Annotated in this window: 48 protein-coding genes, 4 tRNA genes and 1 pseudogene (2 of these 53 only partly in view); 15 read left to right on the top strand and 38 right to left on the bottom strand. The window is 65.0% G+C overall.

The window, feature by feature from the left end; all coding sequences use genetic code 11:
• The 12 genes from ACFQDH_RS14985 to ACFQDH_RS14930 form a co-directional block, all read right to left on the bottom strand.
• Positions 1-621 carry the beginning of a type IV secretory system conjugative DNA transfer family protein gene (locus ACFQDH_RS14985; RefSeq protein ID WP_382403178.1) on the bottom strand. 834 nt of this gene lie to the left of the window's left edge, so the window shows 621 of its 1,455 coding nt (coding positions 1-621); its start codon is at positions 619-621; its stop codon lies off the left edge, out of view.
• Positions 618-1,070, bottom strand: coding sequence for a hypothetical protein (locus ACFQDH_RS14980; protein WP_382403177.1), 453 nt, complete (start codon positions 1,068-1,070; stop codon positions 618-620). The genes ACFQDH_RS14985 and ACFQDH_RS14980 overlap by 4 nt, the downstream gene beginning before the upstream one ends.
• 149 nt (positions 1,071-1,219) lie before the next feature.
• Positions 1,220-2,803 (bottom strand): peptidoglycan DD-metalloendopeptidase family protein, encoded by a 1,584-nt coding sequence (locus ACFQDH_RS14975; protein ID WP_382403176.1) that lies wholly within the window; start codon positions 2,801-2,803, stop codon positions 1,220-1,222.
• A gap of 4 nt (positions 2,804-2,807) precedes the next feature.
• On the bottom strand, positions 2,808-4,127 hold the full coding sequence (locus tag ACFQDH_RS14970) for an ATP-binding protein (protein WP_382403175.1): 1,320 nt from the start codon (positions 4,125-4,127) through the stop codon (positions 2,808-2,810).
• A 331-nt stretch (positions 4,128-4,458) separates the two neighbouring features.
• On the bottom strand, positions 4,459-5,964 hold the full coding sequence (locus ACFQDH_RS14965) for an SCO6880 family protein (RefSeq protein ID WP_382403174.1): 1,506 nt from the start codon (positions 5,962-5,964) through the stop codon (positions 4,459-4,461).
• A gap of 20 nt (positions 5,965-5,984) precedes the next feature.
• Entirely contained in the window at positions 5,985-7,616 is a 1,632-nt protein-coding gene (locus ACFQDH_RS14960) for a TrbL/VirB6 family protein (RefSeq protein WP_382403173.1), read from the bottom strand.
• On the bottom strand, positions 7,613-8,446 hold the full coding sequence (locus ACFQDH_RS14955; protein WP_382403172.1) for a hypothetical protein: 834 nt from the start codon (positions 8,444-8,446) through the stop codon (positions 7,613-7,615). Before ACFQDH_RS14955 ends, ACFQDH_RS14960 begins: the two co-directional genes overlap by 4 nt.
• 1 nt (position 8,447) lies before the next feature.
• On the bottom strand, positions 8,448-8,747 hold the full coding sequence (locus ACFQDH_RS14950; RefSeq protein WP_382403171.1) for a hypothetical protein: 300 nt from the start codon (positions 8,745-8,747) through the stop codon (positions 8,448-8,450).
• Positions 8,744-9,592, bottom strand: coding sequence for a hypothetical protein (locus ACFQDH_RS14945; RefSeq protein WP_382403170.1), 849 nt, complete (start codon positions 9,590-9,592; stop codon positions 8,744-8,746). Before ACFQDH_RS14945 ends, ACFQDH_RS14950 begins: the two co-directional genes overlap by 4 nt.
• A complete protein-coding gene (locus ACFQDH_RS14940; protein WP_382403169.1) occupies positions 9,589-9,888 on the bottom strand; it encodes a hypothetical protein in 300 nt (99 codons plus the stop codon). The genes ACFQDH_RS14945 and ACFQDH_RS14940 overlap by 4 nt, the downstream gene beginning before the upstream one ends.
• Positions 9,885-10,685: a hypothetical protein gene (locus ACFQDH_RS14935; protein ID WP_382403168.1), complete on the bottom strand. Its 801-nt coding sequence runs from the start codon at positions 10,683-10,685 to the stop codon at positions 9,885-9,887. The genes ACFQDH_RS14940 and ACFQDH_RS14935 overlap by 4 nt, the downstream gene beginning before the upstream one ends.
• 952 nt (positions 10,686-11,637) lie before the next feature.
• Entirely contained in the window at positions 11,638-11,877 is a 240-nt protein-coding gene (locus tag ACFQDH_RS14930; protein ID WP_382403167.1) for a hypothetical protein, read from the bottom strand.
• A gap of 201 nt (positions 11,878-12,078) precedes the next feature.
• On the opposite strand from ACFQDH_RS14930, the gene ACFQDH_RS14925 reads away from it, so the two are divergent.
• The 4 genes and pseudogenes from ACFQDH_RS14925 to ACFQDH_RS14910 all read left to right on the top strand — a co-directional run bounded on the left by ACFQDH_RS14925 (position 12,079) and on the right by ACFQDH_RS14910 (position 18,091).
• Positions 12,079-12,618: a site-specific integrase gene (locus ACFQDH_RS14925; RefSeq protein WP_382403166.1), complete on the top strand. Its 540-nt coding sequence runs from the start codon at positions 12,079-12,081 to the stop codon at positions 12,616-12,618.
• Between the two features lie 247 nt (positions 12,619-12,865).
• A complete protein-coding gene (locus tag ACFQDH_RS14920) occupies positions 12,866-14,227 on the top strand; it encodes an IS256 family transposase (RefSeq protein WP_382403165.1) in 1,362 nt (453 codons plus the stop codon).
• Positions 14,228-14,259: 32 nt separating this feature from the next.
• A complete protein-coding gene (locus ACFQDH_RS14915) occupies positions 14,260-14,694 on the top strand; it encodes an integrase core domain-containing protein (protein WP_382403164.1) in 435 nt (144 codons plus the stop codon).
• A gap of 86 nt (positions 14,695-14,780) precedes the next feature.
• Positions 14,781-18,091 (top strand): annotated as a pseudogene (locus ACFQDH_RS14910) (type ISP restriction/modification enzyme).
• An 87-nt stretch (positions 18,092-18,178) separates the two neighbouring features.
• On the opposite strand, the gene ACFQDH_RS14905 reads toward ACFQDH_RS14910, so the two are convergent.
• The 12 genes from ACFQDH_RS14905 to ACFQDH_RS14850 form a co-directional block, all read right to left on the bottom strand.
• Positions 18,179-21,442 (bottom strand): LysM peptidoglycan-binding domain-containing protein, encoded by a 3,264-nt coding sequence (locus ACFQDH_RS14905; protein WP_382403163.1) that lies wholly within the window; start codon positions 21,440-21,442, stop codon positions 18,179-18,181.
• A complete protein-coding gene (locus ACFQDH_RS14900) occupies positions 21,439-21,882 on the bottom strand; it encodes a TadE/TadG family type IV pilus assembly protein (protein ID WP_382404873.1) in 444 nt (147 codons plus the stop codon). The genes ACFQDH_RS14905 and ACFQDH_RS14900 overlap by 4 nt, the downstream gene beginning before the upstream one ends.
• Positions 21,882-22,322, bottom strand: coding sequence for a TadE family protein (locus ACFQDH_RS14895; protein WP_382403162.1), 441 nt, complete (start codon positions 22,320-22,322; stop codon positions 21,882-21,884). Before ACFQDH_RS14895 ends, ACFQDH_RS14900 begins: the two co-directional genes overlap by 1 nt.
• Entirely contained in the window at positions 22,319-22,741 is a 423-nt protein-coding gene (locus ACFQDH_RS14890) for a TadE family protein (RefSeq protein WP_382403161.1), read from the bottom strand. The genes ACFQDH_RS14895 and ACFQDH_RS14890 overlap by 4 nt, the downstream gene beginning before the upstream one ends.
• A 13-nt stretch (positions 22,742-22,754) precedes the next feature.
• A complete protein-coding gene (locus ACFQDH_RS14885) occupies positions 22,755-22,964 on the bottom strand; it encodes a hypothetical protein (RefSeq protein WP_382403160.1) in 210 nt (69 codons plus the stop codon).
• A 90-nt stretch (positions 22,965-23,054) separates the two neighbouring features.
• Positions 23,055-23,972: a type II secretion system F family protein gene (locus ACFQDH_RS14880; RefSeq protein WP_382403159.1), complete on the bottom strand. Its 918-nt coding sequence runs from the start codon at positions 23,970-23,972 to the stop codon at positions 23,055-23,057.
• Positions 23,969-24,838, bottom strand: a complete 870-nt coding sequence (locus ACFQDH_RS14875; RefSeq protein WP_382403158.1) for a type II secretion system F family protein — start codon at positions 24,836-24,838, stop codon at positions 23,969-23,971. The genes ACFQDH_RS14880 and ACFQDH_RS14875 overlap by 4 nt, the downstream gene beginning before the upstream one ends.
• The gene (locus tag ACFQDH_RS14870) at positions 24,835-26,457 is read right to left on the bottom strand and encodes a CpaF family protein (RefSeq protein WP_382403157.1); all 1,623 of its coding nucleotides are present in this window, start codon (positions 26,455-26,457) and stop codon (positions 24,835-24,837) included. Before ACFQDH_RS14870 ends, ACFQDH_RS14875 begins: the two co-directional genes overlap by 4 nt.
• On the bottom strand, positions 26,454-27,248 hold the full coding sequence (locus ACFQDH_RS14865; protein WP_382403156.1) for a hypothetical protein: 795 nt from the start codon (positions 27,246-27,248) through the stop codon (positions 26,454-26,456). Before ACFQDH_RS14865 ends, ACFQDH_RS14870 begins: the two co-directional genes overlap by 4 nt.
• 3 nt (positions 27,249-27,251) lie before the next feature.
• The gene (locus ACFQDH_RS14860) at positions 27,252-27,863 is read right to left on the bottom strand and encodes an SAF domain-containing protein (protein ID WP_382403155.1); all 612 of its coding nucleotides are present in this window, start codon (positions 27,861-27,863) and stop codon (positions 27,252-27,254) included.
• Between the two features lie 144 nt (positions 27,864-28,007).
• The gene (locus ACFQDH_RS14855; RefSeq protein WP_382403154.1) at positions 28,008-28,940 is read right to left on the bottom strand and encodes a hypothetical protein; all 933 of its coding nucleotides are present in this window, start codon (positions 28,938-28,940) and stop codon (positions 28,008-28,010) included.
• Complete coding sequence (locus ACFQDH_RS14850) at positions 28,934-29,530, bottom strand: hypothetical protein (RefSeq protein ID WP_382403153.1); 597 nt, start codon at positions 29,528-29,530, stop codon at positions 28,934-28,936. Before ACFQDH_RS14850 ends, ACFQDH_RS14855 begins: the two co-directional genes overlap by 7 nt.
• 810 nt (positions 29,531-30,340) lie before the next feature.
• Here ACFQDH_RS14850 and ACFQDH_RS14845 point away from each other — a divergent pair.
• On the top strand, positions 30,341-31,069 hold the full coding sequence (locus ACFQDH_RS14845) for an SDR family oxidoreductase (protein ID WP_382404872.1): 729 nt from the start codon (positions 30,341-30,343) through the stop codon (positions 31,067-31,069).
• A 16-nt stretch (positions 31,070-31,085) separates the two neighbouring features.
• On the top strand, positions 31,086-32,078 hold the full coding sequence (locus tag ACFQDH_RS14840; protein ID WP_382403152.1) for a GAF domain-containing protein: 993 nt from the start codon (positions 31,086-31,088) through the stop codon (positions 32,076-32,078).
• A 5-nt stretch (positions 32,079-32,083) separates the two neighbouring features.
• Here ACFQDH_RS14840 and ACFQDH_RS14835 read toward each other — a convergent pair whose 3' ends face one another.
• Positions 32,084-32,524 (bottom strand): helix-turn-helix domain-containing protein, encoded by a 441-nt coding sequence (locus ACFQDH_RS14835; RefSeq protein WP_382403151.1) that lies wholly within the window; start codon positions 32,522-32,524, stop codon positions 32,084-32,086.
• Positions 32,525-32,832: 308 nt separating this feature from the next.
• On the opposite strand from ACFQDH_RS14835, the gene ACFQDH_RS14830 reads away from it, so the two are divergent.
• Together ACFQDH_RS14830 and ACFQDH_RS14825 are read left to right on the top strand one after the other, a co-directional pair.
• On the top strand, positions 32,833-33,027 hold the full coding sequence (locus ACFQDH_RS14830) for a helix-turn-helix transcriptional regulator (RefSeq protein WP_382403150.1): 195 nt from the start codon (positions 32,833-32,835) through the stop codon (positions 33,025-33,027).
• A gap of 631 nt (positions 33,028-33,658) precedes the next feature.
• Entirely contained in the window at positions 33,659-34,681 is a 1,023-nt protein-coding gene (locus tag ACFQDH_RS14825; protein ID WP_382403149.1) for a hypothetical protein, read from the top strand.
• A 386-nt stretch (positions 34,682-35,067) separates the two neighbouring features.
• Here the strand turns inward: ACFQDH_RS14825 and ACFQDH_RS14820 are convergent, their stop codons facing one another.
• A complete protein-coding gene (locus ACFQDH_RS14820) occupies positions 35,068-39,009 on the bottom strand; it encodes a KAP family P-loop NTPase fold protein (protein ID WP_382403148.1) in 3,942 nt (1,313 codons plus the stop codon).
• Positions 39,010-40,048: 1,039 nt separating this feature from the next.
• Between ACFQDH_RS14820 and ACFQDH_RS14815 the strand changes: the two genes are divergently transcribed.
• Positions 40,049-40,606 carry a hypothetical protein gene (locus tag ACFQDH_RS14815; protein ID WP_382403147.1) on the top strand — a complete coding sequence of 186 codons (558 nt, stop codon included), beginning with the start codon at positions 40,049-40,051 and terminating at the stop codon, positions 40,604-40,606.
• Positions 40,607-40,951: 345 nt separating this feature from the next.
• Here ACFQDH_RS14815 and ACFQDH_RS14810 read toward each other — a convergent pair whose 3' ends face one another.
• The 7 genes from ACFQDH_RS14810 to ACFQDH_RS14780 all read right to left on the bottom strand — a co-directional run bounded on the left by ACFQDH_RS14810 (position 40,952) and on the right by ACFQDH_RS14780 (position 43,764).
• Complete coding sequence (locus ACFQDH_RS14810; RefSeq protein WP_382403146.1) at positions 40,952-41,221, bottom strand: hypothetical protein; 270 nt, start codon at positions 41,219-41,221, stop codon at positions 40,952-40,954.
• A 6-nt stretch (positions 41,222-41,227) separates the two neighbouring features.
• Complete coding sequence (locus tag ACFQDH_RS14805; RefSeq protein WP_382403145.1) at positions 41,228-41,455, bottom strand: hypothetical protein; 228 nt, start codon at positions 41,453-41,455, stop codon at positions 41,228-41,230.
• 686 nt (positions 41,456-42,141) lie between these two features.
• A tRNA-Val gene (locus ACFQDH_RS14800) sits at positions 42,142-42,216 on the bottom strand.
• 24 nt (positions 42,217-42,240) lie between these two features.
• A tRNA-Gly gene (locus ACFQDH_RS14795) sits at positions 42,241-42,313 on the bottom strand.
• A gap of 106 nt (positions 42,314-42,419) precedes the next feature.
• Positions 42,420-42,490 (bottom strand) — tRNA-Cys (locus ACFQDH_RS14790).
• A 52-nt stretch (positions 42,491-42,542) separates the two neighbouring features.
• Positions 42,543-42,615 (bottom strand) — tRNA-Gly (locus tag ACFQDH_RS14785).
• A 42-nt stretch (positions 42,616-42,657) separates the two neighbouring features.
• Entirely contained in the window at positions 42,658-43,764 is a 1,107-nt protein-coding gene (locus tag ACFQDH_RS14780; RefSeq protein WP_382403144.1) for a YihY/virulence factor BrkB family protein, read from the bottom strand.
• An 88-nt stretch (positions 43,765-43,852) separates the two neighbouring features.
• Here ACFQDH_RS14780 and glgX point away from each other — a divergent pair, with 88 nt between their 5' ends.
• Positions 43,853-45,970, top strand: a complete 2,118-nt coding sequence (glgX, locus tag ACFQDH_RS14775) for a glycogen debranching protein GlgX (protein ID WP_382403143.1) — start codon at positions 43,853-43,855, stop codon at positions 45,968-45,970.
• Positions 45,971-45,989: 19 nt separating this feature from the next.
• Here the strand turns inward: glgX and ACFQDH_RS14770 are convergent, their stop codons facing one another.
• Both ACFQDH_RS14770 and ACFQDH_RS14765 read right to left on the bottom strand, forming a co-directional pair.
• Positions 45,990-46,871, bottom strand: a complete 882-nt coding sequence (locus ACFQDH_RS14770; RefSeq protein WP_382403142.1) for a PPK2 family polyphosphate kinase — start codon at positions 46,869-46,871, stop codon at positions 45,990-45,992.
• A gap of 27 nt (positions 46,872-46,898) precedes the next feature.
• Positions 46,899-48,047: an alpha/beta hydrolase gene (locus ACFQDH_RS14765; protein WP_382403141.1), complete on the bottom strand. Its 1,149-nt coding sequence runs from the start codon at positions 48,045-48,047 to the stop codon at positions 46,899-46,901.
• Between the two features lie 39 nt (positions 48,048-48,086).
• Here ACFQDH_RS14765 and ACFQDH_RS14760 point away from each other — a divergent pair, with 39 nt between their 5' ends.
• Complete coding sequence (locus tag ACFQDH_RS14760) at positions 48,087-49,139, top strand: ATP-dependent DNA ligase (RefSeq protein ID WP_382403140.1); 1,053 nt, start codon at positions 48,087-48,089, stop codon at positions 49,137-49,139.
• Between the two features lie 29 nt (positions 49,140-49,168).
• Positions 49,169-50,035, top strand: coding sequence for a DUF3105 domain-containing protein (locus ACFQDH_RS14755; RefSeq protein ID WP_382403139.1), 867 nt, complete (start codon positions 49,169-49,171; stop codon positions 50,033-50,035).
• Positions 50,036-50,112: 77 nt separating this feature from the next.
• On the opposite strand, the gene ACFQDH_RS14750 is transcribed toward ACFQDH_RS14755, so the two are convergent.
• Positions 50,113-51,189: a DNA polymerase domain-containing protein gene (locus tag ACFQDH_RS14750; RefSeq protein WP_382403138.1), complete on the bottom strand. Its 1,077-nt coding sequence runs from the start codon at positions 51,187-51,189 to the stop codon at positions 50,113-50,115.
• A 12-nt stretch (positions 51,190-51,201) separates the two neighbouring features.
• On the bottom strand, positions 51,202-52,317 hold the full coding sequence (locus ACFQDH_RS14745) for a 5-methyltetrahydropteroyltriglutamate--homocysteine S-methyltransferase (RefSeq protein ID WP_382403137.1): 1,116 nt from the start codon (positions 52,315-52,317) through the stop codon (positions 51,202-51,204).
• Positions 52,318-52,504: 187 nt separating this feature from the next.
• On the opposite strand from ACFQDH_RS14745, the gene ACFQDH_RS14740 reads away from it, so the two are divergent.
• The 3 genes from ACFQDH_RS14740 to ACFQDH_RS14730 all read left to right on the top strand — a co-directional run bounded on the left by ACFQDH_RS14740 (position 52,505) and on the right by ACFQDH_RS14730 (position 56,968).
• Positions 52,505-54,892, top strand: coding sequence for a lamin tail domain-containing protein (locus tag ACFQDH_RS14740; RefSeq protein ID WP_382403136.1), 2,388 nt, complete (start codon positions 52,505-52,507; stop codon positions 54,890-54,892).
• A 137-nt stretch (positions 54,893-55,029) separates the two neighbouring features.
• On the top strand, positions 55,030-55,452 hold the full coding sequence (gene msrB, locus ACFQDH_RS14735) for a peptide-methionine (R)-S-oxide reductase MsrB (RefSeq protein WP_382403135.1): 423 nt from the start codon (positions 55,030-55,032) through the stop codon (positions 55,450-55,452).
• A gap of 322 nt (positions 55,453-55,774) precedes the next feature.
• Entirely contained in the window at positions 55,775-56,968 is a 1,194-nt protein-coding gene (locus ACFQDH_RS14730) for an amino acid permease (RefSeq protein WP_465253877.1), read from the top strand.
• Positions 56,969-56,970: 2 nt separating this feature from the next.
• On the opposite strand, the gene hemQ is transcribed toward ACFQDH_RS14730, so the two are convergent.
• A protein-coding gene (gene hemQ, locus ACFQDH_RS14725) for a hydrogen peroxide-dependent heme synthase (protein WP_382403134.1) crosses the window boundary here: on the bottom strand, positions 56,971-57,671 show its 3' portion. Its footprint extends 82 nt past the window's final position; only the last 701 of its 783 coding nucleotides appear in the window; its start codon lies beyond the right edge, outside the window; the stop codon is at positions 56,971-56,973.

The following is a 57,671-nucleotide window of genomic DNA, read 5'->3' as shown; positions in this document are numbered from 1 at the left end:
GGTGCGATCGTCGCCGTTCAACGCCCCATGCAGCAGACCGTGCCAGAACGGCGCTGCGTGTGGGTGCTCGCGCAATATCTCGGTCGGGTCGGTGGTGCTCTGCGGATTCGCCACCCACCGCAATACGTCTTCCAGGGTCCTGCCACTCAGTGCGGCAGCGTGGAAATAGGCCTGGAGGACCTTGGCTGCCTCCGCGGCGTAGAACCGGGCGGCGTCATCGCCCTGCCCTCCCTGGATAGCTCCCTTGACGGTGCCGGCAGTGAACGCTTTGGCTCGGCGTTCCGCGATCATCGAGTCGACGCAGCCGGCAATCGGGTCGAAGATCAGCTCGTCCAGTCCGCTGGCCAGCCCGAAGGGGTCGAGCACCACACACGGTCGGCCATCTCGCCGCCGGGCGGTCAGGCTCAGCAAGAGGTCGTCGAGCTTGGTCAGTGTGACCAACGCCCCACCGGGTGCGCCGAGTAGCGCTGGGATCAGCAGATCGAGGGTTTTACCAGAGCCCTGGGGTCCGATCACGCCGGCGGTACGGTCCCACGGCTGCCACAGCTCGCCACCGCGTGGCTCGTGCGCTGTGCCGATCTTCCAGCCGACCTCGGCCGGGTCTACCCGTAACGCCCTCATCGGCTGCTCCTCTTGCCGTACAGATCCGGTCGGACCACCGGCGCGACCTCCCGCAAATGCGACCGGCCCAGCAGTTCTTCAGCTTCCGCACGGCTGGCCATTCCGCGCAGTCGGTTCGGTCCCCAACGGTCCATCCCAACTTTCACGCCCCAGCCTGCGGCCACGATCAGGCCCAGTTCGACGACGATCACGCACGCCCACAACAGATGCGCGCCGGCGACGTGGCCTGCGCCAGTGAGTCCGCTATCGGCGTGCCCGCCCAAGACCCCCGGCAAGCTGCTGAACAGCTCGGCTCTGGGCGCCCACGTCCAACCGTCCCCCGACAACAGGTTTGCGATCGCTCGACCCAGCTGCACGCCGAGCGACAACACCACCAGGACGGCCACCGTGATCGCGAACGGAATCTCCCACGTCCACGGGACGGGGTCGCGGCGACGAGCTCTCTGCATCGTTCCTCCTAGGTTGGCTCTGCTGTCCCGAAGGAGAAGGAGGCCCTCCCGGCGGTCACCGCCGCTCACCCGATTCGGACGCCCGCGATGACGGAGGGTGACTGACTCGTGGGCAGTCCAGATATCTAAAATATAGCTAACCTATTTATTTACATTGTGTGTTTGCCGCTATCCGAGATGTCAATGTCACCCACGCGCCACACCTGGAAGATGTGCTTGTTCTTCATGTCATACGAGTAGTCGGTCATCGCGACGCCGATGTTCGGGTTCTGCGCGCCTATCGCTTGATGTGTGGCGGGGTTGAAGACCATTTCGACGTGGCCGATGGCGTTGGGGCCGAGGTAGCTGTCGAAGAAGATCAGGTCGCCAGGCTTGGCGTCGCTGGGTGACACCCGGAATCCGTTCCCGGACGCGAGCCATTTCTGCTGCACTTGGGCGGTCCTCGGCATGGTGATGCCTATTTGTCGGTATGCCGCCGAGGCGAAGCTGGAGCAGTCCCAGGTGTGCGGCCCGTTGGCCCCCATCACGTAGTTGTCTCCCAGGTGGCTCCTGGCCCAGGTGAGCAGTTTCTTCACTCGTTTGCTCTTCAGCGGAGGCAGGTCTGGGTTTCCGTTGCCTTTCCCGGTACCGCACTCGGTGGGGTCCCCTTGCACGGTGCCGCCACCGTATTTGGCGGCGTAATACAGCACGTCGTTGACGTACCACTGGGCGTGGTTGTATCCGAAGATCGCCCTTTTGACGCCTGCTGCTCCGCCGGTGGTCACGCCGAGCTTTGTCAGGTAGTTCGCCGCCGTCATGATGGAATCGGCGTTGTTGTCGATGTCGGCTTTACCGTCGCCGTCGCCGTCGACCCCATATGTCGCCCAGGTCGAGGGCATGAACTGCATCAGCCCCTGGGCGCCGGCCGAGCTCACACCCAGATCAAACCCGTGCGAGGTCTCCTCCATGCCGATTCCGGCCAGCAGGGTCCACGGCAACTTGTACCGCTTGGCGGCCTTCACGTAGAACGCCTTGATAGCGCTGGGGATGACGATGGGCGGGTTGTGCAGCGACGCCTTCCGTGGCTTCCCGGGCGGCGGCAGCGGGAACCCGATCCCGCCTTCCCCGCCGGGGTCACCCGGGGGCGTCTTCTTGGGTGGGGCCGGTGCGACTTGTTGCCCGTTGAGGGGTGCCCCGTGCTGGCTCATGAACGGCACGGGGTTGATGTATTTACCGTTTTCGGCGACGCCGAAGTGCAGGTGGTTGCCGGTCGAGTTTCCTGTCGACCCTTCCAGCCCAAGACGCTGCCCGATGGTGACCTTCGATCCGACCTTGATCTTCGCGTCGAGCTTGGCCATGTGGCCGTAGGTCGTCGAGATCCCGGAACTGTTGTCGAGTACGACGGCGTTCCCCAGGCCGCCGTAGGGGCCCGCGACTTTGACGGTGCCGGCCGCGGCGGCGAGCACCGACCCCGGATTGGGGAGCATCGCGATGTCGACGCCTTCGTGGTAGGTGGAACCGACGCCGCCACCTGGTGATGTCCGGTGGCCGAACCCGGAGGTGATGACGTACTTCTGCGCAGTCGGCACACGCCATGGGCCGGTTGCGACCGTCGAACCCGACTGGCATTCCTGCGCTTTGAGCTCTTCCCCGGCGGCTGGGGATGACACCACGACGATCATCACGGCTGCCGCGAGGGGTGCGGCCACCATGAGGGCCAGGACCATCGCGAGACCGATGACGACCTTCTTCATGGGTTCAGGCCGCCGACTCGATCGCTTCGTTGGTGAAGGTCAGCTCGCGCTCGAGCGGGTGGAGTACCGTCTGCACTTTGTACATCTGCTCGCCGACGACCCACAGGCCTCGGCCCTTGCCTTGCATGCCCCAGCCGGTGATCAGGGATCGGGCGATGGGGCCCAGGCCGAGGAGCTGTTCGAGTTCGTCGCCGATCGCGTTGTCTTGGCCCATCAGGATCTTGATGTCTGCCAGGTGCATGAGGTCTTTGGCGATCGCGACGGCTTGCGATCCCTGGTCGCCCGCCGACATCGGGTCTGACGGCTTGTGGGCGTTGGCCCACTGGATGTCGCCGTCCGTGCGGGAGAGTCGCAGATCCGCGTCATACGCCTTGACTGCCTCGGGGCCAAGACGGAATTGCTTCCACACCTCGTCGCGGACCACAACTCGCAGGTCTCCGGGGTCGGCCATCTCTCGCATGCCGCGTCCCCACGAGCCGACGCAGGTCAGCGCGATACCCATCGCGTCATCGCCCAGCGGTTCGAGCCGGCGCAGGCTCAGGCTCTGAATGGGGGCTTTCCAGTCGACGTCGATCGTGGTGTGCGCATCGAACATTCCGGCCAATGCACCGGAGACCAGCTGACCGAGGGCGTTGCGCAGCAACCGTGTCTCGTCGAGGAAGTGCCGGTCCGAGCTGTAGCGGCATTCGGCGATCAGTTCCTCGGTCGGGTTGTTCAGCAAATACCAGAGCTCGGGGATGGTGGTTTCCCGCAGCCGCGATGCGCCGGCGCTGTATCCGGTGAGCACCCGCAACGCGTTCTCGACGACATTGCCTTCGTCAGGACCGAATGGCACACGGTCCTCACCGATGCGTTGGGAGCCGACGAGCCCGCGGACCAGGGTGAGCCATCGCCCGAAGATGATCGGGGCACGACGCTGAGCTTCCTCGGCGGACAGTTTCTCCCACCCCTGACCCAGCGGACCGAATGCCAGCGGGTTGATCCGCGCGAACATTCCGGGGCCGATCGCAAACGGCTCCACTCCCAGAGCCAGGCAGAGCTTTTCGTACTCGTCTTTCGGGTCGCCCAGGATCAGCGTGCGGTAGCCGAAGTCCATCATCCGCAGGCAGAAGGCCTTGGTGTTGCCGGACTTTCCGCGGCCCGGTTTGCCGAACTGCATGATGTTGGAGTTGGTGACCGGGACCTCGTCGTCCAGCACCCATCCGAAGGGGTCGGCGAAGAACGAGCCGCCGCTGAGCTGGTCGATACCCATCTGCGCGCCGGTGGGCGGCAGACCCGGTGTCGCCACGAAGGGCCACAGGACCGGCGCCTGGTCCGATGTCATCCGCCAAGCTGTCACGGGTGCCTTGGCTGGCGCCCAGCCTCGGCCGCGGCGTTTGGCTCCGCCGCGGGACGCGTAGTGGAACAGCCGCGGGTCTTTCGGGGTCGGTACCGGCGCGGGGACCCGTGGCAGTTCGTGCCCGAAGTCGTGGAGCAGCCGGGCCATATCGCGGCCGTCTTTGCGGCGTGGTTTCATCATCGCTTCTGCCCCTGAATCGATTGAACGAGAACGGTTTTGAGCGTTGCTCCCTTGCCGTGTTTGATTCGGCCGAAGCGGCGTTGATCGTGCAGCTCGAGTGGTCGAGCCGAGCCGGTGCGCGTGCCAGGTACAGGTCTCATGCGTCCCCCTGCCGGGAAAGGCTGATGCCGAGCGGGACGGTCGAGGCAGCGAAGGCCGCGTCCTGTGCGACGTCGAGACGCAGCGGGGCGAACCCTGCTCGGCGGACCGAGGCGTCCAGCCGACGCCCGTACTCGCTGATCCGTGCGGTCTTGGGTGCTGTCACGGTGCACACGGCGTAGGGACGGATCAGCGCGTTGCCGCGGGCGAGTTTGGTGTCCAGACCGCGCACCTTGGCGGCTTCGTTGCGCTGTCGGGCGCGGGCCTTCACCTTGGCTTTGCTCCGCAGCGCGTCGGCGACGTCGGCCTTCCACTCGGAGTTTCCTTGTTGCCGGTCTGCTTTGGCCTGCCGCACGATCGGGTAGCAGACCATGAAGCTGCGTCGTTCCCCTGGTTCGCCGGGGGTCAGCACCGGTGCCAGGGCTCCCATAACGGCGCCCTTGGTCGGCAGCTTGATGGTGCTCGACACCGAGTTCCACGCGTCGTGGCTGTAGTGCCGCATCGCGGCGTCGGCGCCAGAGGGCCCCGCCATCGCCCAGGGGACGTCGGTGTTCACGTCGTTGTTACGCTCCCCCGCTGCCAGGGCATCGACGACACTCGCTCGGTCGCCAGGGGCGAACCCGGTGCGACATGCCAGCGCCAGCTCCGGGGAATTCAGCCACGCCACGCTAGTCATCGCCATTCCGCCGCGCAGCTGTGACTCGATTTCGGCCATCAGGCTGTACAGGACACGGCATCGACCATCCAGGCCTCCGCCGGTTTCTTTGGCTTCGTTCTTCAATCGCGACTCCGCGACGACGATGGTGCAGAACGCCTCGGTGCGCACTCCAGCCGCGGACAGGCCGGCCTGGAGCTCGTCGTTGATCTGCCGTGCGAGAGTCGGACCGTTGCGGCGGTGTCGTTCCACGTACAGGTCCCGCTCGGCGCCATCGTCAGGCACCGTGCGGATGACGAAGATGATCTCCTCGACGAGTTCAGTACGCATCGCGGCGTCAAGCAGGTCGCTGAGTCCCGTCCCCTGCTGATGCCGTTCGACGGCCTCTTTCAGACCGATCCCGGGGTGTACGACGGCGGCAGTGACAGCCCATGTCTTGGTGGCATGGTCCTGAATCACGGCGACCCGAGCCAGCGACGGGCCCTGTGGCGGACCGTCGTGGATTTGAACGGCCTGGATGACTCCAGGCAGATCGGCGTCCTCGAGGTTGTCGATCTCTCCGGTGACCGCCTTGCTCCGAAATCGTGTCCAGCCCAGGAGGCCGCCGACCGCTGACCGGGTTAGTGCGCCGAACCATCCCACTGCCGACCGGCCGCGCACCGGCGTCACGGTGATGACGAAGAGCGCCACCCACAGCAACGCGAACAGCCCTACGGAGGCCCACGCACCCTTGGACAGTGCCCAGCAAGGTGGGAGCACGGCGACGGCGAGGGTTCCGGCCTGCCACCCGGACAGCCCGAAGAACCAGCCGATCCGATCCCGTGAGTAGTCGTTGTAGATCGTTGCCATTTCAGTTCACTCCTTTTCGCTCACACCGCTACGACGGCCGCTTCACTGGCGCCGCCTCCTGCTGCGCCACCGCCGGCGCCGCCTGATCCGCCGGGCGCGCCGCCCTTCGGACCACCGCCGCCTTGGCCGCCCTTCGACCCGCCGCCTTGTTGGCCTCCGCCTTCGCCGCCTGCTGGCGACGTATTGGGTGGCGCGGGTGGTGTCGGCATTTCCGGTCCTTGGGTGGCTTGCCCGGGGTTGGTCGGGCCCTGTTCTCCATCGGCGCCCTGCCCTGTGGTCGGGTCGCTCTGGGAGGTCGAGCTCGAGGGGTCGTTGGGACCCGCGCCCTGCCCGTTGTCGCCGCCGCCGTCGCCGTCCTTGTGACGGTCCGGGTTTTCGTCCTTGCCGCTGTTGCCGCTGCTCTTCTGCTGCTGCTTCCCGCCGCTGAAGTCCGGGTAGTAGTTGTTGTGTCCGACACCCATTTGGTTCGTCAGATCGGCACCGATCGCGGCGCCCCGGGTGCCGACGGTCTGCATCGCGCCCAGGCCCTTGCCCGCTGCTCCGCCGATGGCTCCACCGATGCTGCCGAGCATGCCGCCGGCGGACTGGAGCATGCCGCCCTCGGCCTTGTTGAACCGGGACGAAGTGGCGTCCTCACCGGATGCTTCTCCCTGCGAGGTGCCGTTCTCGTCCGAGCTGGATGCAGCGCTGGACCCTGCGTCTTCGGCTCCGCCACCACCGCTGAGGAGACCTTGCAGTCCGCCCTGGGCGTCGAGGCCGGCGCGGAGCGCGGCTCCCGAGGTGGTGCCCGGGTCGACGAACGCGAGCAGCTTGAAGAGAGCCAGCGGGCAGAACGTGGAGATGAGGATCAACACCACCCCGGGTACGGCGGTGCCGATCGCCTTCTGGGTGGAGTCGGTGAATCCGGTAGCTACGCCGGTGCTCAGCTTCACCCCGAGGCCCAGGACAAGCACCATGATGACGGGCGAGAAGGCCGCGGCGATGAACCACCGCAACGATTTCCAGAACCACGGCCGGCCGACGTCCGAGACCAGCCCGGCCGCCGAGATCGGCGTGGTCGTCGACAGGACGAGCAGTGCGCCGGCCCGGGTCAGCATCACCAGCAGGTGTCCGATCGCAGCCAGCCAGAGTAGGCAGCCCATGCCGCCGAGAACGGTGGCGACTGTGCCATCGGTGATCGTCTTGGTGCTGATGTCCTGGAAGGGGCTCCAGGCGGACCAGGAGTCGACCTTCAGCAGGGCCAGCATCAAGGCGCGTTGCAGCCCGCCCGCGGCGGCGAGCACTATGACGGCGCCGCCGACCCAGCAGGACCACACGAGCGTGAATTGGCCGGTGCCCACGAGGGCGGTGGCGATGCTCTTGCCATCGCGACGGATCGCGGCCACCCCGAGCTGGATCATCAACATCAGCACAACCAGTGATCCCGCGATCCAGAACGTGTACTGGTAGACCTCCGACGCGGCCCCATTTTCGCTCAGATCGGGGGTCAGGAACGCGTCCATGATGTTCAGGACCAGCCGCAGCATCCATAGCCCGGCGTTCCAGAGGCCGAGCATCGCCATGGTCCATCCACCGGTCACGACCTTGCCGGCTTCGCCGGCGAGCCAGCTGAACGGGTTGGGGACATGCGGCCAACCGATTGCGGGGATCACTGGTCGGACCCCTCGTCTGCGCCGGCCCAAGTCTTCCAGCCGGCCTTGTTGCTGATATCGCTACCTGGCCAGGTCGACGGTGCCGGGTAGGCAAGGGCTCCGGGTGCGATCATCCAGCGGCCGGTGTGCCACTGCATGCGTTCGCAGTAGCCGTATCCCATCTGGGCGTCCTGGGTGATGGTGGCGTGCACTTTCACCAGCACGCACGCCAAGACCCAGTCCGGTCCGTCGCTGCCTTTGATTTGGGCACCAACCGGGGTGACCACCACGGTGCTCGTGGGGTCGAGCGTGCCGCCCATTTGAGCGTCGCCGAGGAACGTTTGGACGTCCTGGGTTAGTGGCCATTTGGCGACGTTCGGGGCGCCGGGCATCGCCCAACCGGCGTGGATGCTGTCGACCTGCTGGATGCTCATGCTTTGCAGTACGACTTGCTCGATGGCGGCCAGTTGGCCGAGCGCGCCCTCCGGAGAGTGCGGGAACCCCGATGGCACTCCCGCCGGCCCCTGTGTGGTGCCCTGCGGGATGTTGACCGTCTTTGCTGCCACGGCGGCCGGCGGCCCTGGTTGCGCTGCCTCTTGGTCGACCGTCAGCATCGGCTCGGCCGCGATTTCGTTGCGGTGAGCCGTGCCGGTGGCGTGCGTGCTGGTATGCGACTTTTTTCCGGTTGAGCCGGAGTCGCCGTGTCCGCCGGACATCGCGCTGGAGATCGCGAAGTAGATCGCAAATCCCAGACCGAGGATCAGAGCAACCCCGGCTGCGACCACGACCCCGAGCACGAACACCAGCCGACGACGGTCCCAGCCAACGGTTCCATCGAGCTGTGCACTCATGTCACACGCAGCCCTTACCGATGACCGCGTTCAGCATTCCGGGCAGCACCAGGTAGGCGATCGCCGCGCCGAAGACGACGCAGATGCCGATGATCGACATCTTGCTCGCGTGTGGCATCGAGAAGACGCGGCCGGCGACGATGCCGCCGACGCCGACGAGCATCCCCAACCCCATGAGAGCGATGACACCCCACATCACGTAGCCGGTGATGTCGTTCATCGCCCCCGTGGCGCCCTTCGGCGCCTTCGGGCAGACCTTGGCCGCCAGAGCGACCGCGTGCACACTCGTCTGACTCATCATTGCGGTGTTCCTTTCGTGGAGTCGTCCAGCAGGCGCTGGGCGAGTTGGTCAGCTGCCGACAGCAGCGGCTTGGGAAGCGGGCTCCCGGTGAGCCCGTCGACGGCCAGGGCGGCCTCTTCGGGGATCTCGAACAGCAGCCCCTGCCGGTCCAGGTCGCGGGTCACGCGCCCGGCCGTGTGCTCGACGCTCTTGGACCACTTCTTGCGGCGCGGTCCGAGGACCGCGGCGCACGAGTGGTCGTTGCCGAGCAGGTCGAGTGCCCCCTCAAGGCGGCGCATGCCGGGCACGGTGGCGGTGGTGGTCAACACCACGTGCTTGGCATCACGGACGAAGTCGCCGATCCAGCCCGGGGTGGTCAGGACCTGGCCGAGCTCCCACCCGATGTCCAGCACGGTGAGCGTCACGGGCCGGTCGGGGGTCGACGGGTACGGGATCTCTTCGGCGGTCGTCAGGACGTCGATGACCCGTTCGAGGAGCACATGGTCACGGCTACCGCGACACCAGGCGCTTTCGTAGGCGCCCAGTTCCGCGGTGCTGGCGGCAGCCAGACCGGAGGAGGTGACTGACGAACACTCCACCACACGGGAGCCGGCCCCGGCGCCGGTGGCGATCGCGACGGCCAGCGTGGTGGCCCCGGAGGATCCTCCGCACCCGAGGACCGGGAGGACGACCTCGGTGGGGTCGGGCTGCCACGGGGTGGTCGTGCGGGCCCGCTGCGGGTCGCCGGTGGGCTGCGGTGCGGGCCGTGTGGTGTTAGCCCGGAATTGTCCGGCCTTCACCGCCACCCATGCGCGTTTGAGCTCGTCGACAGAGACTGCGGGCCGCTCGGCGACTACCTGTGTCATGCGGGCTCACCGCCGAGGGCCGCCCGGCGAAACTCCAGCGCCGCCCGAAGTTCCGGCGCCGACAGGGTCTTGAGCGCGGCCTTGGCGTGCTGCACCTCGTGCAGGCGTGCCATGCAGCCGTCGAGCTGGCGGATGGCTTCTTCTTCGCGGCCGGCCACATCGAACAAGGCCGCGATGTCTGCGGTGCTGCGTCCAGCCTCGTGCTGGGGTTCTTCTTCCGGGGTTTCCGTCGTCTCGGTTACTGTGATCACCTCGACCGACCTAAGGTGCCGATGGTGGTGCTGGCGGTCACTCATGCCGTCGCCTTCCCGTGTCCGCATGCATCGGTCAGGGCGTCGATGCTGCGGCGGGTGCGGCGGCGCAGTGTCCGCACTGAGATCCCCAGCTGGGTGGCAACCTCTTGGTTCAGGCCGTTGGCCATTAGCCCGGCGCCGCTGCGGCCGGTGCGGTTGATCGCTGTCCGGTCGGCCGCCTCGACCAGGCACAGCAGCAGCGACCGGTCAGCGGGGGTGATGACGTCGTGGTCGCATGCCCACTCCAAAAGTTGGAGGAGTTCCTCGGCTGCCGCGGCGTTCGGGTCGGCCGGTCCCTCCATCCAGAACCAATGGGACGGGTCGACCGGGCTGGTGCGCGACCATGTCGGGTCGGTTCGTTCGAGCTGGGAGTGGGCGCCGCATTCGCGCAGTACCCCGGCGCGGGTGTTCAGCAGGATGTTGGCGGAGACCTTTGTCAGCCGGCGCCACGGGAAGGTGCGCACTTCCAGCCACAGCTGTCCGGCGACGACTTGGTCGATCTCCGGGGAGAGCGTGCCCAGCCTGTTCGCCAGTGAGCACACCCCAGGCATCAGCGCCCAGGCGAGGGCGGCGGCCGCCGCGACGTCGTTGCCACCATCGGTGGCGGCCAGTTCCGCCAGGCACAGGAGTAGCTGGTCGCATTCTTCGGTGGTGTGCTGCCGCAGCCAGGACCGCATGGTCGTGGTGTCGGTGGCGGCACTCAGCCTGGAATGTTGTTCGCACCAGCCCGGCCACGCCTGGTCGGCCTGCGCCAGCAGCTCGCTGTTCGGGGAGAGACCGAGGCAGTCTTCAACGCTCATCGCCTGAGTTCCTGTCTGTCGAATCGGACAGACAGAAGGTCCCCAGCGGACGTATCCGGCTACGTGCCTCCAAGGGCACCGTGGCTGGGGAACGCAGGGGGAACGTTGCCCACTACGGCGCGTTGACCTGCACAAACACCCCGTTCCCCCTCTTCCCAAAACTTCTTTCGAGACAGGGTTGCGCCAGGTGGTCGGACGCCACCGACGTGCGCTGTCGTCCGACCCCGAGCCCCCAACGATCCTGTGGCGAGGATCTACCCGCTCACCGGGCGCACCGCACGGCCTGGAGTCCGGCGACGCGCTGTGTGCCGTCCCGGGAGGGTTCTCTGCTGCGGCCGTATCGACGCTGATCGCTAGAAGACCGCGCCGCAGCGATCGGGATCAGACTCGCCCGCGATCCGTGACGACGCGTGTGCCGGGGCGTCGCGCCCGACTTGTTGACAGTCGTCAAACAAGGTGCCCGCCGAGCGCCCCTGCACCGTTGACAACCCGGTGTCAGGTCGCCGCGGCACAATCCACGGCATGAGTTCCTACCCGTGACGATGACCTACTCCCCTGCCCGCGACGGTGCTGGGCAGGTGCCCAACGGCGAGGACCTGGAGCAACTCGTTACCACGGCCCGGGACCTGCGGTCTCTGACCGGATCCGGGAGAAGGCTCTACGAAGACGTGCAGCTGGTCGACGGCGTGGTGCGCTTCAGCATCCGCATGGACCCCGCGCCGGAGTACGGCACTGCGAACATCGCACGTGGTCTGGCCAGCCGCGCGTTCTCTGAAGCCAGGACACCGGGAGAGCTTCGCGCCGGCTCTCGAGCTCCCCGTCTGGGACTTACGCGGTCCGATCAGGACAAGGCCGGGGCGGTCGACCATGGCTGTCGCGCACCCTCAGGACACCATCGCGATGGGCTTCCATCCGATGGTTCTCGTCGACTGAATCTGGAGGACGCGCGCGCTTACCTCATCCGCGGCGGCAGCTGGTCCGGCAGTGGGCAGTCGCCTCGCGAGCCGGCCAGCACTCGATACTGCCGCGTCACGCGCAGCAGGTCCGGCGTCCATCGCTCCTTCAGTTGCCGGCACTCGGCGAGGGTCACGTTCTCACCCCGAACGCTCGACCACGTGACCGGTTCCTCGCGCTCCTGGTCCTCGACGACCTCGATCCGCAAATCCTGGGTCCAGGCCGCAAAGCTCATCATGCGTTGTCCGTACCTGTCTCGTCGCGTCGGTGACACACGCGACAGGGCTCTGTGGTCGGGTCAAGAGTTGTGAGCGGCGAGTTATCTGGCATCGGGTGTGCCAGCGTCGTCTGAGGTCGGGAGACAACTGTGGCGACGAACCAGAGGATATTGACCGGGGACTGCACGACGTGGACGGTGGTCGGTTCTGATCATCACTTGGTGAAGCCTGTTGAGCGATATCTGGAGTTCCTGCGCGCGACAGGGTGTTCACCGAACACGATCAAGGCGTATGCGCGTGGCCTGGCGTTGTGGTGGACGTTCCTCGAAGACCGTGCACAGGACTGGGAGACCGTTGGCGTGGCCGATGTCGGTGCCTTCGCTCACGAGGTACGCCAAGGGCCCGGCCGTGCCCGGGTGAGCGAATCGACTGTCGCGCTGCGGGTGCGGTCAGTGCTGAGTTTCTACCGTTTTCACGCCCACGACGGCGTCACGGTCGCGGACAGCCTCTACGAGAACATCCGGACTCGTCAGCGCGGGTACCTGCCGTTCCTGGAACATATCGCGCGCCGTGACGGTCGCCGTCGCAGCAACGTCCGCGTCCGGGTAGCGAAGCGGGAGGTACCTATCGTGACTCCCCTTCAGGCGTTGGTCCTGCGCGATACCGAATCCACGTACGACGTGACCACTTCGTCGGGTCGGCGATCTGCGTTACCGGCTGCTGTGGGCTTTGCTCGAGGAGACGGGGATGCGTCTGGGTGAGGCTCTGTCGCTTCAACATCGAGACTGGCGAACTGGCACCGGCAGCACAGCGATCGTCGTGGTCGCCGGGCGCGACGATCACCCACACGGTTTGCGGTGCAAGAGCGGATCCCGGAAGGCGCACATCGGATCGGACCTTGACCGGTTGTACGGGGACTGGGTCTGGGCTCTGTGCGAGATGGGCGCCGACGTCGAGGGTGTCAGATCTTTTGTGTAAGTGATCGGTCTTGATCCGGAAGGAAGACTGATGACTGTGACGAAGAAGCCGAAGAAGGACGAGCAGGATCTGGAACCGGAGGCTCGCAAGCTCGGGCGGGCCTTGTTCAGCGAGGACTTCGTGGACGAGATGGTCTCCCGGTCACGGGAGCAGGGTGTGCCGTTGACGGGCAAGGACGGGTTGATAGGCGAGCTGCTCAAGGCCACGCTCGAACGCGGAATGGATGTCGAACTGACTGATCATCTCGGCTACGACAAGCACGAACGTCGTCCCGAGGGCACGACGAATGCACGCAACGGGACCACGCCCAAGACGGTGGCGACCGAGGTCGGCGACGTCACCGTCGATCAGCCGCGGGATCGTGCCGGGTCGTTCGCCTCGGCGCTGGTGCCCAAACACGCCCGCCAATTGGGCGGGCTGGCTGACATGATCATCAGCTTGTACGCCGGCGGGATGACGATCCGCGATATCCGCCACCACCTGGTCTCCACGATCGGCGCTGACTTGTCGCACGACACGATCAGCAACCTGACCGACGCGATCGGCGAGGAGGTCAAAGCCTGGCAGTCGCGCCCGTTGGAGCCGTTCTACCCGGTGATCTACCTGGACGCGTTGATGATCAACATCCGCGACGGCGGGCATGTGTCCCGCCGCGCCGCCCACGTCGCGGTCGGCGTCGACATCGATGGCGTCAAGCACGTGCTGGGCATCTGGATCCAAGCTGCCGAGGGCGCGAAGTTCTGGGCTGGGGTGTGCGCCCAGTTGGCCAACCGTGGCGTCAAGGACGTGCTGATCATCTGCTGCGACGGGCTGAGCGGGCTGCCCGAAGCGATCCAAGCCCAGTGGCCGCACAGTGTCGTGCAAACCTGCACCGTCCACCTGATCCGGGCCTCGATGCGGTTCGTGGCCTACGGCGACTACAAGGCCTTCACTAAGGCGCTGAAGCCGATCTACACCGCGGCCGATGAGGCTGCCGCCAAGGCAGCGCTGGACGAGCTGGCCGCGTCACCGCTGGGGGCCAAGTACCCGGCGGCAGTCGCGACGTGGACATCCGCGTGGGAGCGGTTCACCCCGTTCTTGGACTTCGGGCCGGCCGTGCGGCGGGTCATCTACACCACCAATGCGATCGAGTCGCTGAACTACCAGCTGCGCAAGATCATCAAGAACCGTGGCCAGTTCCCCTCCGACGACGCGGCAATCAAGTTGCTATGGCTCGCGATTCGCAACATCGAGGACAAACGCGATCGTGAACGCGCGAAACAAGCCGGCCGCGGTGCGAAGCGTCAATCAGTGCCCCGCCTGGTCGAAGGAGCTGTCGTGACGAACTGGAAACAAGCGATCAACGAGCTCTTCCTGAGCTACCCCGACCGCGTCGAGCCCTACCTCAACTAACCAACACCGACCGCATCACTTACACAGAAATCTTGACAGGCTCCCGACGTCGACATCGACAACTGGGACACCGCGACACCGACCTGGTCGAGCAAGCGCTGCGACGTGCCGTCACTTTCCGCGACCCGGCCACAGGTCCTACCGCGAAGGTCATTTTCCACGCCGACCGCGGCTGCCAGTACACCTCTACTCAGCTCGCGGACGTCGCTGAGGAGGTCGACGTACGCCTGTCCGTGGGCCGGACCGGAGTCTGTTGGGACAACGCGCAGCAGGAATCGTTCTGGTCCACGTTGAAAACTGAGTATTACCAGCGACACTCGTTCGACACGCACACCGAAGCGATCACCGCGGTCAGCACCTGGATCGAGACCGTGTACAACCGCCGCCGACGGCACAGCGCACTCGGACAGATCAGCCCGATAGCCTTCGAAGACACGCTCATCAACGCGGCCGACAAAGCCGCTTAACCGATGTCCACGAAACGGGGTCAACCCCAACACCGATCGGCGCGGTCTTGAGCGGTTGAGCTCCTCACGGGGAAACATGCGACAAGATGGCTGGCGTGAGTCAGTGGCTAGATGAAGCGGTTGCCATCTTCGGGGAGGCCTGCCGACTGAAATTGGCTGGTCCAGGCGATCGCGAGGCTGCGATCCGGACACCTCTGGAAGGACTACTCAGCGCAGCCGGGCACGCGCTGAAGGTTCCGGCCGTCTTCCACGACGAGGTGCGCGATCCCACGCGACGAGTCCGCCCGGACTACGGCGTAGCGGTCGCAGGTGCAATGACCGGATACGTGGAGGTCAAAGCTCCCGGACGATCGATCGACCCAGCGACGTTCAGCGGCCACGACCAGACCCAATGGGACCGGCAGAAGGACCTGCCGAATTTGCTCTACACGAACGGCACATCGTGGCGGCTATACGTCGACGGTGAGCTGCGCGGCGAACCAGTGGAGTGCGACGGAGACCTCGACACCTCCGGAAACGGGCTGACTGCTCCCCCAGCCCTGGAGAAGCTACTCACAGACTTTCTGCGCTGGAAACCGGCGCCCATCACATCCGTTGGGGCTCTCGTACGCGCGGTTGCTCCACTAACACGATTGCTGCGCGGAGAAGTACTCGATCAGCTGCGAACCGAGCGCGAAGCGGTCGCCGGCGGAGCCAGCCAGCGCACCCAGCCGTTCGCAGGCCTTGCCAGAGACTGGAGGGCCCTGCTGTTCCCCACCGCGTCGGATGAGGTCTTCGCTGATGGCTATGCGCAGACAGTGACATTCGCACTGCTGCTGGCCCGAACCGAAGAAATCGAGCTCGCCGGCCGATCACTACACGAGGTCGGCGCCGACCTGGGTGTCGACCATTCTCTAATGGGCAAAGCGCTGCAGTTGCTCACCGACGACGTCGCAGCAGACTTCAAAGTCACTCTGGACCTGCTCGTGCGCGTCGTGGGCGCGGTCGACTGGAAGCGCGTCCGGAAGGGCAAACGAGACACCTACCTGCACCTATACGAGAACTTCCTCGGGCACTACGACCCAGCGCTGCGCCAGGAATCAGGCTCCTACTACACCCCTCGCGACATCGTCGATCACATGGTGCGCCTGGCCGAAGAGGCGATCGTCGACAACCTGGGACACGCCTCCGGGTTTATGGACCCATCCGTTGTCGTGGTCGATCCCGCGATGGGCACCGGAACCTACCTACACACCATCATCGACCGCACCATCGAGCAGATCACCGACGCGGACGGCCCCGGTGCAGTCCCCGGCGGGATCAGTGAGGTCGCCAAGCGCCTCTATGGATTCGAGATCCAGATGGGTCCCTATGCGGTCGCCGAACTGCGTGCGGCGGACCTCTTGGCCCGCCATGGTGCGCCGACCGGAGCGATCGGCGGCCTCTATGTCACCGACACCCTTGACGACCCTGATGCCAAGCAGCAGTCCCTGAGTTACGCACTGCAGCTGATCGCTGAGTCGCGACGACGGGCAAACAAGGTCAAGGCTCGGCAAGAGGTCACGGTCGTGATCGGGAATCCGCCCTATCGGGAACGAGCTGATGGCGATGGCGGCTGGGTAGAGAGCGGCAGCACCGCGACGGCGCGCGGCCGCAACGCCGAGCGCCCGATCCTGGACGACTTCCGCGAGCCAGGCAACGGCCAGAACGAGTACGTGCTGAAGAACCTCTACATCTACTTCTGGCGATGGGCGACCTGGAAGGTGTTCGAGTCCACCCCAACTGATGACGCCGGGGTGGTCTGCTTCATCACCACCGCCGGTTATCTGCGTGGCCCCGGATTCAAAGGCATGCGCCGCTACTTGCGTCAATGGGCTACCCGTGGGTGGGTGATCGACCTGACCCCCGAGGGACAGACACCCGACGTGGCCACCCTCGTGTTCCCCGGAGTCCGTCAACCATTGGCCATCGCGCTGTTCGTCCGCACACCGAACAACGATCAGTCAGCCCCGGCGCGTATTTCATACCGCACCGTGACTGGTCGGCGAGCCGACAAGTTCCAGGCACTGTCAGCGATTCGCCTGGGCGATGACGGCTGGCGGAACTCCCGTAGCGACTGGACCGCCACCCTGACACCCGCAGCAGCCGGCGACTGGGACACCTACCCGGCCCTCAACGATCTCTTCCCGTGGGTGTCACCCGGCGTCAAACCGAACCGAACATGGGTTTACTCCCCAGCGGCCGATCTGTTGCAGAAGCGCTGGTCACGGCTGATCGGTGAAACGTCCGCAGCGACAAAGGAAAAGCTCTTCAAGCAGAGCAGAGACTCCTCCCCCACGCGGACCAAGACGCCTCTGCCCGGAGTCGACCCTCACGAACCCGCGCAGCCGTTGACCGCAGCATCGACGATCTGCCCGGATCCGGTGCGAATAGCGCGCCGATCGTTCGACCGACAGTGGATCATCCCCGATTCGAGAGTGCTCGATCAACCCAGGCCATCCCTGTGGGCGGCGCTTAACGACGACCAGGTGTTCGTCGTCGAGCAGCACTCGAAGGTGATCTCAACTGGCCCGGGCGTGGTGTTCAGCGCACTCCTCCCGGACATGGACTGCTTCAAAGGCTCCGAAGGCGGGCGAGTCCTCCCCTGCTCCATCCAGACGGGACCGCGAACATCGCACCCGGATTCCTCGCCGCATGGGGTGCGACGCTCGACCGGATCCTTACCCCAAGCAACGTCCTGGCGTATGTCGCCGCCGTGACCGCACATCCAGGATTCACGGCCCAGTTCACCGACGAACTGACAACACCAGGCATCCGGGTACCGATGACCGGCGACCCCGCCTTGTTCGAGCAGGCCGTCGCCTTGGGCGAGCAGGTCCTCTGGGCACATACCTACGGCACCGCCAGCACCGGGAACGGGCGACCTGCCGACGAGATCAGGTACCCCAAGGGAGATCCGCGGCAACCGCTGTGCGCCGCCGATGGTGGCAACGGCCTCCCCGACGAGGCGAACTACGACAGTGACACACAAACCGTGACGCTCGGCCCCAAGTCCTTCGCGCCCGTCACCGCGGCGGTCTGGGAATACGACGTCGGCGGCATGAACGTCATCAAGTCGTGGGTGAAGTACCGCAAGAGGATCCCGGGCGGCCGTAAGAGCTCACCTCTGGACGGCATGCATGCCGACAGATGGCAAGCCTCCTGGACCCGAGAGTTCATCGACCTACTCACCGTCTTGGACCGGTTGACTCGCCTGGAACCCGACCAGGCCGAGCTCCAAACAAGCATCCTCACCGGCACTTTGGTCACCAGAGACGAACTGCGTGCGGCAGGAACCCAATGGCCGCAGGCCAAGAAAGACACTGCGCCACGCATGCCCGTCATAGCCACCGCCGGGCAACTCAGCATCGGGCCGTAGACCTACCCTCCCGGGGCACACGCATCTACCCCGCGTTAGGGCCTGAAGCACCCTGCAGCTGCTCGGCCTCGAACGGTTCGGCGGCCATCAGCTGGCCGCACGATCCGGGTTGAGCCATTCGTGGTTACGGATGATCGTCTCGGTCCGCTCGGACAGTTCTACGGGTGCCCCACCGTCGTCTGACCGGTTGCAGACCTCGTCGCGCAGGATTCTTTCGGCGTCGGCTCGGTGGCCTTCGGCCTCGAAGACTGCGACTAGGTCGAGCTTGGCGATCTCCGAGTCGGGTGCGACGGCGGTGGCGATCTCGGCTGCCGCCCTGGCACGGACGAGGTCGCCGGATTCCAAGCATGAGGTGGTGACCATGTGCGCGACGTCGACGATGGCGGCGTTCATGTGGTGATCGATCCGGTCGCCACCGGCCAGCCACTCTCCGCCGCCCGGGCGCATCTGATCGAAGGGGCGTCCGTCGACCAGCTGGAGGGCGCGCAGTAGATCGGCGATGCCCTCGCTCCCGCCGCGGGCCTCACCGCGGGCGCGCAACCTGCGGAACAGGTCGATGTCAACCAGGATGTCCTCGACCTCGTACACCCCGACGCCGCGGCATTTGGCTGCTGCGGATTCGCGCGCGTTCGGCAAGTGCTTGTTGCCGGTGCGTGGGTTCACCCCAAGCCAGTCGCGCACCATCTTGATGTCACTGCGGGCCCGTCCCTCGGTGAGGTTGAACGCCTCAGCCAACTGGGCCGGGGTCGCACCGTAGGGCCGTGTTGCCAGGTACGCCAGTAGCTCGGTGGCGTAGGGCTTGCGCTTGGCCACGGCCACGGCTGAGCCGTGCGTTCGAGCGTGGATCGGGCCTAGCAGGGTCAGACGCGGCAAAGGACAGTCGTCGTTGAACCAGGCCGTGACGTCGTCGTCGAGGGTGGGGTCGGCGGCTTCGATGTCTGCCCGGACCTGGGCCGGGACCTGTGGGGCCAGCGCCTTCAGGTCTTCTTCGGTCGTCGCGGCCGCAGCGACGTAGTCGGCGTCCTCGGCGTCCAGCACACTCTCGGTTGTCTCGTCGTCGCGGTCCTCCCGTGGTTTGGTGTGCTCCTCGCGCAGCGCGCCGGCCTCGTTGGTGAACGACCGCCACCCCTCAGTGGCGTCCTGGTCGACCGGGATCTCGACGTCGTCGAGGACCTCGCTGTTCGCGAACAGCGTGGCGCAGCCCTTGGCCTCGTCGGCGGTCAGTCCGACCGCTATCAGGTCCAGGCCGGCGCGAGGCATCGTCAGCCGCCCGGTGGAGCTGAGGTTGAGCACGGTTCCAGTCGGGGGTTCTTCGCTCTGAGTGGCTGACACGACGATCGCGGTGCCGGTCTTTCCGCTGTGCTGCTCGACCAGGTCGAGCAGCTGGTCGACGACCTTCCGATCCGCAGTCCGATCGGCGTCGACCAGCAGAAGCCGGGCTGGCCACACGTCGTCGTCGGCTTTGCCGCCGCGGCCGGTTGCCACGTCGACCTGGTGAGCTTCGGCCCGGTCGATCATCGCTACGGCGTCGGCAACGGCCTCGACGGCAGCGTCGCCGGACGCGTCGTGGTAGCGGACCCGCTCGGGGTTCAACCCGGCGACTTCGCTGGCAACGCCGATGCAGTCGACCGTGACGCCGGCCGACCACGGGTTGAGCGCGAGTTCTGCCGCGAGGTACCGGGCGAAGTCGTGCGCGTAGATGGTGTCTCCGGTCAGGTTGATCGCGGCGAGGTCCTCGCAGTTGAGCAGCCACACGTGGTCGTCGGCGCTGGAACCGATGGTGACCAGGAGCGGATAGGGCGCCGGCTGGTCCTGGTCCAGGTTCGCGGGCACACCGGCAAGGCCCTCAGCCGGGCACACCCAGTGCAGCTGATCGTCGGTGCCTTCCCATGGCTCGGGCAGGGAGCTCGGGCTGCTCAGGTGCAGCACGATCTGTGTGGTGCCGAGTTCAACCGCGGCGACCGGCGGCAGTGCCAACCCGGCGTCTGTGGCGTGGGCCGCCAGACTCCGCAGCAGCGTGTCCATCTGCTCGACCGTGGGAGCCGACGTCGCACCGACAGCGGTGATGGTCTTCTCGACCGGTGCCAGCTCGGGCTCCGGTACGGCGATCGTGCGCCCCGGGCGGCGGGCTCGGAACTGGGTGCGACGACGCCGGCGCAGCGTGAGCCACGCCGACCCCGCCAGGATCGCGCCGGCGCCTGTGAGCCCAGTCAGCATCCAGGGCGCGCTGCTCGCATGCTGTTGGTCCAGTTGGACGTCGTGCGGCACGGTCTGCTCTTCCGCGGACTGTGCCGGCGTCGGCGTGCTGTGGGTTTGCGACGGCGTTGGGGTTTCGTGCGTTGCCTTCGGCGGGGGCACCTGGTGGGTAGGAGCCGGAACCGCAGGTGGTGTCGCCGGTGCACTGTGTTTCGGTGCGGGCACATTCTTCGGCGTCGGATGTTTGGTGATCGCCGGCTTGACGTGATCGCTGCCCGTCGAGCCAGGGATGACCAGCGTCCATCCAGCGCCGATCTGGTTGGGGTTGGTCAGGTGAGTGCCGCCCGGCTGCACGATCGCCTTCGAGGCCGCTTCGATTTCGGGGTATCGGCTGGCGTCGCCGAGTTGCTTTTGCGCGATCCCGGACAAGGTCTGCCCGGCGTGCACAGTCACGGTGTGCTCGCCGGTTGACGTCCGTCGCGCGGGTGCCGGCAGGTGGAGGATCCAGCCGGGCTTCAAGAAGCCTGGCTTGTTGCCCAACAAGTCGTGATTCAACGCGGCGATCTCGGTGTATCGCTCGCCCGAACCCAAGTGGTCTCGGGCGATGGACCACAAGGTTTCTCCGGGCTGCACCGTGTGTTTGACCGTGTGGGTGGCTGCCTGCTTGGTGGCCTGCCGGCCGTGCGCCGTGTCTTTGGTCTCGGGGGCTGCCTTGCTGCCGCCGGTGTGGGCGCTGGCGGAGGCTGTCACGCTCTGGGTCGCAGGCAGCGGGGCGGCGTTGGCCAGCTGGGCGGTGACGGGCGAGGCAGTGAACAGCAGAATGGCCATACCGACCATGCCCTTGGCGGCCGACTGCGGCATGTGCAGCCCAGGCAGGTACGGTGCTCGGACTCCTCGGGCGCGGGCGACAATTTCCAGCACGATCGACACCGTGAGGAACGCCCAGGCCAGCCAGGCGATGACTTTCACCGCGGACAAGGCGAGGGTGCCGTCGTCGGGGTTGGTCAACGCGGTCTTGACGCCGTCGAGCGTCGGCACCGACAGGTGCGCCGGGTTGGCTCCCACGGCAAGCAGCACCAGGGGCAGCCCGATGATGATGCCCAGCATGAGCACGGTGGCGAACAGTCCGGCGAGCCGGGCGCGGATGCCTCTCATCGGGCTACTCCATTCTGCGCGCGGATAAGACGCGCGCTGCTGTGGCCGGTGACGTGCAGGCTCCCGATCCCCATGACCGACAGGAACCTGGTCTGATAATTCTCCGAGGTTGTCACCACCAGGGTGTCGTCGCTCGTCACCACGACCGTGCCGTCGACGCCCGCTGCTGCCAGGTAACTGCGGGCAGCGGCGGCCGCGGCATTGGTGTCAATCTGAGCGTCTTGGCCTTCGACGGCCGGCCCACCGAGGACCTGCTCACCACCAGCCCGCGCCGCTTGCCCGGCCACATCACGGGCGCGTTGCTGAGCAGCGACCTGCCCGCCGAGGTCGACGGCCAGACCTACGAGCACGATCATCACGAAGGCAGCGGCAGCCATGAAGATGCTTATCGAACCGCGTTCGCGCTCGAGTTCTCGATATTGCTTCTTGTCTGCCTGCATCACCGTCTCTCCCGGTAGGTATCGAGCGGGCTGGTCATCGTTTCGGTGATCGTCATTGACCCCGGGACACCGGGCACGGACAGATCTGACAAGTCGATCGTGCAGCGGACGGTCGCCCGGATGGTGGCCGGTGTACCCACTGGGGCGGCGAAACCGGAGGCATCGACGTCGACGTGTTGCGCAATGCAGTGCAGGCCTTGTGATGTCAGGCTTGCCGCCGCACCACTGGTGCCGCTGCCTTGCGCGGCGCCTTCGGTGCGTTCCAGCGATGCTGTCCTGGCGGCTTCTGCGGCCGCCGACTGCACCGCCTGGTGCGCCATCGCGACGCGGCCACCGAAGATCACCAACAGCACGAAAAGCATGAACGCTGGCACCGCAATGGCTGCCTCGATGGCGGCAGAGCCCTCCTCTGGGTCGCACCGATTGCTTAGCCGGTTCATCGGGTGAGTCTCTCCACCGGGACCGTGGCGCTTTGGTGCACGGTGATGGTCCAGCCGGGGATGACGCTCATCGAGGAGCCACTGACGGTGACCGTTGCCTGGTTGCCGGAGCGACTACCGCTGACGTGGACGCCGGCGAGGACATCGCTGCCGCCAGCGTCGCTGACGAAAGAGGCAGCATCGCTGATCCCGGCCCCGGCGGTCCCGTTCTGCGCACCGGCGGTGCGTGCACCCTCTTGTGCCGCGGCGATCGCGACGGACCGTGCATGGAACCAGAGTGCGGCTTGCATGCCCAGGAACATCACCGTGAAGAGCGCAGGCAGGAACACGATCATCTGGATGGAGCTCGAGCCGCGTTCGCGTTCCGCCCCGACTCGGTGGACGAGTCGGGTGCGGAACAGCGTGACGATCCTGGTCATTGGTCCGGTCCGTCTACTTGATGTCGCCGGACTTGCTGCGGACGTAGGCGGTAATGGCTGCCACGGCGATGCCGGCGATCACGATCACCGCAACCGCCCAGACGACGGACTCGATCGAAACCGAGCCCTCCTCCCGGTTGTCACGCATGGTGGTGCGGGCATGGTCGAGGCTGTTCTGCACGCGTGCGCCGAGAGGGTGCAAGGTGGCGATGAGCTGAATCATGGTTGTGCCTTTCTTCTAGTTAGTGGCCGGCGGCCCGGTTTGGTGACGGTTCAGTTCGGTTGGCCTGGTGTGGCGGAGCAATAGGTCCGATCAGCTGCCACCTCCAACTACTCGCAGCAGCGCCGGCGCGATCAGCAATGCCATGAAGATCACCCCGAGCAAGCTCATGGGGATGCTCATGCGTTCGCCTACCTCGTTGGCCTTGGCAAGTTCGGAGTTGAGCATCGCGGTCCGCATCGAGGCCGATCGGGCGCGCAGCTGGGTGTAGATCTGGGTGCCTTCTTCCCCGGACAGCCGCATGATGTCGGCCAGATCCTCCAGTTCGGTCAAGCCGAGCTCGTGCCCCAGCGCCCGGATGGCTTCCCAGGGCGCCTCGCCTGACCACCGTGATCGGGTGAGTTCTTCGCTGAGCCTGCGGAACACCCAGCTGTCGCCGACACCCGCCGCGACTTCCATCGCCTGCCGGGCCCCCGACCCTGAGTTGCGTTCCAGCGCAACAAGATCGATGTACGCACCCAGTGCCCGGTTGAATTCGTCGCGGGCCTTCTTGGCGTCGTCGCGTGCGTTGTAGTCGGGCAGGAAGAACATCACCCCGGCGAACACGAGCGTCGCGACGACCGGGATGACGAACGGCAGCCACAGTCCGATCACCGCGAAGAAGCTCGTCAACAACGGCGGGACGACCAGGCCGAAGAGAGCGAACAGCACCTTCTCGCCGTAGAAGCGGGTCAGCGGAATCCGCAGCAGCGCCAGCTCCCTGTGTGGGGTGCGGGCCCACGCGCCGGGCGGGAACGTCTTGAGCGCCCACTGCCCGACCCGCTCACGCGTGTCCGCCTGCTGCGCGGTCGTCTCGGCACGATCACGGACGCGACGCGGCTGTTCCGGGGAGAGACGTTCCAGGGCGTCCCCGAGGTCAGGTTGAGCAGGCACCAGCCGCCACACCAGCAATGCCAGGCCGAGGCCGATGAATCCACCACCGACCAGCGCCAGTTGCAGTCCCGTGATCATGCTTTCCCTCCCCCAGTCTGCATCCCGATGAAACGTGGGAGAGCTGCGCCGCGGGTCATCGTGCGCATCCAGATCAAGGTGGCGACGTAGGCGCTCAACAGCACGACCAGCAGGATTTGCCCCAAGGGTGATCCGTACGGTGCGACGTAGCGTCCCGTGAGTGCCAGGAACGCCAGCACCCCGACGGTGATCAAGGTGATCCAGCGGGCTGTCGCGCGAGGCTTGGCGCGGTCGGCCTCGATCTGCCTGCGGGCCCGCACATCGGCAGCCACCGACTCGGCCAGTGATTCCAACACGTTGGCCAGGCCACGCCCGCGGCGCCGAGCCCCGAGAATCAGGTTGGCGGCCACCAAGTCTCCTGTGGCGTCGTCGAGGTCGTCGGCGAATGCCCGTAGGGCGTCTTCAGTACCCCATCGGGCGCCGAGTCGCGCGACGAGCCTGTTCACCTCCGGGCGTATGGCGTCCGGCGTCGACCGCAACGTTGCGATCAATGCCTGCTCGAGGCCGACACCGGCCGTGAGCACCCCGGACAATGATCGGGTCCACTCCTCCATCGCTTCGAGCCGCTCGATTTCGGAAGCCGCGCGAGGTGCAGTCAGCAGCATCGGAAGTCCGACGATGATCGCGGGCACCGCGAGGATCGCGATGAACCATCCCGTGACGACCGCCACGATGAGACCTGCACCAGCCCCGACCAGCAATAGCACCCGGGTTCTAGGGGAGATTTGACCCAGCCGTGCCACCAAGGGGAGGTGCGTCCAGGCTGGTGCAGGTGGCTTCTCTGGCGCGGGCCGCACACCCAGCACAGCGCCCAGCACGCCGGCCACGATGAGCGCACCGGCCAGGCCAGGGACCAGGGCGGTCATGAGGTTTCGCCTCCATGGATCCGGCGCTCGTTCTCGAAGGCGCGAGTGTCGAATCCGTGCTCTTCCAACACCCCTCGGATGTGTTCCGGCAGCACGCTGGCGACCGCCGGCCCGCCAAATTTCGGCCGGAACACATGCTGGGTCGCATATCCGGTGGCTTCTTCCCCAGGCTCGACCGAGACGATCTCAGAGATCCATCGCTGCGGCCGCCTTTCCTGGTCGGTCCCCTCCTGAGCACCGGGCTGGTAGTGCAGCTGCACGATCAGGTCGATGTGTCCGGCCACCGCGCTCACCGCGTAGCCGTCGGAGATGTGCGCTCCTGCTTCCATCGCGCAGGTAACCAGCTTCCTGATCGCGGCTTTCGCGTTGGCCGCGTGGGTGGTGCTGATGGACCCGGCGGTCGACTGCATCGCCTTGATCATCGACAGGATCTCCGGGCCACGGACCTCGCCCACGATCGTGCGTCCGAGCATGAACCGGAAGCTGTCGATGAGCAGGTCGTCGAGGGTCACTTCGCCCGCCTGCCGGCCGTTGATGCCCACCTCCCCCGATCCCGGTCGGGACTCGAAGGCGATGACGCGCTTGTGCCGGGGCATCTCATCTAGGAAGAGCTCGTACTCCGTCTCGAAGGTGCCGATCTTTTCCCATGGGTCGATCGACGCACATAATCCGCGCACCATAGTTGTCTTTCCTGCGCCCTGCGGGCCGGCGACGATGATGTTGAGGCGGGCCTTGACGGCTGCTTCGAGGAAATCGGCTTGCAGGTCGCTGAGCATCCCGGTCGCGGCCAATTCCCGCATGTCGGTGTCGCGCACGCGGTGCCGGCGGATCACCACCGTCGGCCGGTTGGTGCTCCAGCAGGCTGCGGCAAGCCGCGCTCCTCCAGGCAGGTTGATGTGCAGCCGGGGTTGCGCCTCGGAGAAGGGTCGCCCGCTGCCGGATTTGCTGCCCAGGAACGTGAGGAACTCGATCAGTTCCTCGTCGCTCTCTGCGACCGGTGGGCCCTGTTCGATCCGGCCGTCGCTGTGGAGCAACAGCACGTGATCGTGACCATAGGCCTCGATGTTCTCCACGGTCTCGTCGTCGACCAGCGGCTGGAACCGTCCCAGTCGGAAGAGTGCGTTGAAGATCGCGTCGGCCATGTCGTCTTGTTGGTCCAGGGACCAGGACTGGCGCCCGGCCGAGACCGCCTCAGCGGCCTCGCTCTCCAGCAGCTCAAGGATGATCGAGCGGCCGAGTTCCTCCTGGGCTTGCTCATCGAGCGTGCGGTCCTTGCCGATCGCTGCACTGAGCTGTTCTGATGCCTGGCCCCGGAATGCCGCGACCAGCCCCCAGTCGATGCCGTCGTGCGCGTTCGCGCCGGTCTTGCGTCGTCGTGCCGATCTGCCTGCTTGACGCCCTCGACCGGCATCGGTCGAGTCGTCATCCGATCGTGGTTGGTCGACTGCGTGAATGTAGGCGGGGCGGTCATGCGACTCCTCTCCCAACGAGAACGATGACCGCACCCGGCCGGTCTTCGGCTTATCCGTGTCCGCGCCGTCGTCGCCGGCGAACAGCGGCAAGGAGGTGGGGTCTGTCGGGTCATCCGGATCGGACACCCAGGGGTTCGACTGGGTCATGCGGGGCTCCCTACATTCTTGGTGACCTCAAGGTCGGCGCGGTTGCTTTCGATCGCCGCCTGGATCGCTGCCCCGGTCGCGCGCAAGCCGCGCACCAGGCCGGAGTTGTCGAACTTGCGCGGTCGGTTAGCGCCGGTGGAGAACACGGAGGCGCCAGCGGTATCCCACGGAACGCTCTCTACGACGGGCAGTCCGAGGACCTTGCGAACTTCTCGCGCGCCGTATGGCTGCCCCTCCCCGATCAGCAGGGTGCCCAGCCGGGGCAAAGAACCGATCTTCTCGAACTCCTCGCGCAGTGACTCGGCCCAGGACCTGGCACCCGATAGCGCCGGCAGGGTTGTCCGCATCGTCAGCAACGCCAGATCTGCGCCCATCATCAAGGGCCCCGGCGCGCCTTCCAGACCGAGTCGGCCCGCGTCGACGATGACGTCCTGACCGTTGCGCTCCAGCCCGCGTAGTGCGCTCGTGAGGGGGCCCCACAACGTCGTCAGGCTGCGCGCTTGAGCGTGGCTGCGGACCCCGGGAAGCAGCAGCGCGTTCGTACCCGGGATGGGCACCATCTGAGACCACAGGGACTGCGCCAGGTTGCCTTCGCGGTGCGCCACCGCCAAGTCGATGAGACCGCCAGAGTGGGCGGCCTCACCGTGGAAGTAGCCCGCCAGGAGTCCACTGCCGCCAGTCGGGTCTGCCTCGACCAGCACAGCTGGACGCGGCCAGGTCAGCGTCAGGCCAAGGGCAGTAGCCGTCACGCCGGGCGATCCCGAGGCTGAGGTGAGAACGATGATCGCCATGGCTCAGTGTTCTCGCGAGTCCAGGACGAGAGCTACCTTTCCAGTGGCAGCCATCGATGCCACGTCGGGCGCCTGGTCCCTGGGGACCAGCACGTCCACCACTTTCTGCCCGTTCGAGCCGCCGTTCGAGACCCCGACCACGGTCGCGGCGACGTCCGTGGGTGTCGAGTCGGCCTTGTACTGCCCCTGCTGGCCAGGTGTCAGCACGATCCGGACATCGTCGCCGTTCTCCAGCCCGTTGGCCGGAAGAGCACCGGGCGCCAGGCTGATCCCGACCTCGCTCTCGCCTGCACCCGGCACCACGCTCGAGGTGATCTCGTCACCGGTGACCAGCCCGCCCGCGGCGATGTCCATCGCCGCGCGTTTTCCGACCACATTGTTCAGTTCGGATGCTGGCAGCGGCTTCAGCCCGGGGTCCACTCCCACGCGGACGATCATCACGTCACCACGAGTGATCACCTCGCCGCGGTGCACCGTCGATCGCACCGCGAGGACTTCCTTCGCGGAGTTCATCGACGTGAAAGCCATCACCGCCAGCAACGCCCCCAAACAGACCGCAGCCACCGATGCGGCGATAAGCAGTGGTCGCCGGCGCATCTTCGGCGGCGGCGCCACGGTGTCACTCGAGGCCGCGGGTCCGATCGCGTCCTCGGGATCCTTCGTCCCCGGTCGCGGCGGCGTGCGCTGCGTTGCTCGTCTGTTGGTGCAATTGCCATGGCTGCTGTCTCCCCAGTCAGTCCGTGTTCCGTTGGATACCGCTCACTGCGTGAGCACTTGGGCCTCGCCGATTCGAATGGTCGTCCTGCGGGCTGTAGTGACCGGGATCGTGCCGGCCTGACCGATGCCAGACCAGGTGATCGTCCAGTAGCTCGTCGCCGTCACCGTGTAGGTGCCCTGCTTGGCGTACTCGTTGTGCCCGCACGTCGGCGACTTCGCCTTGCCTGCCGCCGCTGTGTACGGCGTACCCGGCCCATCGCAGGTAATGGTCTGGCCGTCGCCCATGTTCCACACGACGCGGTGGACCTTGCCGATCGCCGTAACGGTGTACCCGGCCGCGGAAGCGCTCTTGGTGATCGGCCCGAAGGTATTCGGAGTCGGGTTCTTCACCCACATCCACTGCGGGAGCCCGACCAACCCGGCCTTGCCCGGCTCGTTACCCGGGACAATCCCGATCGTGATCGCCTTCAAGCCCATCGCGGCCACCGCTTCGCGTGCCAACTGCACCGGGTCAGGCGGCGCCTTCGGCCCATCCGGCTGCGTCGCAGACCAGAAGAAGAACCGCGACGTAATCAGGTCGCACTGGTAGATCGTGCCGTTCTTGTGCCCCTGCCACGCGTGATCAGACTTCGCTGGTTGCGGCTTGGCCACACTCACATAGCACTGCTTCGACGGCGACCACCACGCATCACCCTTGGAGCACGGGACTTTCTTGCCCGTCACGCTGCTCTCGCACTTCCCCTTGCCCTTCTTGGGCGGCTTCTTGCCCGGCGGGGTAGGCGTCGGCGGACCTGGGTTCGGCGGCTGCGTCGGTGGAACCACGACACGGATCACGCAGGTCTGTGAGGTGGGATCCCACACGCTCCCAGGCGGGCACTTCACTCCCCCGGCAGCGTGCGCAGCTGGGGTCGCGAGTCCGACGAACGCAACCAAGACCCCAGCTGCAAGTGCACCGGCACGTGTGCGCGTCAGCATGTCCCGAGGACCTTCTCTGTGGTCACGTACCACTTGGACGTCTTGGGATCCTGCGTGACGCCATACCCGTAGTTCACGCGGTGAGGCGCACCTGACGGTTTCGACACAGGCTTGCCGGACTTCTTCACCAAGTGGAAGTTGGTTCCGTCAAGGCACGCATTCACGCGATAAGTCGCGGGATCGGTGGTGCTCGACGCCACCGGGTGCAGAACCCGGAAGGAGCCCTTTCCTGTTTCGCCCCGCTGCCGTTCGGCACCGATGTTGTACTGCCATTGCGCGAGCTGCTGGCCGCGCGCGACGAGATCCAAACTGGTCAAGTCGCCCTTCGGGTTGGTCTCGAGGGCGTCGACCTTCTTCCAGAACGCAACCACCGCCGCGATGGCCGCTGCCTTCTTCTTCGCCAATGGGTCAGTGCTCGTTGTTGTGGACGAGCTAGCCGGCTTCGGAGGGGGCATTGACGACTTGGTGCCGGGAGACGGCGTTGCGGTAGTCGATGGTGCCTTGCCGCCGTCGCTGCTCCCACACGCAGAGGCCAGCAGCACGCTCCCCATTGCCAGGGTCGCGGCTGCCATCCGCATCGCCTTCGTCATGTCGGTCTCCTTGTTGTCTCGTCTGCCAGAAGGTCCGTTTGAGGGGTCCTGGCGGTCACGTTGGCTCAAATCGATGCACTTACACTAGTGCATTATGACTTTTGGAAGTTGCTCGTCCACAACCTCGTGTCGCTCTTGCGCCACCAGAGCCTCCCTTCCGCGCGGGCATCATGGGTTCCGCCGCCTCTTCACCCTGCCTGAGCACGATGCGCCGGCCGTCGAATAGTCACCCGTGATGCGTGCCGAAGACGCTCGGCCAGCACCTCGGCGCGCTCCGCCGCAAGGATCAGGTCGTTCCATTCGTGGAGTTCTGCGACGGACGCAGGCCCCAACCGCAGTTCGAAGGTTTCGCCCTCGCGCCCGCCACGTTCGGGCGAGCTGCGTGAGCTGATCCGCAAGATCAGGCTGCAACGGCACCTCCACGCAGACCTGGTCGCCGTCGCTGCGAACCACCAAGACGTCGTCCACGGCGATCTGCCGCAGAACCTGGATGACGATGTGCGGGTAGCAGCCTGCCCACCGTGAAATGCGGATGGCGTCCTGGATTGCTGATGCAGCGCCCTCCCCTGGAGTGCGCGCCAGCTGCTCGACGGCATGCTCTAGTCCCTCCGGCGCCTTCCCCGAGAGGGGAACGCCGTGCTATGCAGTGCCCGTGAGGCACCACTTTTTTAGCTCAGGACTCCGGCCGAAACATCAGGCGCAGAGCCGATCTCACCTGCGTGAGCGGCAGCGAAATTTTACTCCGCACAGGTTCGATCGCGCTATGGGCGCAGAGCCTCGTAGTGCCCTCATCACCGGCGCGAGCGGGGCATCGGCAGCGCCATTGCGCGATGTCTCGCTGGCACCTATGAGTCCTTGATTCTCGTTGACACAGATAGGAATTCGCTCGATGTACTAGCCGCCGAGCTGCCGTGTCAAGCAGTGGTCGCGCCGTTGGACGTCACGGCCACGGACTTCCGACACGACCTCGCAAATTGGGTTGAAAAAGCACCGGCTCTTGACTGTGTCTTTACCTTCGCGGGCGTTATGCATACGGGAACGGTGCGCCAGAGCACCTTCGAGGACTTGGTGCGAGTCATCGATATAAACCTGATCGGCACCATCGCCACGGTGCACGCATGCCTGCCGTACCTCGAACGTGGCTCCAGCATCGTGACCGCGTCCAGCGCGATCGAAAGCATCGCGGTCCCCCGCCACGCGTCTTATGTCGCCAGTAAGGCGGGTGTCTATGGGTTTACCCGCACCCTGGCCAACGAGCTGGATCAGGAAGGCGCTGGGGTCCGCGTCAGTACAGCTCTCATCGGCGGCGTGCATACCGACATCCTGCGCAACGGCAGCTTCGCCGAGAACGAGAATCCAACGGAACGGGTGGCCAGCTTCGACCGCCGTGTCGCACGGTCGTCGGCTGACGACATCGCTCGCGCTGTCGTGCGCGGCCAGCAACGCGGCTCGCGCATCATTTACGCCGGGCCGGATTCCCGGGTTGCGGCGCTGCTTGCGCGCGCCGCTGGTCGTTACACTCGACTTCCGCGTATCTGACGTTGGGGGTGCAGCGATGTCCGGGCCTGAATGGTGTCTTGTCGAGACGTTCGGCCTCAAGCCACCGACGCTGGTCGGCCTTGGCTCCAGGCCGCGGAGCATGGTGCCGTTGGACAAGTTTTTTGCCCGCAGCCGGACGTCCCTGGCCATGGCGCACGGGGCTCTCGAGCACGTCACTGCGGCCGCGCAGCCATACGATGTGACCACTTCCGCCGGCCGCCGGTGTCTGGCTCATCCGCTCAGCGCCTACGACGGCCAGGTGAACGGCGCCTGGCTATGGCTGGGAGGCCCGGGCGACGCTGGGCCAGCCGTCCCACATGACATCGCCGGCGCGTGGTATTTCAATCTCAGCAACTTCGAGGTGGCCGGATCCGATGAGCTGCTCGATCTGTACCGCCAACCCATGGAGCAGCGGCGCACCAAGCGAGCCATGGGTGAGGCCTTCACTCGACTTACTGCCGGACCGGATGCCTCCGAGGCGTTGGCCAAGATCGTGCAGTCCGTGCCCGGCACCGAACACCAGGCAATCTGGACAGTCGTCTGCGACGACGGCGCTCGGCGCGCAGCCCATTTTTCCTGCCGGGCGTTGCCGCACGATACCCAGGACGGCCCACAGATCGTCCTACACGGCATCACCCACGACATCGGCCCCGCGGACGACGTCCCGCAGGCACCGCACCTCGCTGTCCTTGAGCGTCGAGTTCTGGACGCTGCCGCCGAATCGGGCACTCATCGCGCGATAGTCGATGTCCGCACCGGCCGCATCATCCAGTGGGTCGATTCACCGCCCTCGTCGATCGACTGGGCCGTGCCGGGCATCGACATCTTCCATCCAGACGATGCCGAAGTGGTGCACAATCTCAACCGCCTGGTCGACGGTGCGGTCACACGGTCGATCCGCCTGCGAGGCACTGATACAGAGTGGACGGCCGTCAACGTGACCAGTCAACCGATGCTGCTGGACAACTCGACGACAGCCGCGCTCTGGACGATCGACGTGAACTCTTAGGGCAGCTAAACCTCGCGCCGCCGCCGAGACTCTTCTAGCGCGTCACGCAATACCTTCAGGCGGACGTCGAGCACACGCGCCAGCGGCGTCAGTTCCGCGTCAGCCGGCATCCTACTGAAGGCCCCTGCTTCCCACCGGATATATGTCGCGGCCGCCAAGTGCGCGCGACGCGCAGTCTCTCGCGAGCCGAAGCCGGCCTCCAGCCGCAGCAGCCGCAAATCGGCTGGCCCGTCAACGTCCGCAAGTAGGTCCGCAATCCGGACCCCGAGAACCTTCGCGAGCTTGCTGAGGATCGCCGGCGTCGGCGTGGACGTACCCAACTCCCAGCGGGACACCCGCTCTCCCCCAGCAACGCCAATCCGGTTAGCCAGCTGATGCTGGGTCAAGCCAGCGTTCACCCGGGCGTCACGCAGCGCTTCCGCACGAAATGGTGAATGACCGGACACGGTGGGATCGTATTCGTTTGGTGCGCCCTTGCACTGGTTGGGTTGTCACTCGTCGGTTGGACCGGTGACCGCTGCGCTGGAGCTTCGTCGACATCCGTTGGGCACGGGCTGAGCAGACTTCGGGTTCGCCGCTGCCAAGTCGTCGCGCTTTCACCTTGTCCCAGTGACCAGGGGCCGAGGTATTCGGCGCGATGCGAGTAGCCATTGACGGTCCACGAGGCCGTCGACCACATCCCCACAAATCTCCATCCTCGAGTGTGACCGCCAGAGGCGCGATCTGTCCTTACGTAACTTGAAAGGAGAACAGTATGCCTACCCCCACAAGACCCCGCCGCCAGTTCGAGACGCTGGCCGACGCGGCTGAGCGGACCGGCCTGAGCATCCGAACCCTGCGTCGCAGAATCGCCGCTGGCCAACTGCCCGCCTACCGCAGCGGACCTCGCGTACTTCGCGTTGACCCTGCCGACGTCGATCGGCTCATGGTCCTCATTCCAACGGCGTAACACCTCATATGACTCGCGCACAAGACAACCTGATGGTCGCGTTGCCGTGGTCCTCGTCGACGATCGGGTCGACATCTCGGTGGAGACTGCCGGCCCGTCCCCGTAGCCTCAGTTCGATTGTCCGGCAGATCGAGGCCGGGATGACGTGCGCTGTCCTCCACCGCAGAAATGACACGAACGGTTCGTCGAAGACGACTACGGTCGGAGATCTGTACGAACCGCGCCAACAACATGCCGCAGACCTGGTCAGTGGTTCGGCATGGCTGTGACTCCTACGGACGACCACCATCGTCCGAAAGTTGCTGCCTACCGCCCACTGTGACGCAAGCTGTTCCGTTCTTCGGGGATGACGTTCGGCTGGGCGCTGAGTCCGAAATCGGTCGGTCCGCAGATCTGACCGGCCGAGTTCGGCAGCGGAGCGCTCCCTCATCGAGCTGCTCTCTTGACCATCGAAACTGCCCACGCGATCGTCCCAAGCAGCGTAAACAGCGCGGTCAGCTGCTGTAGCTCGTTCTTCTTCATCATCGTCACCTCCTGTCTTGGCGTCTGTACTCATGTTTGCAAGCCGCCAACCGAGGTTGGATGGTCGTCATTGGGGGAAAGCCCCGGACGGTGTGTCTAGAGTCATCGTGTGCCCTCTACCAAGCGCTCGCGCTCGGCGGTCGCGGTCATCGACGTCGAGATCGCCGACCGAGCAGCAACTCGAGGCCTCGACGTCTCACCCGGGATGGTGCGTCGATGGCGGCTAGGCGGACTCCTGCCCGATGCGGACGCTGTGGGAGATCGCCCCGTGGGCGCGCGTGCGGGTCGACGCCCACAGCAATACACCGCGGCCACGCTCGTCGAGGTCGAAGCCGCGATCGATGTGCTGATTCGCCACACCCGGCGTGGTCGCAGCCAACAGGATCTCGCTCTAATACTCTTTGCGCACCACCTTCCTGTCAGGCCCGAACTGGTGCGGGCGGCGATCACAGTGAGACTCCACTCCATCCGCCAAGGGCTCGACGATCTGATCCGAAGAGCTCAGAGCCAGTTCCCCTCACCCGCTGATGCTGGACTTGAACTCAACGACACGTTTGAACGTGCAGAAGCACTGGCTCAATTGGCTCTAGCCGTACACCCATCGCCTTTCGGCCGGATGCGTCGAAACCTAAAGAAGTCCGGTCAGCCTGTGAGCACGACCGACATGCTCCAGATCGCAACGTGCTTCTTCCAAATCCTTGCAGCAACCCAACCGGGTGAAACCTCAGGCACGGATGCAGAGCTCTGGATTGATCTCATGAGGGCGCTTGGCATGGACGGCATGCTCGAGTCCGCGACAGCAGACGTTCCGCCCTTACTTCCACAGGGCGTTGGCGATTTCCTCGACGCGGCCTCCGGCGTCGGCCAACTCACGCTTCGACCACTCCCCGTAGACCTAACCGACGACGAACTTTTCGCTGCTCGCGATCTCGCAATCTGCGTCGCCCAAGCACTGAGATCGATAACCGACCCCACGATCCTGCACCACCTAGGCGGGCCGTCCCTCGCAACCCTGTGGGATCCGAGCGACCCTACCCTCATCACCACCACGACAACGCTTCTTGTCCACATGCTCCGTAGCGAGGTACTTGACCCGTCCGCGCTGGTTGAGGCCGTCCGCGATCAGGGCTAGGTAGATCGTCGCCGAGCCCGGGGATTCACTGCACGTCAGCGCCGAGCAAGGATGCCGCGAGGCAGTAGCGTCCAAATCGCCCAGATTGACCTATGCCCCAATCATTGGCGTGTGGGAGCGCGAGGCGAATCTCGCTGTGTATTGCTCACTCGATGTCCGCCGTGTCTCACGTCTGCGGAGCCGAGACATGAGTGGCACGGCCGAGCTTCGCGGGTGAGCGACGAGTAACGATCAACGGAACATGGCGCCACCCGCGCGGCCGCTGGGCATCAACGCTAGGTCCCATCTGAAGACGCGGCGATCTTCAGTCGAAAAATACACGCAGGCGCGAAATAAATCAGACAATCAGAACCATCCAAGTAGCGTACTTCTGCTTCTCATAGCTATCAATTATCGTTCATGCGCCGCCCTGATTCAAATGCGCTGGCCGCCGACCGAGATCGATGATTCTCCTTATCTGATCTCATACCTCTTAATATGCCATTAAACGCACGTGAGGGCATTTGGGCCGAAACGTGGCCGAGTCTGCCGGCGAGATCGGCATCCGCATCTGGTAATAGATGTATAATCTGCTCCTGGAGGTCAGCGTCTAGTTGTCCGAGGCGATCGGTCCGGCGTTCGCGGAGCCAGGCTATTAGAGATACCGCATGCCCAGCACGAGCAGCACCTTCCCCCAGTTCGCTCAACGCGTCAGAGACCATGGTTAAGGCGTTGTCGGACGATATGAGAAGGGTTGCTTCATGGACATCATCGTCCCGCCAACCGACGGCCTCGTTGCGGAGCGACGCCTGGATAAACTGGATCGCTGCAGCATCAGCCAGCTCCGTATTAACAGCATCCAGGTCGTCAATAATCGACTTGAACCTGCCCGAGCCTGCTGCCGCTACAAGAGTTTCGTAAAGTTCCTCGATCCCGGCGTCGACCAACTTGCGCTGTCGGAAGCTGTTGCTCACGTCAGATAACAACGCGGAGGCGCGGTTCGCGGGAGACAACCACGGCCAGAATCTCGTCAACTGATCCTCGCGTGGTCCACCATCGCTCGTTGAAACCACAAACTGCACTATTTCGTCCATTAGTCCAGCGTGGACAGGCATCTCACGGTTCGGCCACGCGCCGAGGTCGTCGACAACCCGCTGGCGCCCGTCGTCTTCGATCTCGTTCCATGCGCCCGCTAGCACATCCCCAACCTCGGGCCTCAGGTTGGCGTCCCATGGGATGGTTGCCAATGCCTCGGCTGCAGCGTCCACTGACGGATGACCCTGCGTCGCGAGGGTGGCGAGCCTGGTCAACAGTTCTCGTTGGCCCGCGGCACTGAACGCCTCGTGTTCTGCCGCGATCTTGAGTGCCTCGGCCTGAGGTCGAACATGCGCCGCGGCACTGATCGCAGTCTGGAACACCTGCCTCCAAGCAGGAACGCGGCCAACAACGTAGGTGCGCCGCTGCTCTGATCGACAAAGCTCGCGCGCGGCCTCAATGGCCATGCGGAGCTCTGGGTCGTTCTGGTCGGTCGCCGACGCAATCGGCGACATCAACGCCTCCGCCGCCTTCTCCCCACTTTCTTCGGGTAGGTACTCGATCAGGCTCACCAGCGACGATTGGACGGCGCGGCCTTGCTCGTCCTCATTCGACCGGTGGGCTGCCATTGTCTTGACCAGTGCGTCAACGGCGACCATGAGATGGTTCGGCCACACCGGTCCTAGGTGTCGAAGTGCCCTGGCAGCCTCAATGTGCGCGCTAGCGTTCCCTTCGTCGTCCAACACCGCAACGGCTGCAGCGACGACCTCTGTCGCCGCCTCGCGCGGCATTGCGTCCAGTTTCGCCGCGTGGTTGCGACCCAAGTTGGTAACGATCCGCATTGCGGAAATGAATGTTTCTCGATAGGCCTTTACCTCGTCCGAGGTACAGACGGCGGAGACTCGTTCGAGGACATCGGGGACGTCGTCCGCCTTGATCGGCAACAGTTCAAGACATCTCATCGCGATCCAACGAGGCTCTGCACCCTCCGCAGCCAGAGCGTTTCGAATTGCGGCAAGGATGATAGGGCTGGATTTCACGTCTTGAGCAGCTTCTGCAAGAATCGCGGTAAACACCTCGCCGTCTGCGGAGGGAATTGAGTCGTCTTGTGCGCCGACGGAACTCTCGATTATCGCGGAGTAAAAGGTGGATCCGAGAATTCGGTCGCGATCAACGGGGCTCATAGACTCGGCGCGCGGCAGCCACACTCTCGCATCAGCGTACCCGGAGTGCGTAGGTAGGTTTGCAAAGTAGTCCCTCAGAGAATCCGTGAATTGCTGCTCGCCTGGGAATTCTTTGGCAAGTTCAGTCATTGCCTGTGCCCGTGGCGATGCAGCATCCCCATCGCCATCGAAGCTGACCAATTTCCCAATGAGTCCTCGGCGGAAGGCAATGGGAGCGTATCGGATCAGATCAGCTAAACCAGCAGCTTCGGGTGTTGTATCCGGTTCGCGGGTAATTATCTCGGCGATCTTCGCGGCGAGCCCCGGAACGTGAGCCTCAGGTACGCTGTTCAAGCACGACGTGGCAGTAGATATCGAATTCGTGAGTGGAAGACCCTGGCGGGAGGATCCCAAGACCGCGATCATGTGGTCGACTGCTGCTTCAGCGAGCGATTCGTCGTCCGTCAACCGTGATCGCAGCGCGCCAACGTCGTTGTTCTCCAATGCTATCCGGATCTCTTCGGCGCGGCGGCTACCGAGTAGTCTGCCTGCTCCTGTCTGACCCAGGTAAAATAATGGAGCGAGCGGCACATCTTGTTCGACGTATCGCGCGGTGCGTCGCAGGAAAGTGGTCAGGTCCGCAGGTAGTTTGGTGGAACGCGAACTGTCTACGTTCTGCACCTCGTCAGGCCGCTGGTCTTCGTCGCCCTCTGCCGAGTCGCCATCTCGTTCGGTGGTACGAGCCATGACTACGAGGTTCGCCTGCTCGATCAGATCCCGCTGTGCTTGATCGATCGTGCCGCCGAGGACGTATACATCAAGTGCCTTGAGGAGATCAAATTCATCGCGGACGGCCTGGTACGCATATGGAAAGTCGACACGCATGACTGTTAGTCGGGCAAGAATCAAAGGCACCCCGGTGACGGAGCCGGAGGCAAGGCGACCTTCGCCGCCTTCCCGAACTCTTGCCAGTCGGTAATCGGCGAAGAATGCGTTAAGCAATCGGACGACATGTCGAGGGTCCCTGACGCCCTCGTGAATTAGGATCTCCAAGACACCATTCATCGAGTCACCGAGGGCAGCGGGGCCGGCGTGAACCGACCCAGGCGCTGAAAGCAGGTTCGTGGCAAAAGACGTCATATCCTCGCGCAATGGTGGCGGCAGAGGTTGCCTGACAAGAAAGAGCTTGTTGAGATATTCGTCGGCGGCCTTCTGTTGCGACCCGTCAACGGCGCTAAGTCCCGGGTTGGCGGTCTGGATTGCCCTTCGGACGATCTCGTCATCGCACGCAATCACAAAAATGGGCGGGCGCTTCTTGGGCACGGCTTGGAGACTCTTGATCGTTGCCAGAGCCTGGAGGACTTCCTCAGGCGGAAGCCGGTCGATGTCGTCGACGACGATTACCAATCTCTTGGGGCACAGCGCAGCGAGGTCACCAAAGACCCGTTCCAACTCGTCAGCCGCCTCAGCGCGCGATCGCCGGCGGATACGGCGACCCGGACTCAGCGACGCACTGATCCACGGGGCGAGGAGACGCACCAAGAACGTTCCAACAAGACCAGCCACGAACGGCGCGACGAACAAGCCAAGCCGGAACGGCGACGCAAAAATGTTGACGTTCCGGTCCAGAACCATATTCACGATGCCGGCGATCACAACCCCGAGAACGTAAATGATCGCAGCCACAAGGAGCGCCCACCCGACAGCTCTAGTGAGCGTCTGTCGATGCTCGGCAACGAAGACACCTAGCGGCAGCGAGTCAAGGTTGGCGTCCTCAAGGTCTTCACCGACCTCCATTTTTCCAAGAACACGCTCGACCCGCTTTCGGTCAACACCGGCGTCCTCCTGCAGAGCCTCACCGAAGCTATACACCAACGCACGCTGGCGAGCGATGCCGGTGTGCCTCTCGCCGCTCAACGTCACAACCTGGAGGTCGTTGTGAGCCGCCAACTGAGCAGCCAGGAGGTTGCCGATCGATGACTTGCCAGTCCCGAATCCCCCAATAAGTCCAACCGTGGACGGCGCCTGAACCGATTCAACAATGTTGGCAAGCTGTGCGGCTACATCGACATGCCCCAACTCATCTTGCTCGGGCCGCTCGATCGCTCGGTCGGATATGAACCACCGAGTTGATGGAACAGTTTGCGCCATCTGCCACCTCCTGTACGGAACAGCGTATCGGCGCCCACCGACACGGGCCGCCACGGTGCGCCGAAGAGTGCCCGTCAGCTTCGACTAAACACAGCGCCGGTGGACACGCCGCGATCACAACGCGCTCGACGCGGGCGAGCCGTTACGTGACGCGCAGATCCTGGCCCGCACGCCGACCCCCGCACGACGAGCACTACGACCGAGCCCGCGGCAACCTCGACCGCCACGGCGTGGACGTCCTGACCGCCTACGTCGCAGGCGCCTGAGCGGTTGTCCCCGGATCCGGCCCAGAGTGACGCGCGACCGCACCGAGCTTCACGCATATGGTGCAGCGCGGGTAGTTGCCCCTTGCACTCGCCCTGCCGCGCCTCAGCAAGCGAGTTGCGGCTCATCGCGGAGAGCCGCCGGTGCCTTCGCCACCCACCACCTTCCGCGCAGAAATTGACAATCGTCATTCTGCCGAACAGCTTCACCCCTAGTGTGGACGTATGAGTTGGCTGAGCACTCGCATCCAAGGGTCTGACGTCCCGTTCGCCGATTTCGCAGGCACAAGTACACGGGCACTGAGCGAGACGCTCCGCGTTATCGAGTTGCCCGAAATAACTAGCATTGCTCGCATGTCAGAGGCGAACACCAATCTGGATATGCTCCAGAAAGTTGGTGCCTTTGCGTTGTTCGAGGAAGCTAGCGCGGCGGAACAGCGTATGCAGCACGCGCATCTTCGGGATGGGCAGCCGGTAGGCCCATTCACACTGGCAATCACGGATGTGCAAGAGTCTGGCGTCATCTATCTTCCTGATGACTTGACCGCGTCGAAGGACAGCCTGCTGCTGTTCGCCGACATGGACGGCCTCCGTCGCGTCATCGCATACGGGCAGTTTGATGACAACTCAGCTTTGGTTGAGAACGTTGAGGTTCTCCCAGCACCTCTCTGTTCCGAGGGCCCGTGTATAACCCGAGGCGTCGGGTGCGGCGATGGGTGCAGATGCAACGCGTACCCCATCGCGGTAGGTCTCCGCGGACTCCGGTGCGAGCCCGCGTGACCGAGGGCCCATCGGCGGCAATCACAGTGGACAGTGCAACGAGCGCGGCCTGGGTAGGTGCCGCTGGCACCTGGGTCGTCGGTGGTATCGCGGCTTTGATCGCGATCATGCAGTATCTCAGTTCGAAGTTCAGGCCGAAGGTCACTGCGTTCAGAGAGGAGACAAGCGGACGGTTGGTCGTCCAGATCGATAACCGGGGCAGCGGTGCTGGCGTTGTCCAAGCGGTCAGCCTCACCACGCCGGCACACTTGCTACGTCCGGATGTCCAGGAGGTCTTGTACCAGTGGGAGATCGCCGGCGAAGTGAGCGAGTCGCGCCCCGTACCGTTCGGGCTCGACGGGGGTGCGAGTGCTCAACTATTCCTTCGTATTGATCCAACTGACAACTCTCTCATGAATCCATTCGACCCCGCTGGAAATCGGTATCCGTTGGACGCGGTTAGGGTTCGTCTGGACTATGGCGCGGGAGAACGCTCCCGGTGCATCGCGATGGAGGTGGTGAGAGCACCCGTTCACATCGAGGGCACGACGTATATCCCGGGCTGCCCGGACTGATACCCACGAAGTCTCGTGCCACCCGATTCGGACTCACGCGATTATCGTTCGTACCTCCTGCGCCTTCATCACCTCAAGGGCAAGCACCTCACTGGCTCAACGTTCGTGCACTCCTCAAGGGAGAACCACTCCCGACGACGCTACGAGGTACAGCGCCGAGATGAGCGAGTGGATTTGGAAGATCGCAACTGCGCCCGATAGCACCGTAGCCCTGTCCCCAGGAACGGCGAGAAACTTCACGTGATGGCGCGGCTTCACTGCCAACGGCCATCCAGCAGTCTCATCGAGCTCGCAACAATTCCGCGGTCCGAGCAATGGCCAGGGGACGCGTCATACCGCCGCGTGTCAGGCAACCTTACTGGAGTACCGCTGGCGGGCGGCTTCTCCGCTGGTGCCCACCAGGGCACCGATCGCCGACCAAGACAGCCGGGCAGCGCGGGCCTGCCGCACGGCCTCTATGAGATGGCGCTCAGCCTCTGAGCGTTCCATGACCGCCGAGCGCAGCGCGGCAACCACCGTGGGGTCGAGCTCGTCGCTGGGGTTCGGTTCGTAGTTCTCGAACCTCGCCGCCAACTCGTCGGCGTGGTGCAGGATCTCCTCAACGCTTCGTGGCATCACCGATCACCTCAGGAACTTCTCTCTGGCCGGCATCGCATGGACGATGACGACCGCCGTATCTCCGTGGATGTATCCGACCTCAAGGACGATTGCGGCGGCGTTCGCGCCGATCATCATGGTGAATCCGTCGCCGAGGTCCCAGACCCGGATCGGGTTTCGGTATGCGTGGAGGATCTGACCCTCGTCCAGTCCGTGCTTCAGAGCGGATTGGGCGATGATCGGGTCATCCACTACACCAAGTTAACTTGCGAGTCGGTGGTCCGTCAAGGTCGCCCGTGAAGATGGCCATAGGACACGAACCCAACCAGAGAAAGTTGCGTCCTGCCGCCGCCAGTTGACCATGGTCGGGCATCGATCATCCGGGGTTGCGGCAATCTAGGCGACTGGTTGCAGGGGGCGGACCTTCGGGGTGCCTGCGGCGCGTAGTCGGTTCCGGATGCTGGGCCGGGAAGGCCTTAAGGCGAAAGCCCTCCCGGGCCGAACCGGATCACGGTAGGCCGCGGCAGTTTCGCCGCCGCATCGGCATCCCAGCAGCGCGCCCGGCTCGTAGCGCATCGTGGGTCCGGCCGCCATCTGCACGGCGATCCACCCAATCCTTCGGGTTCGGTCCAGCCAGACCGAGAACCGGGGTCGCGTGCACATCGCGGACGCGCAAGCGTCGCCGCGGGACTTCGACCTTGAGCCAGTAGCGAAGGAACCCGTTGCAGATGGCCTGCTCGTTGGGCGGTACCCACAGCGAGCAAGATCAGCGCATCAGTCTCCGCTGCGGACTCGTGACGTGTTCCCGCCGAGGAAACGGCTCACGACCCAGCCGACGTCGTTTAAGATCCGTGTCCCAAGTAGCGCAGAAGTAGTGCACCCCCGAAATTGAGAAGCCCCTAACCTTGCGTTTCCGCAGGTCAGGGGCAGTTTCGAGCTGGTGGACGATACTGGGATCGAACCAGTGACCTCTTCCGTGTCAGGGAAGCGCGCTACCGCTGCGCCAATCGTCCTAAGCGATATACAAGCGACCGCAGAGCGGACAACCGGGCTCGAACCGGCGACCTCAACCTTGGCAAGGTTGCGCTCTACCAACTGAGCTATGTCCGCCTGTAAACCCTGACTTGTCAGTCGGGGCAACGAATATGAACTCTATCCGACACCCCGCCCAACTTCCAAAACGACCCTCTCGGAGCGCTTCAGCAGTCAAGGAACGAGGTGGAGACGGGATTTGAACCCGTGTAGACGGCTTTGCAGGCCGTTGCCTCGCCTCTCGGCCACTCCACCGCGTGGTTCCCGGCCCCAAGCCTCACGAGGAGACTCGAGAACCGTGAACCAGAGCGGACAACCGGGCTCGAACCGGCGACCTCAACCTTGGCAAGGTTGCGCTCTACCAACTGAGCTATGTCCGCCTGCTGCCTGACGCGAAGTCGCGTCCTGCACGCGCCGAAACATTAGCCGATCGCGCGACGGGAATCCAAACGGGGCTCCTCCGGTGTGGCGTCCTCCCCCACATCCGCGAGAGGTATGACGCGGGCCTTGCGCCGCTCGGCGAGGTCGAGCCGAGTCACCGGTAGTTTCAGCTTGCCGGTATCGGCTTCGACCGCCTGCTCGCGCAGCTTCGTCACACCGTCGCCGATCCACTCGATCGCGCGCTCGTGCACCGGCGTCCGCTCCGGGGCGGCCCAGAGGCGGACAGAGGCCGAATTCAGCGCCGCACCGATCAGCACGGCGATGCCGAGGAAGTACAGCCAGGTCATCACCACGATGGCCGCGGCGAGCGGCCCGTAGATGCTGGCGCTGTGGTCACCGACAGACCGGCCGAGGAACCACCGCAGCATCATCGAGGCGACCACCCAGATCGCCAACGTCAGCGCTGCGCCGGGTAGATGCCGCAGCCAAGGCAGCCGCCCGGGCGTTGCGATGTGGAAGAACGTCGCGAGCGTCAGGATCGTCAGGCCGCCGACCAGTGGCCAGTAGAAGACCATCAGGAACCGCAACCCCGGCGGCAGCCAGCCACTGAGGATGTCCGGACCGATGACGATCAGTGGCACGACGATCGCGCCGAAGATCAACCCACCGAAATACAACGACAGGCTGAGCAGCCGCGCCTGCACGATCCCACGGTGCCCGCCGTGGCCATACATGATCGACACCGTGTCGAGCATGACGTTCAGGGCCCGCGACCCTGACCACAACGAGAGCAGGAAGCCCACCGAGACCACGTCGGGCCGGCCGGCGGTGAGCGCCGAATTGACGGTCGGCATGATCACGTCACGCAGACTCTGCTCGGTCAGGAAACCTGAGGCGTAGTGCTCGATATTCGCCGTCACCTGGCCCACGATGTTCGGACCGAGCCAGTGTCCGAGGTAGCCGACCGCACCCAATAGACCAAAGATCAGCGGCGGCAGCGACAGCAGCGCGAAGAAGCCGGCTTCGGCCGCCAGCCCGGTGACCCGGTTTTTCATACACACCCGGAACGTTCCCGCGACGAGCCGCGCCAGCGCCAACAGGCCTGGCACCCGGGACAATTCGCGCCGAAGAGTGGCCTTCACACCCATCGGCGCCTCCCAGGCCGCGCGGTCTCACCGATCACTTGACCCAAGGTAGCCGGGTCGGACCGGAATCCCGTGGACCACAATGCCCTTTATGGAAATTTGGCCAGGCAAGCCCTACCCCCTCGGCGCGACGTATGACGGCGCAGGCGCCAACTTCGCGCTCTTCTCCGAGATCGCGGACGGCGTCGAGCTGTGCCTGGTCAGCGAGACCGGCGAGGAGACACGGGTTCCCCTCAGCGAGGTCGACGGCCACGTGTGGCACTGCTACCTGCCCGGCATACAGGACGGACAGCGATACGGCTATCGCGTCCACGGTCCGCACAACCCGGCCGAAGGGCATCGATGCAACCCGGCCAAGCTGCTGCTGGACCCCTATGCCAAGGCGTTCGACGGACAGGTCGACGGTGACGAGTCACTCTTCAGCTACCGCTTCGAGGACCCCGACGCCTACAACGAGGACGACTCGCTCGGCCACACCATGCTGTCCGTCGTCGTCAATCCGTTCTTCGACTGGGGACACGACCGGCCGCCGAGGCACGAGTACCACGACAGCGTCATCTACGAGACCCACGTCAAGGGCCTGACGATGACCCACCCGGACGTCCCCGAGGAGATCCGCGGCACGTATGCCGCCCTCGCGCACCCCTCGATCATCGATCACCTCACCAATCTCGGGGTGACCGCCGTGGAGCTGTTGCCGGTGCACCAGTTCGTGCAGGACAGCGGTCTGGTCGACAAGGGGCTGCGCAACTACTGGGGTTACAACACGATCGGCTTCCTCGCGCCGCACAACGAGTATGCCGGGACGGGCACCGACGGCCAGCAGGTCAGCGAGTTCAAGGGCATGGTCAAAGCGCTGCACGAGGCGAACATCGAGGTCATCCTCGACGTCGTCTACAACCACACCGCCGAAGGCAGTGAGCTGGGACCGACGATCGCCTTCCGCGGCATCGACAACTCCGCCTACTACCGCCTCGTCGACGACGACAAGACGCACTACTACGACACGACCGGCACGGGCAACAGCCTGCTGATGCGCAGTCCCCACGTGCTGCAGCTGATCATGGACTCACTGCGCTACTGGGTGGAGGAGATGCACGTCGACGGCTTCCGCTTCGACCTGGCGGCGACGCTGGCCCGGCAGTTCCACGAGGTCGACAAGCTGTCGGCGTTCTTCGACATCATCCATCAGGATCCGGTGATCTCCCAGGTGAAGCTGATCGCCGAGCCCTGGGACCTGGGCGACGGCGGCTACCAGGTGGGCAACTTCCCGCCGTTGTGGACCGAGTGGAACGGCAAGTACCGCGACGCGGTGCGTGACTTCTGGCGGGGCGAGGCAGAGGCACTGGCCGAATTCGCTTCCAGGCTCAGCGGATCCAGCGACCTTTATGCTCACTCCGGCCGCCGGCCGATCGCATCGATCAACTTCGTCACGGCGCACGACGGCTTCACCCTCCGGGATCTCGTGTCCTACAACGACAAGCACAACGAGGCCAACGGGGAGGACAACCAGGACGGCGAGAGCCACAACCGCTCATGGAACTGTGGCGTCGAGGGACCGACCGACGACGGCGACATCAATCAATTGCGACTGCGACAGCAGCGCAACTTCATCGCCACCCTGCTGCTCAGTCAGGGTGTCCCGATGCTCGCTCATGGCGACGAGATCGGGCGGACCCAGGGCGGCAACAACAACACCTACTGTCAGGACAACGAGATCTCTTGGCTGCACTGGGATCTCGACGACAACGAACAGTCGCTGCTCGACTTCACCCGCTCGGTGATCGCGCTGCGCATCGAGCACCCGACCTTTCGCCGCCGACGCTTCTTCGACGGTGATGCTCACCACGGCGGCTCCAGCGACCAGGGCGACATCATGTGGTTCTCCCCCACCGGAGCCGAGATGAACGAACTCGACTGGCGCAACGGTTACGCCCGAACGCTGATGGTCTTCCTGAACGGTCAGGCAATCAGCGCACCGGACGACCGCGGTCGCGAGGTCGTCGACGATCACTTCCTGTTGCTCTTCAACGGCCACTCCGAGCCGGTCGAGTTCACCGTCCCTGCTGACTTGTATGACGGCAAGTGGCAGATCGCCCTCAACACGGCGAGTGACGATCCCGCTGCGGACGCGGCATACGAGCAGGGTGCTGCGATCGACGTGCCCAGTCGGTCCGTGCTGGTGCTGCGGGCGGCACTGACCGACTGAGTCGCGTGGGTGACTCCGGTCAGGTTGCCGCGAGCCGCTTCTTCTGCTCGGCCACGTCGAAGTCGGCATCCGGCCAGCCCAGGTCGAGCTCGCGCAACTTGTCGAGCAGCAACTGCTGGACGGCGAGGCGCGCATACCACTTGTGGTCGGCCGGCACGACGTACCAAGGGTTTTCGTCGGTCGATGTCTTGTCGAGAACAGCCTGGTAGGCCTCCTGGTAGGCCTCCCAGTGCTCGCGCTCATCGATGTCGCCGGGGTTGAACTTCCAATACTTGTCGGGCCGATCGAGTCGCTCCTGCAGTCGAGCCTTCTGCTCGTCGGACGAGATGTGCAGCATCACCTTGATGACATGGATGCCTTTCTCGTTCACCTTCCGCTCGAACGTGTTGATCTGCCCGTAACGCCGACCCCAGGTCGACGGCGGGACGAGGTCGTGCACGCGGACGACCAGCACGTCCTCGTAATGGGAGCGGTCGAAGACACCGATGTAGCCGGGGTCGGGCAGCTCACGCCGGATCCGCCACAGGAACGGATGACGCCGCTCCTCCGCGTCGGGTGCCTTGAACGCGTGCAACTTCACGCCTTGCGGGTCCACGGTGCCGACGACGTGACGCATGATGCCGCCCTTGCCGGACGTGTCCATCCCCTGCACGACCAGTAAGACCGCTGGGCCGTCGCCGTCGCGCCCACCGGCGTAGAGCCGCTCCTGCAGGTCGTCGATCTCGTTGCGCGCGGCGGCCATGACCTTCTCGGCATCCTGCTTCTTACCCGAAAACGCCGGCTTGGCAGCAGGATTCAGGTCAGCGAGCTGAAAACCGGGCGTGACACGCAACGCGTCACCGATGGAGTCGCCCGTCTTGCGCTTGCCGGCATTCTTCTTTGCCTGCTTCTTCTTCGCCATGCTGCATGATGCCACAGGCCGACCCGATCAGCCGGAGCAGAACTCGGCGACAAGCCGCTCCCAGCGCTCCGAGTCGACATTCCACGCTCGGCAATGCCGCGCGATGTCCCACGTCTCCAACTGCACGAGGTCCGGACGAGCCGCAGCCAACGCCGCCGACGGTGCGTAGGGCACGAATTCATCGACGGCGGAATGGATTACGAGCATCGGCACCGACAACTCGTCGGCTCGTCGGACCCAGTCGGTGAGCCGGATGTCGAGCGGTTCATCCAGTCCGGCGACCTGCCGTCGCAGTGGACCGCGCAGCAGCCCTGCACCCAGGCGAGAGATCAGTTTCGGGAGGCGGTTCTCGCCGGCATGGAAATCGAGGACCGGCTGCCAACTGACCACCGGGGAGTCGAACACGACCCGGCTGACGATCTCGGACAACCACGAACGGTCCAGGAACTGCAGCACGATCGCAGCGCCCATGGACCAGCCGAAGAGCTGGATCTCGCGGGCGCCGTGGGACGCGGCATACAGGACCGCAGCCTCGATGTCGGACCACTCGGTCAGACCCAGGTGATAGCGGTGGTCACGCGCCGCCGGGACGCCGATGTCGTTGCGATAGCTCGGTATGACGCTGCTGATGCCCAGACCGTGCAGGATCGGCACCGCGCGCAGCGTCTCACCCCGCTGCGCGCCGCGACCATGGACCAGCACCGCCCAACGGTCACTGCTCGGGACCCGGTCGAGCCATGCCGGCATCCGACCGGCCGGTGCATCCACCTCAATGTCGTCCAACCGCACCGGAAGTGAGGTCGCCGGTGGACCGCAGAAGTAATATCCGTCGAAGCGGGCCTTGCCGGGCACCAGAGCGCCGAAGTCGACGCCATCCAATGCCCGCGTGACGCGATCGCCATCGGTGGCGAGCACATCACCGATGCGCGCGTGAGTCTGGAATTCGTTCTGCCACATCCCATATCGACCGGGCGCCAACGACTCCTCCGTGCTGGTGAGCACCACATGGTCAGGGCCGACCTCGTGGACCGGCACCTCGTCCACCGGCAGCACCGGCTTGAGCACCTGTCGCACGAAGTAGGTCGACACGCCGATCGTGCCACCACCGACTGCAGCGGTCACGCCAGTGGTGACTCCGGCGGCCGGGGCGATAGCCCGGCGAAGCACGTTCCTCATCACGCGTCCATCGTCGCAGGAGACGGGCACAATGGCCGGATGGACCTGCCGCTGGAGTTGCCGATCACGCCGATGCTCGCCAAGGCCACCGCTGCCGTGCCTGCCGCGGACGGCGTCGCAGGCGGTTTCCTCTATGAGCCGAAGTGGGATGGCTTCCGGTGCATCGTGCTCAAGGACGGTGACGAGGTCGAGCTGGCCTCGCGCGGCTCCAAGCCGCTCACCCGTTACTTCCCGGAGCTCGTCGAGGCAGTGCGCGCGCAGCTGCCGGACAGGTGCGCGTTGGATGGCGAGGTTGTCGTCCGGGCCGGCGAAAAGGGTTCTGCTCGGCTCAATTTCGAAGCCTTGAGCCAGCGCATCCATCCCGCCGAGTCGCGCGTGCGCAAGCTGTCCGAGGAGACTCCGGCTGAGATCATCTTCTTCGACGCACTCGTTGTCAGGGGCGAGTCCTTGCTGGAGCGGCCGTTCGCCGAGCGGCGCGCGGCCCTCGAAGACGCCCTGCGCACGGTCGATTCGCCGTTCCATCTCACCCGGGTCACCGACGACCCGCAGGTCGCTCAGGATTGGTTCAACCGCTTCGAAGGTGCCGGCCTGGACGGCGTGGTTGCGAAGGCGAAGCTGTCGCCATACCAACCGGGCAAGCGCACCATGCTGAAGATCAAGCACTCCCGCACTGCGGACGCCGTGCTGCTCGGTTACCGAATCCACAAGAGCGGCAACGGTGTTGGCTCACTCCTGCTCGGCCTGTATGACGACGAGGGCAACCTGCGCAACGTCGGTGGCATTGTCTCCTTCACAGTGAAACGACGACTGGAGCTGATCGACGAACTCGCGCCGCTGGTCATCCGCGACGACGAAGGCGACGAGGTCCGCGGCGAGACCGACCGGTCCCGATTCAGCAGCAACAAGGACGTCTCGTTCGTGCGGCTGCGCCCCGAGCGCGTCGTCGAGGTGAAGTTCGACCAGCTGGAAGGTCACCGCTTCCGGCATGGCGTGGGCTTCCTGCGGTGGCGCCCCGACCGCGATCCCGAGTCATGCCTCATGTCCCAGGTCGAGCGTGCTCCGGCATACGACCTGGACGATGTGCTGACCTGACACACAGGGCATGCGCTTACGCTGCACGCGTGCCACCTGAAAACTCGGCCTCGGGCCGTCGCGAGAAGCTGCAGCAACTACAACGCACACAACGTGCCAGCGGACGCCGCCGAGGGCTCATCATCGGTGGTGCTGCGGCGGCTGTCGTCATCCTCGCGGCCGGCGGGATCACCCTGGCCGTGACCCGCTCCGACCACCAGTCATCCGACGCGCAGGCACTGGACGCATCGCAGCAGATCATGCCGGCATCGATCTCGGGCGCCGCGGTTGATCAACCGGCACCGGCGACGGTCGCAAACACGACGGGCATCTCCGGCGTCATTGCCTACAACACGAACGGTTATCCGGCGCCGGGCACGGCGTCCGCGGGGACTCTCGGGCACAACCATGTCACCACGCCGGTCCACTACGCCGTCACTCCACCGGTCGGTGGCGATCACAACGCGATCTGGATGAACGCCGGCGTCTACACCAAGCCGATCCCGAACGAACGCGCCGTCCACAATCTCGAGCACGGCGCGGTGTGGGTCACCTACCGACCGAATCTGCCCCAATCGCAGGTGAATCAGCTCATCGCGCTGGTAGGCAAGCAGAGCCTCATCCCGGAGACCGGCCAGGGGTTCCCGGCGGGTCAGAGCAACCGGTACATCGACCTGTCGCCATGGACCTCGCAGTCGCTACCCGCGTCGATCGTCATCAGCTCATGGGGCTACCAGTTGCGTGTCGACAAACCGACCGACCCGCGGCTGCAGAAGTTCATCAACACCTTCCGGCACAGCCAGAAATACACCCCGGAGTACGGCGCGCCGGTCGATGGCATACCGACCGGCACGGGCGGACGAGCGGCGGCGTATGGCGCAACCAAACCCAACCCGTCCGGCACGGCCAACGGCTGAACCCGGCCGGCCGTCGGCGTAGCCGGGGTCTCGATACACCTCCTCCGCTGCGCTCCCCCGGCACTCGACCAGCAGGGTCACTCCACTCTGTTGCCGTCGGCGTCCCAGTGCTCGGCGACCTTCTTGCTGGGTTGCACCCGCGGCGGCTCGCCGGGCATCTTCGGGTAGTCCGGCGGGAAGTTCAGCTCACCACCGGGCAGCGTCTCCCACAGGTGCAGTAGAGGCTCCAGCGAGTGGGCGGTGTCGTCCATGCCCGCCCACGCATCACCGTCGGCCAAGAAGTCGGGGACGGTCGCCAGGTTGAAGTCGCGTGGGTCGCTGACGTCTGCCAACTGCTGCCAGGTCATCGGTGTGCTGACCGGCGCTCCCGGCTTGGCGCGCAGGCTCCACGCGCTGGCGATCGTGCGGTCCCGGTTGTTCTGGTTGAAGTCGACGAAGATGCGCTCGCCGCGTTCTTCCTTCCACCAGCTGGTGGTGACGCCGTCGTCGCGGCGCTCCAACTCGCGGCCGAATCCGATTGCGGCGTGGCGCAATTCCTCGAACGACCACTTCGGCTGGATCCGCAAATAAATGTGTATGCCGCGGTTGCCGCTCGTCTTGGGATAGGCCCGCAGCCCCAGCTCCTCGAGCAACTCGCGTGCGACGTCGGCCACCCGGCGGGTGTCGGCGAACGTCGTGCCGGGCTGCGGGTCCAGGTCGATGCGCAACTCGTCCGGGCGGTCCACATCCGGTCGACGCACCGGCCACGGATGGAAGGTGAGCGTGCCCATATGTGCCGCCCAGACCAGTGACGCGGGCTCGGTCGGGCACAGCTCCTGCGCGGTGCGGCCGCTTGGGAACGTCACGCCGACGGTCTCGACGTAGTCGGGTGCTCCGCGCGGCAGTCGCTTCTGGTAAAAACCGTCGCCGTCGTCGCCATACCCGGTCGACAGGCGCATGCCCTCGCGATAGCCGTCGGGCCAGCGCTCCATGGCCGTCGGGCGCTCGCCCACGGCACGCATCAGAGCGTCGCCTACGGTCGCGAAGAACTCGCACACCTGAAGCTTGCTGATCTCCGGGGTGCGCTCGGTGGCTTCGTAGATCACCCGGTCTGGGCTGGAGACACGGACTTCGCGGTCCCCCACGGGGACGACGGCGGCGGGAGTCTTGGCCATGGACGCAGTCTGTCAGTCGGTCCAGACAGTCGTGGCCAGTTCGACGACCTCGCGCACCTTGCCCCACTGCTCGTCCTCGGTGAGGATGTTGCCTTCCTCGGTCGACGCGAAGCCGCACTGAGTTGAGATCGCAAGTTGTTGCAGCGGAACGTATTTCGCAGCTTCGCTGATGCGCGCCCGCACTTCGTCGGGGTCCTCCAGCTCACCCGACTTCGAGGTGATCAGGCCCAACACCAGGGTCTGCTTGCCCTTGGGGAAGAAGCGCAGCGGCTCGAAGCCACCGGCTCGGTCGGAGTCGTACTCCAGGAAGAAGCCGTCATACGGGACTGCGAAGAGGTTCTCGGCGACCGGCTCGTAACCACCCGACGAGATCCACGTCGAGCGGAAGTTGCCGCGGCATACGTGCGTGGTGACCACGAGGTCGTCCGGCTTGCCCTCCAGCACCCGAATCAGGATGTCGCGGTAGCGCTGCCCGATGCCGTCGGTGTCGATCTCGCGTTCGGTCCGGGCACGAGCCAGCTCCTCGTCACTGCACAGGTAGGCCCAGACGGTGTCGTCGAGCTGCAGGTATCGCGCACCCTCGGCGTAGAAGGCCGCGATGGCGTCCCGGTAGGTCTGCACCAGGTCGTCGACGTAGGAGTCACGGTCGGGATAGTCGGGCGCTGTCAGGTTGTCGGGCTCGACCCGGAAGTCCAGCACGGTCGGTGACGGGATGGAGAACTTCGGCAGGACACCGTTGGCCTCGGCCGCTGACTTCAGATAACGGAAGTGCTCCAGCATCGGGTGATCTACGGGGAAGCCGAGCTTGCCGTCGATGCGTACGCCGAGCGCCTTCGTCGTCGCACCCTGGAAGGGCAGGCTGTGGTCCAACTCCACAACGGAGACGCCGTCGAGCCCGCCGAGAAAGTCGAAGTGCCACCAGGATCGGCGGAATTCGCCATCGGTCACCGCACGGAGCCCGGCCTTTGCTTCCTTCGCGACCAGCTCGGAGATCTGCTCGTCCTCGAGGTTACGTAACTCCTCGTCGGGCAATTTGCCGGCCGCGTGCGCCGCACGTGCGCGCTTGATGGCGTCGGTCCGCAAGAAGGAACCAACAATGTCGGATCGGAACGGAGGATTGATCGTCATACCTCCCGACCCTAGTGACGGCTCCCGCGAGCGACAGGTGATCAGCGTGGCAAGTTCAACGGTTCGTCACTCACGAACCCCCAGGTAGCGGTAGGAAGTCCCTACAGTCCGATGAACAGGCAGCGCGATCGCGCCGCCTGGTGCAGTGAATCGGAAACAGCGCAGCACGATCCCTGGAAGGTCCCCAATGCCACAACGCATCACCCGCGTGCGCCTCGTCACGCTCCTCGCCGCGTCGGCCCTCGCCGTCGGCGGCTCGGCAAGTCTGGCCGTCACGCCGGCTCATGCCGCATCCAACTCCGTGGTCATCTCCGCCGTGTATGGCGGCGGCGGCAACAGCGGTGCGCCATACAAGAACGACTACATCGAGCTCTACAACGGCGGTCTGAGCGCCATCGACCTCAGCGGTTGGACGCTCACGTATTACTCGGCCGCTGGCAGCAGCGGCGGCACGACGACGCTGTCCGGATCGGTCGCGCCGGGTGCGCACTTCCTCGTCCAGGAGGGTGCCGGCGCCGGCGCTGCCGACCCGCTGCCCGCACCGGACGCCACCGGCTCACTGAACATGTCCGCATCCAACGGCAGTGTGGTCCTGCGGCAGAACGGCGCCGCCGTCGACACCGTCGGGTATGGCGCGGTCACCTCCTCGTATGTCGAGGGCTCCAACGCGCCGGCCGGAACGAACAAGGCCGCGGACAGCCGGACCAAGGGGTGCGTAGACACCGACGACAACTCCAAGGACTTCGTGTCCGCGGACCCCGCACCGCTGAATTCCGCTGCGCCACTAGGCGTTTGCGGCACCGACGGCAACACTCAGCCGCCGCCCACCGGCACGTCGTCCACGATCGAGCAGGTCCAGGGCACCAGCTTCCAGTCCCCGCTGGTCGGCCAGCAGGTCAAGGACATCAAGGGTGTCGTGACCGCAGTCAACGGCAGCGCCGGCTTCTGGATCCAGTCGACCACCCCGGACGACGACCCGCGCACCAGCGAAGGCCTTTACGTCTTCGGTGGCGCCGGCATGGTCAAGGTCGGTGACGACGTCACGGTCGCCGGCAAGGTGAGCGAATATCGTCCCGGCGGTGTCAACAACGGCAACCTGACCACCACCGAGCTCGGCAGCCCGAACATCCAGGTGAACAGCTCCGGCAACGCACTGCCTGCGGCGGTCGAGATCGGCTCGGAAGGCCATGTCCCGCCAGCCCAGGTCATCGAGCAGGGCAACCCGGGCAATGTCGAGACGGTCGGGCTGACCCTCGACCCGACGACGAACGCACTCGACTTCTGGGAATCGTTGGAGGGCATGCGGATCCAGGAGACCGACGCCAAGGCCGTCGGACCCACCGCTACGTCATACGGCGAGACACCGATCGTCCCTGCGAACACCGAGGACGTCACGTGGACGCCGAATGGCGGCGTGCTCTACCGCGACTACGACACCCCCAACGCGATGCGGTTGATCCTCTCCGACGCACTACTGCCGAAGGGCTCCATCGCACCGGCCAACACCGGCGACAGCTACGCCGGAGTGACCGCCGGAGTGCTCGACTACAACTTCGGCAACTACTACCTGATGGCGACCCAGGCCGGCCAGCACCAATCCGGTGGCACCACCCGTGACGTCACCACCGCGCCGACCAAACAGCAGGCCTCCGTCGCGACGTTCAACGTCGAGAACCTCGCGCCGTCCGACCCGCAGACCAAGTTCGACCGCTTGGCCGGTCAGATCACGACGAACCTCGCATCACCGGATGTCCTTGCCATTGAAGAGATTCAGGACAACACCGGTGCCACCGACGACGGCACCGTCGACTCCACCCAGACCACCGACAAGCTGATCGCGGCGATCAAGGCCGCGGGCGGCCCGTCATACAAGGCGGAGTGGATCAACCCGGTGAACGACCAGGACGGCGGACAGCCGGGTGGCAACATCCGCTCGGTGTTCCTCTACCGCAGCGACCGCGGTATGACGTTCGTCGACAAGCCCGGTGGCACTTCGACCAACTCGGTCGCGGTGACCGGCACGGGCCCGTGGGCGTCGATCAACTACTCCCCCGGGCGGATCGACGCGACGAACACCGCATGGGACGACTCGCGCAAGCCGCTGGTCGGCGAGTTCCTGTGGTGGGGCAAGCCGCTCTTCGTCGTCGCGAATCACTTCGCGTCCAAGGGTGGTGACGACGGTCTGATGGGTCGCTATCAGCAGCCGGAGCGCTCGTCCGAGGTGCAGCGACACGCTCAGGCGACGGCCGTGCGGAGCTTCGTCGATCAGTTGCTGACGGCTAACAAGCAGGCCAACATCATCGTGCTCGGCGACCTGAACGACTTCAACTTCAGTGAGACCGCGAACATCGTCAAGGGCTCGGGCAAGACCGCCCTGACCGATCTCATCGACACGCTGCCTGCGAACGAGCGCTACAGCTACGACTACCAGGGCAACAGCCAGGTGCTCGACCAGCTGCTGGTCAGCCCGGCGCTGGCCAAGAAGTACGACTACCAGGTCGTGCACACCAATTCGCAGTTCTACGACCAGGACTCCGATCACGACCCGCAGATCGTGAAGCTGCAGATCCACTGACACAGCAAGCTCCTTGAGGAGTTCGTGAGGAACGAACGAACGTCTCGAAAGGTGCGCGGGTCCGTCGGGAACGTCCGGCGGACCCGCGTTGTTGTGCGGTATGACGAAACTTCTCCGCGACGGAAAGGACGGCGCCCGTGAGCGACCAGTCGACATACAAGGTGACCAAGAGCGACGAGGAGTGGCAGGCCGAGCTGTCCCCCGCCGAATACGCCGTGCTGCGTCAAGCAAGCACCGAGCGGCCGTTCACCGGTGAATACACCGACACCGAGACCGAGGGCGTCTACTCGTGCCGCGCCTGCGGCGAGGAACTTTTCCGGAGCACCACGAAGTTCCACAGCCATTGCGGATGGCCGTCCTTCTATGCACCGTCGGAGGACGATAATGTCGAGCTCATCTCCGATACCTCGATGGGCATGAAGCGCACCGAAGTCCGATGTGCCAGTTGCGGATCCCACCTCGGGCACGTCTTCGAGGGCGAGGGCTACCCAACCCCCACGGACCAGCGTTACTGCATCAACTCGGTCTCGCTGAAGCTCGCTCCCACTGACGCGAGCTGACCACCTGACCAGTCGAACAGCGGCCGCCGCGCCTCCTCGACACCGGCTCCCCGCAGTGCCAGGCTTGCCGGGTTCGGCAACGGAGGAGAGCCATGGCGACCGACCAACCGACCCCGAAAACGACTGGGATCTTTCGACGTAAGCCGATCGAGGCTGCCGAGAAAGGTGACTTCGAACGCACCATCGGCCTCTGGCAGCTGACCGCGATCGGACTGGGCGCCATCATTGGCGCGGGCATCTTCGCGCTCGCTGGGCCGGTCGCCAAGACCGACGCCGGCCCCGGCGTGTCGATCTCCTTCATCATCGCCGGCGTCGCGAGCGCGTGCGCTGCGCTCTCCTACGCCGAGTTCGGCGGACTGATCCTCGCGCCGGCTCGGCATACACCTATGGGTATGCCGTGCTCGGCGAGGCCGTCGGCTGGTTCATCGGCTGGGACCTGTTGCTGGAATACACGGCGATCGTCGCGGTCGTCGCGATCGGTGTCTCCCAATACTTCAGCTTCCTGCTCAACGCGATCGGCATCCATCTGCCGACCTGGATGCTCGGCGCACCGGGCACCGGTGCCGGGCATCACATCGACCTCTTCGCGGTGATCCTCTGCCTGGGCGTCGCCTGGCTGCTCAACCTCGGCATGAAGACCAGCGCGAAGGTCGAGACCTGGCTGGTCTTCGTCAAGATCGCGATCGTGCTCGCGGTCATCGTGGTCGGTGTGTTCTACGTCAAGTCCGACAACCTCACGCCATACATGCCCTATGGCTGGTCCGGGGTTGCGACCGGCGCGGCAACCGTCTTCTTCGCGGTCTTCGGGTATGACGCGATGAGCACCGCGGCCGAAGAGGCCAAGGACGCCGAGCGCAACCTGCCCAAGGCGATCATCCTGTCGCTGGCCATCGCCATGGTGCTCTACCTACTCGCCGCCACCGTGCTCACCGGAATGGTCGACTACAAGAACCTGGCCGACAGCGCGGCTTTCGCCGAGGCCTTCAACTCCGTCGGCGTGACGGCATTCGCCAAGGTGGTTGCGTTCGGGGCGATCGTCGGCATCATCACCGTCCTCTATTCCTTCACCTTGGGTGCGTCGCGCGTCTGGTTCGCGATCAGCCGAGACGGCCTGCTTCCCGCCTGGTTCGCCAAGACCAACAAGCATCAGTCGCCCTCCAGGCCGACCTGGATCATCGGCGTCGTGGCTGCAGCGATCGCCGGTTTCGTCAAGATCGGCGATGCTGCCGAGCTCACCAATATCGGGATCCTGCTGGCCTTCGTGGTCGTGTCCGCAGCAGTCATCGTGCTGCGCTACCGGTCCCCGGAGCTGCCGCGCACCTTCAAGACGCCGTTCATGCCGATCACTCCGCTGATCGGGATCGGCTTCTCGATCTGGCTTGTCACCAAATTGCAAGAAGCGACCTGGATCCGGTTCGTCGTGTGGTTCCTGATCGGCGCGATCGTCTATGCGGCATACGGCTATCGGCACAGCAAGGTCGGTCAGGGCGAAGCCGTCCAGACCAACGACGCGTAGGTCTAACGCAGGCGGCGGGCGATGTCGCCGATCGGCGTCAGCGGGCCGGTGTAGAACGGGATCTCGACCCGGGTGTGCAGCCGCGCTTCGGCGGCGCGCAGGTCACGCATCAGGTCGACGATGCGGTGCAGTTCGCCCGCCTCGAAGGCCAGGATCCACTCGTAGTCGCCGAGGGCGAAGGCCGGCACGGTGTTGGCGCGCACGTCGGGGTAGCCGCGAGCCAACATGCCGTGGTCCTTGAGCATGGTGCGCCGCTCGGCGTCCGGCAGGAGATACCACTCGTAGGAACGGACGAACGGGTAGACGCACACATACTTCTTCGGATCCGGGTCCACCAGGAAGTCCGGCACGTGCGACTTGTTGAACTCTGCAGGCCGGTGCACCGCGACGCTGGACCACACCGGGTCGAAGCTGCGCCCCAGCTCGGTGAGCTGGAAGCGGTGGTAGGCGTCCTGCAACGGCTCGATGTCCGCGCTGTGCCACCAGATCATCAGGTCGGCGTCGGCACGAAGACCGCCCACGTCATACGTTCCACGGACGACGACGTCCTGCGACTCGAGCTCCTTCAAGAAACGCTCGGCCTCGGCGATGGAACCCTCACGGTCCTCCGGCAAGGCGCGGGTCGCCTTGAACGCCGAGTACATCGTGTAGCGGATGGTGTCGTTGATCTCGTTGATCGCCTTGGCACCGGGTCGCAGTCGCT

Source organism: Flexivirga alba (assembly GCF_042661025.1).
Classification (GTDB): Bacteria; Actinomycetota; Actinomycetes; order Actinomycetales; family Dermatophilaceae; genus Flexivirga; species Flexivirga alba.
The sequence above is the reverse complement of the archived record's forward strand: the minus strand, read 5'-3'. Positions and strand labels throughout refer to the sequence as shown.

What these genes read in the sequence shown, in the direction of transcription:
- ACFQDH_RS14980 (WP_382403177.1), bottom strand. Translation starts at nt 1,070, where the DNA reads ATGCAGAGAGCTCGTCGCCGCGACCCCGTCCCGTGGACGTGGGAGATT.
- ACFQDH_RS14975 (WP_382403176.1), bottom strand. Translation starts at nt 2,803, where the DNA reads ATGAAGAAGGTCGTCATCGGTCTCGCGATGGTCCTGGCCCTCATGGTG.
- ACFQDH_RS14970 (WP_382403175.1), bottom strand. Translation starts at nt 4,127, where the DNA reads ATGACATCGGACCAGGCGCCGGTCCTGTGGCCCTTCGTGGCGACACCG.
- ACFQDH_RS14965 (WP_382403174.1), bottom strand. Translation starts at nt 5,964, where the DNA reads ATGGCAACGATCTACAACGACTACTCACGGGATCGGATCGGCTGGTTC.
- ACFQDH_RS14955 (WP_382403172.1), bottom strand. Translation starts at nt 8,446, where the DNA reads ATGAGTGCACAGCTCGATGGAACCGTTGGCTGGGACCGTCGTCGGCTG.
- ACFQDH_RS14950 (WP_382403171.1), bottom strand. Translation starts at nt 8,747, where the DNA reads ATGATGAGTCAGACGAGTGTGCACGCGGTCGCTCTGGCGGCCAAGGTC.
- ACFQDH_RS14945 (WP_382403170.1), bottom strand. Translation starts at nt 9,592, where the DNA reads ATGACACAGGTAGTCGCCGAGCGGCCCGCAGTCTCTGTCGACGAGCTC.
- ACFQDH_RS14940 (WP_382403169.1), bottom strand. Translation starts at nt 9,888, where the DNA reads ATGAGTGACCGCCAGCACCACCATCGGCACCTTAGGTCGGTCGAGGTG.
- ACFQDH_RS14935 (WP_382403168.1), bottom strand. Translation starts at nt 10,685, where the DNA reads ATGAGCGTTGAAGACTGCCTCGGTCTCTCCCCGAACAGCGAGCTGCTG.
- ACFQDH_RS14930 (WP_382403167.1), bottom strand. Translation starts at nt 11,877, where the DNA reads ATGATGAGCTTTGCGGCCTGGACCCAGGATTTGCGGATCGAGGTCGTC.
- ACFQDH_RS14920 (WP_382403165.1), top strand. Translation starts at nt 12,866, where the DNA reads ATGACTGTGACGAAGAAGCCGAAGAAGGACGAGCAGGATCTGGAACCG.
- ACFQDH_RS14905 (WP_382403163.1), bottom strand. Translation starts at nt 21,442, where the DNA reads ATGAGAGGCATCCGCGCCCGGCTCGCCGGACTGTTCGCCACCGTGCTC.
- ACFQDH_RS14900 (WP_382404873.1), bottom strand. Translation starts at nt 21,882, where the DNA reads ATGCAGGCAGACAAGAAGCAATATCGAGAACTCGAGCGCGAACGCGGT.
- ACFQDH_RS14895 (WP_382403162.1), bottom strand. Translation starts at nt 22,322, where the DNA reads ATGAACCGGCTAAGCAATCGGTGCGACCCAGAGGAGGGCTCTGCCGCC.
- ACFQDH_RS14890 (WP_382403161.1), bottom strand. Translation starts at nt 22,741, where the DNA reads ATGACCAGGATCGTCACGCTGTTCCGCACCCGACTCGTCCACCGAGTC.
- ACFQDH_RS14885 (WP_382403160.1), bottom strand. Translation starts at nt 22,964, where the DNA reads ATGATTCAGCTCATCGCCACCTTGCACCCTCTCGGCGCACGCGTGCAG.
- ACFQDH_RS14880 (WP_382403159.1), bottom strand. Translation starts at nt 23,972, where the DNA reads ATGATCACGGGACTGCAACTGGCGCTGGTCGGTGGTGGATTCATCGGC.
- ACFQDH_RS14875 (WP_382403158.1), bottom strand. Translation starts at nt 24,838, where the DNA reads ATGACCGCCCTGGTCCCTGGCCTGGCCGGTGCGCTCATCGTGGCCGGC.
- ACFQDH_RS14870 (WP_382403157.1), bottom strand. Translation starts at nt 26,457, where the DNA reads ATGACCCAGTCGAACCCCTGGGTGTCCGATCCGGATGACCCGACAGAC.
- ACFQDH_RS14865 (WP_382403156.1), bottom strand. Translation starts at nt 27,248, where the DNA reads ATGGCGATCATCGTTCTCACCTCAGCCTCGGGATCGCCCGGCGTGACG.
- ACFQDH_RS14855 (WP_382403154.1), bottom strand. Translation starts at nt 28,940, where the DNA reads ATGCTGACGCGCACACGTGCCGGTGCACTTGCAGCTGGGGTCTTGGTT.
- ACFQDH_RS14850 (WP_382403153.1), bottom strand. Translation starts at nt 29,530, where the DNA reads ATGACGAAGGCGATGCGGATGGCAGCCGCGACCCTGGCAATGGGGAGC.
- ACFQDH_RS14840 (WP_382403152.1), top strand. Translation starts at nt 31,086, where the DNA reads ATGTCCGGGCCTGAATGGTGTCTTGTCGAGACGTTCGGCCTCAAGCCA.
- ACFQDH_RS14830 (WP_382403150.1), top strand. Translation starts at nt 32,833, where the DNA reads ATGCCTACCCCCACAAGACCCCGCCGCCAGTTCGAGACGCTGGCCGAC.
- ACFQDH_RS14820 (WP_382403148.1), bottom strand. Translation starts at nt 39,009, where the DNA reads ATGGCGCAAACTGTTCCATCAACTCGGTGGTTCATATCCGACCGAGCG.
- ACFQDH_RS14810 (WP_382403146.1), bottom strand. Translation starts at nt 41,221, where the DNA reads ATGCCACGAAGCGTTGAGGAGATCCTGCACCACGCCGACGAGTTGGCG.
- ACFQDH_RS14780 (WP_382403144.1), bottom strand. Translation starts at nt 43,764, where the DNA reads ATGGGTGTGAAGGCCACTCTTCGGCGCGAATTGTCCCGGGTGCCAGGC.
- glgX (WP_382403143.1), top strand. Translation starts at nt 43,853, where the DNA reads ATGGAAATTTGGCCAGGCAAGCCCTACCCCCTCGGCGCGACGTATGAC.
- ACFQDH_RS14770 (WP_382403142.1), bottom strand. Translation starts at nt 46,871, where the DNA reads ATGGCGAAGAAGAAGCAGGCAAAGAAGAATGCCGGCAAGCGCAAGACG.
- ACFQDH_RS14765 (WP_382403141.1), bottom strand. Translation starts at nt 48,047, where the DNA reads ATGAGGAACGTGCTTCGCCGGGCTATCGCCCCGGCCGCCGGAGTCACC.
- ACFQDH_RS14760 (WP_382403140.1), top strand. Translation starts at nt 48,087, where the DNA reads ATGGACCTGCCGCTGGAGTTGCCGATCACGCCGATGCTCGCCAAGGCC.
- ACFQDH_RS14750 (WP_382403138.1), bottom strand. Translation starts at nt 51,189, where the DNA reads ATGGCCAAGACTCCCGCCGCCGTCGTCCCCGTGGGGGACCGCGAAGTC.
- ACFQDH_RS14745 (WP_382403137.1), bottom strand. Translation starts at nt 52,317, where the DNA reads ATGACGATCAATCCTCCGTTCCGATCCGACATTGTTGGTTCCTTCTTG.
- ACFQDH_RS14740 (WP_382403136.1), top strand. Translation starts at nt 52,505, where the DNA reads ATGCCACAACGCATCACCCGCGTGCGCCTCGTCACGCTCCTCGCCGCG.